This window comes from Rhodococcus sp. NJ-530 (genome assembly GCF_003860625.1).
GTDB lineage: Bacteria > Actinomycetota > Actinomycetes > Mycobacteriales > Mycobacteriaceae > Rhodococcus_F > Rhodococcus_F qingshengii.
Genome location: NZ_CP034152.1, coordinates 3,410,001 through 3,467,671 on the forward strand (window position 1 = coordinate 3,410,001; position 57,671 = coordinate 3,467,671).

Sequence of the window (57,671 nt, forward strand, 5' to 3'; positions counted from 1 at the left end):
ACCCCGAAAGGCCTTACCGCTCGACTTGCATGTGTTAAGCACGCCGCCAGCGTTCGTCCTGAGCCAGGATCAAACTCTCCGTTGAAGACTCTAGATATCACCAACCCGAAGGCCGGCTAATCAGTCATAGACAAAAAGAGTCAAATCACTAGCAAAAAAACTCAACTAGCAAAAAATGTGTCGGCAACCATTCAGACGGAAGAATGAACAATCACCGACGAAAAATACTCACACCACACACAAACCAACCAAACCCCAAGAGGCGGTTGATCATTCGCGGATGTGAAGTACCAAAAAAAATTTGGCACTGACATTCATCGACACACTGTTGAGTTCTCAAAGAACACGCACACACCATCACTTCAACCAGGTTGAAAGCTCCGGGGCAAGGGTTACAATCTTAGCTTGTTCGCTCCAGGGAAGCAAGTTCCCGCTGAGCGTGATTGTCTCCGACTTCGTCCAACCGCGTTTCCCCGGCCTGTCGGTCGGGGTTGGTGTCCGTGTCGCTCTGACTTGGACAAAGTTACGCGAATGAAAACTGAGCGTCAAACGTGCAGGTCGCAGATGTTCGACAGGTTAAATCCGCTGGTAGCCCGCCCGGAGGCGGGCCACCAGCGGCCACAGGAGCCCCGCTAGACAACTGTGACCCCACACACGTCAGTTCGGAAGGATTCTCACGCCGGCGAAGTTGCGCTTTCCGCGCCGGACGACCAACCAGCTGCCGTGAAGCAGATCGGATGCGGTGGGCTCCCAGTCGTCGGCCGACACCTTCTGGTTGTTCACCGAAGCACCGCCCTCTTTCACGGCGCGTCGAGCGGCCCCTTGCTCTCGCACAAGCCGCTCGTCACGAGCAGATCGATGATCGTGCGCGGCTCCCCCGGCGCCAATTCGCTGACCGATGCTTCTTTCAGCGCCGCGGCTAGCGTCGACTCGTCGAGTTCCGCCAGCTCCGCCTTGCCGAACAACGCCTGACTGGCGAGCTCGACAGCACGGGTGTTGTGTTCCCCGTGAACCAAGGTCGTCATCTCCGCGGCAAGTCGCTTCTGCGCTTCTCGCGCATGCGGCCGCTCCGCTGTTGCAGTCTCCAGCTCCGCGAGTTCGTCCGCAGTCAGGAAGGTGAACCAGCGCAGGTACTTGATCACGTCGGCGTCGCCAGTGTTCACGAAGTACTGGTACCAGGCGTACGGGCTGGTCATCTCGGGGTCGAGCCACAAACTTCCGCCACCGGTCGACTTTCCGAACTTTTTGCCATCGGCCGAGGTCACCAGCGGAACCGTCATTGCATGAACGCTCTCACCGTCGACACGACGGTTGAGTTCGACGCCGGCAATGATGTTGCCCCACTGATCGGACCCGCCGACCTGCAGAGTGCAGCCGAGGTCGCGTCGCAGGTGCAGGTAGTCGTTGGCCTGGAGCAGCATGTAGCTGAACTCGGTGTACGACATCCCGTCCGACTCGAGACGACGCTTCACGGTGTCACGCGCAAGCATGACGTTCACGGAGAAGTGTTTGCCGACATCACGCAGGAAGTCGATGGCCGACATCTTGCCGGTCCAGTTCATGTTGTTCTCGATGACCGCGCTCGTCGGCGAATCGTCGAAATCCACGAATCGTTCGAGCTGACCACGGATGCGACCTGCCCAGTCCGCGACGGTATCGGCGGAGTTCATCGTCCGTTCCCCGACGTCACGGGGGTCTCCGATCAGGCCCGTTGCACCGCCGGCAAGAACGATCGGGCGGTTGCCGGCGCGCTGAAACCGCTTGAGCGCGAGGAGCGGAACCAGGTGACCTGCGTGCAGGCTCGGTCCGGTCGGGTCGAAGCCCGCATACAACGTGACCGGTCCGGCCTCGAGATCTTTACGCAAAGCGTCGAGATCGGTTGATTGGGCGATCAGCCCGCGCCAGGTCAGTTCGTCGAGAATATTCTCAGTCACGGACTCGATCATCCCATCTTCACGAAATGACCGGCGCTCGCGGGCTTCGGCGATACGCGGACACCGCTCGCGAGTCCGGAATCCACAGGCGCCACGGAACCTCCGCCGCGGTACTGACCCCCACCCGCGGTCCACTGACCCATTCCTTCGACTCCCCCAATTCGAGCCGAATCCGCGAGGCAGGGTTGAACACGTCTGTTCCGTTGTCCGCCAACGTGATTGCGACAGAAGCACCGAGATTACCCGGCCCTCTGGCCCATTGGTGAGATGGTCGATCCGGCGATCTCCGAGCAGACACCACATCGTGACCGGCCTCGATTTCGGCCGCTCGGAGCAGAACACCACCCGCGACACCATCCGGGCCGTACGAGATGTTCATACAAAAATGCATTCCATAGCTGCGGTAGACGTAGAGACGCCCCGCCCGCCCGAACATCACGCTGTTCCGCGGCGTTCTCCCCCGATACGAATGTGCTGCCGGATCCGGCCATGGCCCGTCCTTCTCCCCTCCGTACGCCTCGACCTCGACGATCCTCAGCGAGATGTCGTCGACGGTCAGGGTCGAGCCGAGAATTGTCAGGCCCGCTTCCAACGGGTTCTCCACATTTTCCAAGGTCTCGATGCTCACCCTTCGATTGTGCCCACGCCGTTGACTCATCGGTCGGCCGAGTCGCATAATTCAACAAGTGATGAATTATTGAAACGAGGCGAACCGTGACCACAACGCCGGCAATAGATATCCGCGGACTACGAGTCATTCGCGGCAAGCACGAAGTTCTTCACTCGCTTGACCTGCAGGTATCAGCAGGATCGATCACCGGACTGCTCGGCCCGTCCGGCTGCGGCAAGACAACCCTGATGCGCGCGATTGTCGGAACACAGATCGTCGAAAGTGGTGAGGTCAGAGTGCTGGGCGATCTCGCCGGTTCCGTTGCTCTTCGCCACCGGGTCGGATATGTCACCCAATCCCCCAGCGTGTACGGCGACCTGACGGTCACTCGAAACGTCCAGTACTTCGGCGCTCTTTACGGCAAGTCCGGCGCCGACGTCGCAGCAGCGGTCGACGCCGTCGGATTGAGCCGATACGCCGACCAGACCGCCGCCGATCTGTCTGGTGGTCAACGCGGGCGAGTCTCGCTGGCTTGCGCGTTGGTGGCGTCACCTGATGTGTTGATCCTCGACGAACCGACCGTCGGCCTCGATCCGGTGCTTCGCGTCGAATTGTGGGAACGATTCGCTGACCTTGCTCGCAGCGGAACCACCCTGTTGGTCTCCAGCCACGTCATGGATGAGGCCGACCACTGCGCTGAGCTGATCCTGATGCGAGACGGGCACCTCCTCGCTCAACTCACACCCGATGAATTGCGCGCCAAAACCAGATGTGAACGGCTCGAGGACGCCTTTCTCGAGCTGATTCGGACTTCACCCGTCGGAGGCGAAATATCATGAGCATCAGGATCTTCGGTGCTACGACCGTACGCATTCTGCTTCAGCTCCGCCAAGATCACCGCACGGTGGCCATGATCTTGTTGGTCCCGTCGTTACTGATGATTCTGCTCTATTTCCTCTACCAAGACGTCCCGACGCCACCCGGCCAGGTTTCGCTCTTCCAACGAGTGGCGATCACGATGTTGGGAATCTTGCCGTTTGTCGTCATGTTCCTGGTCACGTCCATCGCCATGCAGCGCGAACGCAGTTCAGGAACCCTCGAACGCCTGCTCACCACACCGATGGGCAAACTCGACCTTCTCGCCGGATACGGGGCGGCATTTTCGCTCTCCGCCGCCGCCCAGGCAGCCCTCGCGTGCGCGGTTGCTTTCGGATTCCTCGGACTCACCATCGCCGGCAGTCTTGCCTGGGTCATCGTCATTGCAGTTCTCGGCGCAATACTGGGCGTTGCGCTAGGCCTGTTGGCCAGCGCATTCGCGAAGACCGAGTTCCAAGCGGTGCAATTCATGCCGGTAGTTGTGGTTCCACAGCTCTTCCTCTGCGGACTCCTGGTACCGCGCGACCAATTGCCGACCTGGCTCGAATGGATCAGCAACGTCCTCCCCTTGAGCTACGCCGTCGACGCACTTCAGCAAGTGTCGATGCATGCCGACGCGACGGGTCAGATGTGGCGTGATCTCGCCGTCATGGCGGGCTTCGCCGCCGCCGCACTCTCGCTGGCCGCGGCCACACTCGATCGCCGCACTCCATGACCGACAAGGACACGAGTCCTGCACCGATTCGTTCGGGGCGACGACCGGGCAAGTCGGAGACTCGCGCGCAGATCCTCGATTCGGCGCGACGGGCGTTCTCCCAGAACGGTTTTCGACGAACAACCGTTCGATCGATAGCTGCGGCCGCTGACGTCGATCCGGCTATGATTCATCACCATTTCGGGAGCAAGGAGCAGTTGTTCACCGCTGCGATCGCGCTACCGATCGATCCAGCAAAGGTACTGGGACCGGTTCACACCTCCCCGACCGAAAACCTCGGCGAAAGCCTTCTCCGGGCGGTGATCGGGCTATGGGATTCGGAACACCAGCCGGCGATTCTGGCGGCTTTTCGATCAGCCATTTCCGGCGACGGATCGCAGTTGATCCAGAGCTTTCTGCTCGATGTCGTATTGCGCGACATCATTCCGCGGGTGGACACACCACCTGGTACCGGCTTGATCAGAGCGGAATTGGTGGCCTCTCAGATGGCCGGACTGCTTGTCACGCGATATGTGCTCGGACTCGAACCACTCGCATCATTGAGCGTTGACGCGTTGGTACCGCTGGTGGCGCCGAACCTCCAGCGGTACCTGACCGGTGAATTACCGATCTAGCCTTCAGCCCGCGCGAGCAACTTCTCGTGTTCGTCGTCCGCTACATCGCGTGCCTCGTCGATCAACAGAACGGGAATGCCGTTCTCGATCGGGTAGGCACGCCGCAGGCGCGGGTTGTAGAGCAACTCGTCCCCGACCAGCAGCAGCGGGCCTTTGTCCTGGGGGCAGGCCAAAATGCTGAGCAACGTCGAATCAATAGCCACGTGAGTCCTCTCGAACCGATCAAACAGAATGTCCTCAGGCTACCGTGCTCCGGTGCTCACCCTCGTCGGCATCAACTGCGCGGCGATTGCCTTGGTCAGCCGCTTGTACGACTGCGACTCGGAATCGAGGAACCAGGTCCGTGGCCCCGGCGCCGGCAATCCGGCCGCAGCCAACGCAGTGGAGCTCGGACGGTACGACGAACCCACCGGGATCTCGTCAACCACGTGCACGATATCCGGACGAGCGTCGAAAGCGATGCGCGAGAGGGCCTCTGCAAGCTCGGCAGAACGGAACTGCCGTCCCGGACGCCATGTCACGGCAGCGACCGCCAGCTGATGCGGCGCGTCACCGACTCCGTATGCGACGGCAAGATCCACCCGCGCCACACTCGACAACGCGTCGACGATCGGCTGGGTGAACACGGGACCGCGGAGCGTGGAAATGACCGTGTTCTTGTGGTCGATCAGCCAGTAGTCGCCGTCGGCGTCCCGGCGGAAGAGATTTTCGGTGGGAATCCACGAATCGCCGGCTTGGAAGAGACCTCGCATGGCTCCGCCCGAAAGATCGGCGGTGAATCCCGCGCGCCCGAGCAGCAATCCGACCTCGTCTTCGGCGCACTCACGGACAAATCCGTTTCCGTTCTCGAGGAGCCGACCACTCAGCGGGTCGTATGCCGCCAACCGCACCTGCGCGCTACCCGGCAGCGGGCGCCCCTTGGAACCAACTTTGGAGCCTGCAACATTGGCAAGAATCACGTCGCCTTCGGTCGACGCATAGAACTCGAGTACCTGCGCGGGGTCGAACGCCTCCGTTGTCCGCTTCCACAGACCATGGGGCATGCCCGAACCGATGAACAGGCGGACCGGATGACTACCGTCGATGAGAAGAAGATCCTCGTCGAGTATCTCGCGCATCATCGACCACGTGTAACTCACGACCGTCACGCCGTAGCGGTGGATTTCCTCGACGAACCTCGCGGGGTTCAGTCCACGTGAGAGCGCAATGCGTGAGCCACCGGCCATGGCACCACCGATGGTCGCGAGCAGACTCGACGAATGATGGAGTGGCGCAAGGCAGTACACGGTGTCACCGCGATCGAGATCTGCCGCCGTGGCCGTGCCGAAGGCCGACAATGCCCACCGGTAGTTGGTGATCTGCTTGGCTTCGAGCACACCGCCGGATTCCGCAAAGATGATGAAGGCGAGTTCGCGGGCGACACCGGGATCCGGTCGGTACCACCCGGGCAGATTGACCTTCGTCGGATCGATTTGTTCGAGATCGATCACGTCGTGTGACGGATCCACCTCGAGGCCACGGGCATCGCCGCCGCCGAGCACCAGTACCGGCCGACCGGTAACCACTGCAGCATCGACGTTTTCCGGATCGGTGATGATCCGATCGACCGACCCCAGCTTGACCGCCGCCGTGATGTCGGAGCCTGGCGGAAGCATGACCGCGACGGCACCAAGTCGCGACAGGGCCGCGATGGCCGCGAGTGCGCTGGGGCGGGTCTCCATCAGGACACCGACATGCGCTGCCGGACGCACTCCCACGGAGATCAATCCACGCACGACATTGTCGATACGCGCGTTGACCGCTTCATAGGTGTGCACGCGATTGTCGAAGAGGAAGCACTCGCCGTTCGGCGCCTTTCGACGCTGCTCCGCCAGCAACTGGCTCAGCGAGATCTTGGTGTGCGGCTGAATCTGGTTGAGTCGAGCCAGACGTGGCAACGCTCGTGCCGCTTCTCCCGACAATTCGAAAGTGCCGCGCAACGCACCGGCGGCAAGGTCACTGATTCCCTTGGTGACTCCTGCACCTACTTCAGCGACCGAGGCGACGGTGTGGATGATCCGATTGCTGATCGACACACCGGTCTGGTCTTCGAGGTCGGCGCCGTAGACCATGTTCGCGATACGGTCCGGGAGGGGTCCACCCGTCTCGGTCCACTGTACGAATTCACCGGTGCTCGGCCAGGTGTGATTGGCCGCGGTGGAACCGACAACCAAACCGAAATGGCCTGCACGCAAGGTAGATTCGTAGACCTTCGCCCGCGGAGCGGCTTGACTGATGCCTCGAACCGCTTGCGGCTGGCCGATGTCGTCGACCTCGCCGACGAATGCCAGGATGGGGCAGGTGATCTCGGCGAGCGAGACCAATTGATCCTTGATGACGAACCCACCGGTCATCATTCGGTTATGCACGATGAACTGCTTGAGCAGTTCGGCTACCGCGGGCCCCGACCACGCGACCCAACCCTCGGTCGCGAGGAAGCGTCGTTGCTGCTCCCGCGGAAGCAACGCCTCCCGGTCGTGCAGTTGAAGCAGAAAGTCGACGCGCATCTTCAGCGTCTTCACGGGATCGAGCAACTGGAACCCGGTACGGGCCATCCACCCGGTGACCGCCAGGCGATTGAAGACGTGATCGGCGAGGAAATCTGCACCCTTGGTTGCCAATCCCGCCGGGATGCCGAAGGGTAGCGCGGCGAGTGTGTCGACCGGACTGCCGAAGGTGATGACGCTGGCGATGTTTCGACTACGCCGATAGGCGGCAGCCTGATAGGCGAACATGCCACCCTGCGAATAACCGGAGATGTGAACATCTTTTCCGGTGTGACGGTGGATGTGATCGACGATGTCGCTGAGAGCGATGATGTGATCGGCGAGGTTACGATCCCAACCGCCCTCTTCGGAGTCGGGCGAACCGAAATCGACGACCCAGGGATCAAGGCCCATCTCGTGCAGAATTCCCACAGCGCCCTGGTCACGGGTCACGTCGTACACGTTCGCCGACATCATCATCGGCGGGATCAGCAAGATCGGTGCGCCGACGGTTTCCGGGTCACTGTCCGGGAAGTAGCGCCGTAGCCGATACATCGCTGCGCGTTCGACGATCTCGAACGGCGACGTGGTCGCATCCGTTTCCAGCCCACCCAACCGGACGACCTCGAGGCCGTTTTGTGCTGTCGCAACCACCCGACGAATCGGGCCCAGCACAGACTTGGAATTCAATCCCACCATTTCACTCCCAAGTTACTCACCATGTGACGTCAGTCTCATTTTTCCCGCGCGCGACAAGCCTACTGACGACGAATACGCGTACGCGGTCAGGGAGCAAATTCTGCTACCTGACCGCGTACGATCGAAGGACTACTGCCGAAAAGAGAGCGACAACACTCGTGACCGCGAGGTCACAGGGTCCATTCCCGCAGTGACTGCGCCACTGCTTTGACTCCGTCCAGCTGCTCGGCAACCCGCACCCCCGCAGTGCCGCCTCGCGCGTTGCGCGAAGCAATGGAACCCTCGACTGTCAGCACCTCACGAACAGCGGGTGTCAGCGCGCTGTCGACGCCGGCCAGCTCCTCGTCGGTGAGATCTTCGAGTCCGACCCCTCGTGCTTCGGCGACACGCACGCACGCTCCGGCAGCCTCGTGGGCAACCCGGAACGGCACGCCCTGACGCACCATCCACTCCGCGATGTCGGTGGCCAACGTGAACCCTGCCGGAGCTAGTTCCGCCATGCGCTCGGTGTGGAACTCGAGCGTCTGCACCAGACCGGTGATGGCCGGGAGCAGCATCTCGAGCTGCGCAACCGAGTCGAAAACCGGTTCCTTGTCCTCTTGCAGATCGCGGTTGTACGCCAGCGGCTGAGCCTTGAGCGTCGCCAACAATCCGGTCAGGTTGCCAATCAAACGACCCGACTTACCGCGCGTGAGTTCCGAGACATCCGGATTCTTCTTCTGCGGCATGATCGACGATCCCGTCGACCACGCGTCGGCAAGCGTGATGTAGCCGAACTCCGGTGTGCTCCAGATGATGATCTCTTCCGCCATACGGGAGAGATCGACACCGATCATTGCGAGCACGAACGCTGCCTCGGCTGCGAAATCACGCGAAGCCGTTGCGTCGATCGAGTTCTCGGCCGAGCTGTCGAACTTCAGTTCCGCCGCAATCGCTTCGGGATCGAGTCCGAGTGAGGAACCGGCCAGTGCACCGGAACCGTACGGGGACACCGCAGCTCGCACGTCGAAGTCGCGAAGGCGCTGCACGTCCCGCAACAGTGGATGTGCGTGAGCGAGCAGGTGATGCGCCAACAGGACCGGCTGAGCCGCCTGCAGGTGCGTCTTGCCCGGCATCACGGCATCCGGATGCGCCCCGGCCTGAGTCGCCAATGCGTCGACCACGTCGAGAACTCCGGTGGAGATGCGGCGGACTGCATCGCGAAGCCACATGCGGAACAGCGTGGCCACCTGGTCGTTTCGCGAACGTCCAGCACGCAGGCGCCCACCGACCTCAGGCCCGACACGCTCGATCAGACCACGCTCGAGTGCGCCGTGTACGTCCTCGTCCGACTCGCTGGGCCCGAAGGCGCCACTGGCAACATCTGCCGCCAGGCGGTCGAGGCCGTCGAGCATTGTCACGAGGTCGGCTTCGCTGAGCAGGCCTGCCTTGTTCAGCACACGCGCATGCGCCTGCGACGCCCGCACGTCGTACGGAGCGAGGACCCAGTCGAAGTGAGTCGACTTGCTCAGCGCCGCCATGGCAGCGGCCGGTCCGGACTCGAACCGCCCGCCCCACAGCGCACCTTCGTTGGTGCCGTGTTTTTGAGCGTCTCCGTCACCGTGAGCCGTCATGGCTCAGAGTCCCAGATCGCGCTTCGCGGCGACCTTCGACGACAGACCGTGGATCTCGACGAAGCCCTTCGATGCGGACTGGTCGAAGCTGTCGCCCTCGTCGTACGTCGCGAGGTTGAAGTCGTAGAGCGACTCCGGGCTGCGACGACCGTTGACGGTGATGGCTCCACCGTGCAGGAAGAGACGGATGTCGCCGGTAACGCGTTCCTGCGTCTTGTCGACGAACGTGTCCAGTGCGTCCTTGAGGGGCGAGAACCAGAGGCCGTCGTAGACCAGCTCGGACCAACGCTGCTCCATCTGACGCTTGTAGCGACCGAGTTCGCGTTCGAGGGTGACGTGCTCGAGTTCCTGGTGTGCGGTGATGAGAACCATGGCGCCGGGAGCTTCGTAGATCTCACGGCTCTTGATGCCCACGAGACGGTCCTCGACGACGTCGAGACGGCCGACGCCCTGAGCGCCTGCGCGCTTGTTCAGTTCCTGAATGGCTTCGAGAACCGACACCGGGCGGCCGTCGATGGCGACCGGGCGGCCCTTGTCGAAGCTGATGATGAGCTCGTCGGGTGCGTTCCAGTTGACCGTCGGGTCCTGGGTGTAGTCGTAGACGTCCTTCGTCGGCGCGTTCCACAGATCCTCGAGGAATCCGGTCTCGACGGCGCGGCCCCAGACGTTCTGGTCGATCGAGAACGGCGACTTCTTGGAGACGTTGATCGGGATGTTGTTCTCTTCGGCGAAGGCGATGGCCTTCTCGCGGGTCCAGGCGTAGTCGCGGACCGGTGCGATGACCTGCAGGTCGGGTGCGAGGGCGCCGAATCCGACCTCGAAGCGAACCTGGTCGTTGCCCTTACCGGTGCAACCGTGCGAGACGATGGTGCCGCCGTGCGAGCGTGCAGCTTCGACGATGTGCTTGACGATCAGCGGACGGCTGATGGCCGAGACGAGCGGGTAGCGGTCCATGTACAGGGCGTTGGCCGCGATGGTCGGCAGGCAGTATTCGTCCGCGAACTCGTCGCGGGCGTCGACGACAACGGATTCGACTGCGCCGCAGTCGATCGCGCGCTGACGCACGACCTCCATGTCCTCGCCACCCTGCCCCAGATCGATGGCGACGGCGACAACTTCAGCGCCCGTCTCCTTACCGATCCAACTGATGGCAACAGAAGTGTCCAGCCCGCCCGAGTAGGCGAGTACGACGCGATCGGCCATGGTTTTTGTGCTCCTTCGGTTGAAAATCTCTATCAAAGAATAAGGGGTCAGGCGAGCGATTCGATCATGGCCGCGAGTTCCGCTCCGGAAAGCGGTTCCCGGGCCACTACGAAGATGGTGTCATCTCCGGCGATCGTGCCCACGATGTCCGGCATCGAGGACCGATCCAGTGCGCTCGCGAGGTAGTGCGCGGCCCCCGGCGGTGTCCGGAGGATCGCCATGTTGCCGCTGAAATCGGTGGAGACCAACAACTCACCCAACAGCCGTGAGAGACGGTCGGTACCGCCGGACACACCGCGTACCGGGTTCCCGTCCTCCGGCACCACGTAAACACCGGCGCCGCCGTCGGCGGCGCGCAGTTTCACCGCTCCCAACTCTTCGAGGTCACGCGAGAGAGTGGCCTGCGTCGCTTCGATGCCCTCGGCACCGAGCAACGCCGCCAACTCCGTCTGACTTCGGACGGGGTGCGCCGCCAGCAGCGCGATGATGCGCGACTGGCGACCGGCCCGAGTGGGAGCGACGCTCACGCCTGGTCCAGTTGGGTTCGCTGTTCCAGCAGCCACACGAGCAACGCCTTCTGGGCGTGCAGACGGTTCTCCGCCTCGTCCCAGACGACGCTCTGGGGTCCGTCGAGAACCTCGTCGGTGACCTCTTCGCCGCGATGGGCCGGCAGGCAGTGCAGGACGACAGCCTTCGGATCTGCTTTTGCGAGCAGTTCCTTGTTGATCTGAAACGGACGGAAAGGTCCGACTCGATCGAGCCCGTCGTTCTCCTGACCCATCGAGGTCCAGGTGTCGGTGACCAACGCGTCGGCGCCGACGACGCCGGCCTGTGGGTCCTGCGTCAGGGTGATGGTCGCGCCGGTTTCCTCGGCGCGTTTGCGTGCTGCTGCCACGACCCAGTCCGCCGGTTCGAAGCCGGCGGGGCTTGCGATGGTGACGTCTATGCCTGCGGTCACTCCGCCGAGCATCAGCGAGTGAGCCATGTTGTTGGCGCCGTCGCCCAGGTAGGTCAGCTTCAGCCCCTTGAGCTCACCCTTCTGTTCGATCAGCGTTTGCAGATCGGCCAGAACCTGACAGGGATGAAATTCGTCGGACAATGCATTGACGATGGGAATCGTTGCACCCGTTGCCATTTGCTCCAAGCGCTTCTGGCCGAACGTGCGCCACACGACGGCGTCGACATAACGGGAGAGAACGCGTCCGGTGTCCGCCAACGTCTCTTCACGACCGAGTTGAGTGCTGCGCCCGTCGACGACGACAGCGTGACCGCCCATCTGTGCGATGCCCATCTCGAACGAGAAACGTGTACGCGTCGAGTTCTTCTCGAAGATGACACCGACTCCGCGGGGACCCTCGAGCGGACGCCGAGCGAACGGGTCCTTCTTGAGAATCGCTGCGAGTTCGAGAACTTCGGCCTGCTGCGCAGGAGTCAGATCGTCGTCCCTGAGAAAGTGTTTCACCACGGTAGTCACTTCTCCCCCGGCTGGTCAGCCGATAGTGCACTGTCGAAGATGGCAGGTAGTGCTGCCACGAAGGTTTCGGCCTGCTCGTCCGTGAGGATGAGCGGCGGCGCCAACCGGATCACTCCGGGTTGCGCTGCATTCACAAGGTACCCGGCTTCGCGCGCTGCGTTTTCCACTGCCGGCGCGACGTCCTCGGTCAGCACGACACCCAGCAACAGTCCTGATCCCCGTACGTAGTCGACCAACGGATGGCCCAGATCTTCGATGCCCGCCGAGATCGATTTGCCCAAGCTGTCGGCGCGTGAGATCAGGTCTTCCGCTGCAATGGTTTTCAGCACGGCAAGCGCCGCCGCAGCGCACACCGGATTGCCACCGAACGTCGTACCGTGCTTGCCCGGTCCGAACAACTCTGCCGTTGCCCCGGTCGCGATGCAGGCGCCGATCGGCATTCCGCCGCCGAGTCCCTTCGCAAGAGTGATGACGTCTGGCACGATGCCGACTGCCTGATGTGCGTAGAACCAGCCGGTCCGGCCGATGCCGGTCTGCACTTCGTCGAGTACGAGCAGCGCACCACGTTCGGCGGTGATCCGCCGAGCCTCGACGAGGTATCCCTCGGGTGGCACCACGACGCCGCCCTCACCCATGATCGGTTCGAGGAACACAGCGGCGGTGTCGGAATCGACGGCCTGCTCGAGTGCCTCGACGTCGCCGTACGGCACGAACTCGACACCGGCGGGCATCGGTTCGAACGGCGCCCGCTTGGCCGGCTGACCCGTCAGAGCGAGTGCCCCATCGTGCGACCGTGGAAGGAGCCTTCGGCTGCGATGATCTTCTTCCGGCCGGTGGCGCGAGCGAGCTTGAAGGCAGCCTCGTTCGCCTCGGTACCGGAGTTGCAGAAGAACGCGCGCCCGGTGACGTTGCCGAGATGAGCGAGCAGCTGCTCCGCCAACTCGACGACCGGCTCGCTGGCGTACAGGTTGGACACGTGGCCGAGTGTCGACAGCTGAGTAGTCACGGCTTCGACGACGGCCGGATGTCCGTGTCCGAGGATGTTGACGGCGATTCCGGCCAGGAAGTCGACGTACTGCTTGCCGTCGGCGTCGGTGAGTACGGCGCCGTCACCGCGGACGAGAGCAACCCGGGGTACGCCGTAATTGTTCATCAGCGAAGCGGACCACCGCTGCTGCAGATCGATCGTGCTCATGAGATAGCTCCCTGCTGGGGACCGGCGACCGAGGAACCCGGCACGACCATCGTGCCGATTCCTTCACCGGTGAAAAGTTCGAGTAGGACTGAATGTTCGAGCCGACCGTCGATCACGTGCGCCGACGGCACACCTCCGCGCACCGCGCGAAGGCAGGCCTCCATCTTGGGCACCATGCCGGCATCGAGACTCGGCAACAACTGAGCAAGGGCGTCGGTGTCGATCTCGGTGGCCAGCGAGGATCGGTCCGGCCAATCGGTGTACAGGCCCTCGACGTCGGTGAGGACAACGAGCTTCTCGGCACCGATCGCCTCGGCCAGTGCGGCAGCAGCGGTATCGGCGTTGATGTTGTGGACGACACCGTCGGCGTCGGGTGCGATGGTCGAGACCACCGGAATACGTCCTGCTGCAATGAGATCGAGTACCGCGTCCGGGTTCACGGTAGTGACGTCTCCGACCAGGCCGATGTCGGTCTGCTCTCCCTCGACCGCAACAGTGCGTCGAGTAGCGGTGAACAGGTGCGCATCCTCACCGGAGATACCGACCGCGTAGGGACCGTGCGCGTTGATCAGCCCGACGAGTTCACGGCCCACCTGACCGAAGAGCACCATCCGGACGACGTCCATCACCTCGGGCGTCGTGACCCGGAAACCACCGCGGAACTCACCCTTCATGCCAAGGCGTGCCAGCATCGCGTTGATCTGCGGGCCGCCGCCGTGCACGACGACGGGGTGGATGCCGACAGTCCGCAGGAACGCCATGTCGGCGGCAAATGCCGTTTTGAGCGTCTCGTCGATCATGGCGTTTCCGCCGTACTTGACCACGACCACCTTGTCTCGGAATCGCTGCAGCCACGGCAGCGCGTCGGCGAGGACATGCGCCTTCTGATGCTCGCTGATCACGGGATACGTCTCGGTCATGACGAATACGCCGAGTTCTCTTCGACGTAAGCATGCGAGAGGTCCGTGGTGCGAATGCTCACGGACTCGTTGCCGATTCCCAGATCGATGTCGAGTTCGATGTCGATCCCACTCAGGTCCACCTCACGCGCCCCCGGAGCACCGACGCCGTCGATGCAGACGGGACTCCCGTTGAAGGACACACTGATTCGATCGGGATCGAGCTCGATGGGAGCGATACCCACTGCGGCGAGAACGCGACCCCAATTGGGATCGGAACCGAAAAGCGCTGTCTTGACCAGGCTGTCGCGGGCGATGGTCCGGGCGCCGATCAACGCATCGGACTCGGACGCCGCGCCGCGAACCGTCACCTTGACCCGCTTGGTGACACCCTCGGCGTCTGCCATCAACTGATCCGCGAGATCATCACACACGGCCAGCACTGCGGCGTTCAGTTCGTCCTGCGTCGGCGTGACACCGCTGGCGCCGGAGGCCAACAGGAGCACTGTGTCGTTGGTGGACGTGGCGCCGTCGACGTCGAGGCGATCGAAGCTCAGGTGGGTGGCGGCGCGCAGAGCGGTATCGAGCTGATCCGCCGTTGCGACAGCGTCGGTCGTGACGACGCACAGCATGGTGGCCAGCGCAGGCGCGAGCATGCCTGCGCCCTTGGCCATTCCGCCGACGTTCCATTTGTTCGCGTGGTGCAGCGACGCCTGCTTCGGCACGGTATCGGTGGTCATGATCGCGTATGCCGCGTCGGTGCCGCCGGAGATTCCGCCGGCCAGTTCGTGCACCACCTCGGTGACACCGGGGATCAGCTTGTCCATGGGCAAGCGGTCACCGATAAGTCCGGTCGAACAGACAGCGACCTCGATCGCGCCCGTCTCGGTGCCCCAATTACTCAGTGCCGAAGCAACTTCCTCGGCAGTCTTGTGTGCATCCTGGAATCCACCCGCGCCCGTGCAGGCGTTCGCGCCGCCCGAGTTGAGCACCACCGCGCGCAGCTTGCCCGTCGTCAGGACCTGCTGAGACCAGAGCACCGGAGCTGCCTTGACCTTGTTCAGGGTGAAGACGCCGGCAGCGGCCAGATCGGGTCCCTCGTTGAGCACCAATGCGAGGTCCGACTTGCCACTCTTCTTGATACCGGCAGCAATTCCGGCACCGCGGAATCCGGCAGGTGCGGTGACGCCCTGCGTGCGGAGCAGACGTCCCCGGCGACGTGAACCACGTCTGCAACGGTCGCGTCAGGCTCGATTGCGTTGTCGATCTGCTGCGGATTGTCGGTGCTCACGGAGCTACTCCCACGGTAGAGAGACCTGCGGTCTCGGGTAGGCCAAGGGCGAGATTCATCGATTGCACCGCGCCACCGGCGGTGCCCTTGGTGAGATTGTCGATTGCCGAGATGACAACGAGCTGACCGGCGTCGGCGTCCACGGTGACCCCGATCTGCACGGCGTTGGATCCGATCACAGCGCCGGTCTGCGGGAAGATGCCGGCAGGCAGCACATGAATGAACGGCTCGTCGTTGTATGCCTTTTCGTAGATTTCGCGTGCCTGCTCTTCGGTGGCCGTGGTGGCTGCCGTGCAGGTCGCGAGGATGCCGCGCGGCATGGGCGCGAGCACCGGAGTGAAGGAGACACTGATGTCCTTGCCGCCTGCGGCCGAGAGATTCTGAATGATCTCAGGGGTGTGGCGATGGACGCCGCCGACGCCGTACGCACGGACGGAGCCCATGACCTCGGAACCCAGCAGATCAGCCTTCGGTGCCCGGCCGGCGCCCGAAGTGCCACTGACCGCAACCACGTTCACGTGTGAGTCCACGATCCCCGCGGCAACGGCGGGGCCAGCGCGAGGCTCGCTGCCGTCGGGTAGCAGCCCGGAACGGCGATGCGGGTTGCGCCTACCAATTTCTCACGGGCACCGGGCAATTCAGGAAGACCGTAGGGCCAGGTGCCGGCATGAGCGCTCTTGTAGTACTTCTCCCAGGCTGCGGGATCCTGCAGCCGGAAGTCCGCGCCGCAGTCAATGATGACCGTCGACTCGGGCAGCAACTTGGCGTACTGAGCCGAATTTCCGTGTGGGAGACCGAGGAAGACGACGTCGTGACCCGAGAGGATCTCGACAGTGGTCTCTTCGAGTACCCGCGAAGAGAGTGGAAGCAAGTGCGGATGATGCTCACCGAGCGTCGAACCGGCGTTGCCACCGGCGGTCAGCGAACCGATCACCAGACTGCCGTCGGCATAGGAGGGGTGCCCGAGGAGCAGACGCAGAACCTCACCACCGGCGTACCCACTGGCGCCGGCAACGGCGACTCTGATCGGCTTGCGTGCGTTCTCGGTCGTACCACCTTCAGTCATGTCACACAGTATGCATCATTGTGCATCGGAATGCATAATTACTTACCCATGGATCGCCGGATCTCCTCGAGCTTGGCCTTTGCGGCCTTCTGGCGCTCGTCCCACCGCTCGTCCACGGACTTTCCGGCAGGACTCTCGTGCGCCAGTTCGGACGAACCTATTGAAGTACCGAAGCGCCCTCTATCTTCTCCCGAACGCGGTCGAAAGTGGGCACTCCGCCTTCGGTGTAGTCGGGTTCGGGAATTCTCGGATCGGTCGCAAGTACCACCGGGACGTCGATGATCTCGTCGACCTCCACAACGGTGTCGGGCAGTTCGACTTCTTCGGCGTCGGTGATCTCGTTCTCGTCCTCGACGCGGTTCGGCTCGAGGCTCGCGGCAGCGGTGTCCACCACGGAAAGAAGGACCGACAAACTCGGACGGCGCTCGACCACTGCGCGGACGACCGCGAGGAAGTCCTTGTCGTCGAGTGCACTGGCGGCCTCGACTACCTGGTGCACGGAACCATCGTGCTCGGACCCATCATGTTCGGACCCATCATTTCGTGACACTGTCAGTCCCTTCTCGAAAACGCCGACGGACAATTCCGATCCTTCCACGACCGTCCGTCGAAGGGGTCAGCGTGACGCGAGATACGCGGCAAACGCTTCCTCGCTCGAATATTCGGGGACGTATCCGAACTGTTCCTTGAGCCGCCGATTGTCGAGAACCGGTCGGTACTGGAGAAATCCGACGCGCTCCGGACCGTGTTCCGTTACGCCCAATCGCCGTCCGACGCGTAGAACGCCTCGCAACAACCATGCAGGAAGCGTCACCGTGCTCTTGCCCATCCGGGAAGCCAACTCGTCGACGGTCAGCACGCCGTCGCCCGCGACATTGAAGATGCCCACTTGGTTTCCGGTCACGGCCTCCGCAAAAGCGCCCGCGACATCGGTGTGCCAGACGAAGACGAAGGGGCTGTCGCTCCCGGCAACCTTGAGCAGCTTGCGGCGATCGAACAACGCGGTGATCTGATTGTCGACGCTCTCACCCAAGATCGTGCCGATCCGGAAGACAACCTGTTCCAACTCCGGGTGTTCGACGCGATATTCGGCGAGCATCTCTTCGACCAAGCGTTTGTGGCGACTGTATGTGAATTCGTCGTTGCCTCGGACAGGTACGTCCTCGGTGATCCACGGTGGGTTGTCGGAGTGGTAGCCGTACGCCGCTCCGGACGAAGACACGACGATCCGTCCAACCCCGTGTTCGACGCAGGCCGCGAGCACGTTTCGTGTCCCGTCGACGTCGACGCGATACTCCTGCTCTGCTGTCGTGTTCTTGCCGGGATTCACGATGGACGCAAGGTGGATCACGACGTTCGGTCGGTACTGACCGAACACCCGCCCCAACTCTGTGGGGTCGCAGACGTCCGCCCTGACGCGGCGGATGCGATCGTCCGGCGTGTCCTTGACCGTGAGGTCGACACAGACGACGGCGATGCCCTGCGCGATCAGTGCGTCGATGACAGCGGTACCCAGGAACCCGTTCCCGCCCGTGACGAGTGCGACGGTCATGCCGGTACCGCCTTTCGGGCGCGTCGCTTGGACCAGATCGTCGCCAGAGCCAACCCGGCGATGATGTCCCAGATTCCCCACCAGCCGGCCACGATGGCCATGCCACCGAGCCCGTCGAAGAACGTGAACACCAGGCCAAGCCCCAGTCCGGCATTACGGATGCCGACCTCGAAAGAGACGGCGCGACGGCTGTATTCGTTCAACCCGGTGACGGCGCCGCAGAAGTATCCCAGTGCGAGGGCAACCGTGTCGTGCAGGAAGACCGCGAGCAGTACCACCCCGATGTAGTCGACGAAGTACGACGCGTTCCCCGACACCCCCGCGACGATGAAGATCAACAACGCCACCAACGAACCGTTTTTCACCCAAGGCTGCGCTTTCGCGGCGATCTCCGGAAACCTTCGTGCCGCCCAGATGCCGAGAACGAACGGCACACCGATGATCAGGGCGATTTGCGCGACCATCTCGAGCGCATTCAGGTTCACGGACTGCAACAGAGCGTCGGTCTCCGGGCGTCGGCTCCCCCAGAACGCAAGATTGAGCGGCATAAGGAAGATCGCGAGGACGTTCGACACCGCCGTCATGGACACCGAGAGTGCGACGTCGCCGCCCGCCCGGTGAGTCAGGACGTTCGAGATGTTCCCTGGCGGGCAGCACGCCACCAGGATCATGCCGAGTGCTACCGACGGAGCCGGCGAGAGAATCAGCGTCAGGAGAAAAGTCACTGCCGGCAACAGCAGGAACTGCGCAGCAATACCCACCGCCATCGCCTTGGGTTTGGTGAGCGCACGACGAAAGTCGTCGACCGAGGTGTCGAGGGCGATCCCCAGCATGATCGTGGCCAGCACCACGTTGAGGATCATCAACGATCCCGGGTTGAAGTTGAGCACCACGTCGTCGATCGGCATCACTGTCCTCCCTTCGTCAGAGCGGCATCAAGCAGTCCGATGTGCCGCTTGATCGCCGAGCGGTAGGCGTCCTTGTTCACGTAGTAGGCCATTCGTCCCAACTTCAGGTACTTGTATCCCCCGGACAGATCTGGAGGAGGACCGGCCGCCGCCGCCGAGAATTCCCGCGCCGCGGCGGGGGCTTCGGTACGTGCGGTGATCAATTTGGCCACCAACTCGGCCTGCTCGAAACGGCCCTGCCACCCGAGACCGGATGCTTCGACCATGCCGAGAACAAAGAGATTGTCGTGGCGGCGACTCGCGACGTTGAGGAACAGGTCCGGGGCAGCGCCCGACCAGTCCAAGTCCTCGCGCGCGATGAAGGGATAGTCGAGGTGATACCCCGTGGCGCAGAGAACGAGGTCGTAGTCGGCAGACGATCCGTCGACAAACCGCACCGTCTTCCCCTCGAACCGGTCGACGTCGGCGCGCACGTGCACATCACCGTGCCCGATGTGGTGCAGGATCAACGAGTTCACGACCGGATGCGATTCGTAGATCTTGTAGTCCGGTGCCGGAAATCCGAACCGCACCGGATCACCCGTGAACTGCTTGAGTACCAAGGCGTCGACGCGTTGTTTGATCCACGGCGGCAACGGCTTTCCCTGATTCAAGGTGTCCGAGGGTCGGCCGAACAGATACTTGGGGACGAAGTAGTAGCCTCGCCGAACGCTCAGGTCGACGCACTCGGCCTGGTGGACGGCATCGACGGCGATGTCGCATCCACTGTTGCCCGCCCCGATGACCAGTACCTTCTTCCCGCGGAAGATCTCGGCGCTGCGGTACTGGCTCGTGTGCATCAACGTGCCGGTGAAGTCGCCCCGGAAAGTCGGCATGTTCGGCTTCGACAGCGTTCCGTTCGCGATGATCACGCCTCGATACCGCGCGACTGTTGTCTCACCGCTGCGACTGCGCGTGGTGACCTGCCACAGCGAATCGACCGGCGAGACGTCGACGACGGTAGTGCCGAAGGCAAAGTGCCTGCGAAGATCGTGAGTATCGGCGTAGTCGCGGAAATAATCGGCAAGTTCCACGTGGCTCGGGTAGTCGGCCACCGAATCCGCCATCGGGAACTCGGCGAATGCGGTGGTGCCCTTCGAAGAGATGAGGTGCGCCGACTCGTAGACGGTGCTGTGCGGGTTGTCGATATCCCAGAGCCCACCGACGTCGTCGTGGCTCTCGAAGCCGTCGAACGCTATCCCGGCCCGATCGAGGTTTCGCGCGCCGGCCAATCCAGACGGGCCCGCTCCGATCAGCGCGTACTTCTCCTCTGTGATCATCCGTCGAGCGTCGCAGATAGTCCGAATCTTGCAGAAATATGCCGGATAATGACGTTATGAGCGCACCAGATACCGGCAACGGTCGCGGGATAGATGAAATCGATCTGAGGATAATCAATGCGCTCCAGCTCGCACCGCGATCGAAGTGGCTTTCGTTGGCCGGACCACTCGAACTCGACGCCGCGACTCTCGCCCGTCGTTGGAATCGACTCTCCGAATCGTCGTTGGCCTGGGTCACGGTCACTCCAGGGCCACAGGTGCTGGGCAGCATCGTCACAGCGATCATCGAAATCGATTGCTCACCTGCTCTTCTCGACACCGTCGCGGCACGGCTGACTCGCTCGGCCCACGCCGTGACCATCGAAGCATCAACGGGCAGAGCAGATCTGCTCGTCACAGCCGGTACCGCGGATCTGGCGTCGATGTCGCGCTTCATCTCGGAAGACGTCGCAACGATCGACGGTGTACTGGCGACACGAACCTCGATCATCACACGCTGGTTCACCGAAGGTGGGCGATGGAGACTCAATGCGCTGGCACCGTCCGAGAAGGGTGTGCTGACCACCAGCGAAAACCGTCCTGCCGTGCGCGCTCGGCCGACCGGGATATCCGAACAGGATCGCAAGGTTCTGACGAAGCTCGCTTACGACGGGCGCACTCCCATGAAGGAGTTGGCCGACGCGATCGGTGTCAGTCCCGCTGCGTGCAAACGCCAGATCGACCGGCTCACGTCTTCGGGGTTGGTGGCGCTGCGGTGTGAATTCGCGCGGCCGCTGGCCGGCCTTCCCGTGCTCGCCACTTTGTGGTGCCGCGTCGAACCCGAGCTTCTCGATACGGCGGGACGAGTGCTGAGTCGGGCGTCGGAAGTTCGAAACTGCTTCGCTGTAGTCGGCCCCGACAACCTGGTGGTTCAGTTGTGGCTGCATTCTCCTGCAGAACTCGATGCATTCGAAACTCGTCTGCGCAAGGAGATTCCGGGTCTTTGCGTCACGGAACGATCCATCGTGCTGTATCTGCGCAAACTGCTCGGCCACGTGCTCGACCAGCAAGGGCGACGGACGGACACCGTTGCGCCAGATGTGTGGCTTTCCGATTCGCCTCAGTCGAAAAGCCGATAACACGACAGAGCCCACGACCACCGGCAACGGTCGTGGGCTCTGTGATCAGTTGAGGAAATCAGCCACGCATCTGCGCACCGACAGCCTTGGAAGCCGCCTCCACTGCTGCATCGCGCGCGGCACTGGCCTCGTCCTCGGTCAGCGTCCGGTCGACACCACGGAATCGCAATGCGAACGCGAGCGACTTGCGGCCTTCACCGACCTGCTCGCCCTCGAAGACGTCGAAGAGGCGGATGTCTTCGAGAAGCTCACCGCCGCCGGAACGCAGAGCTTCCTGCACCTTGGCTGCCGGAATGTCGCGATCGACAACAACTGCCACGTCCTGGAGCACTGCGGGGAAGGGCGAAATGCGCGGCGCCGGCAGGTTCTCGACCAACGGCAAAGCGTCGAGGTCGATCTCCAGTGCGCAGGTGCGCGCGGGCAGTCCCGCACGCTCGAGAACAGCCGGATGCAGTTCGCCCGCATGACCGACTACGTTGCCGTCAACGACAACCTCGGCGCAACGGCCGGGATGCCACGGCAGGTACTGCGCCGCACGCAGTTCCACCTCGACGCCTGCTGCAGCTGCAATGACCCGCACGGCTGCAAAAGTGTCCGAAGCCTCGGCCTGACGGCCAGGACCCCAGGGGCCGCTCGGCTCACGCAAACCACTCAACACTGCAGCGATGTGCACCGGCTGTGCCGGCAACGACGCGATCAGGTTCGCGATCTGCTCGTCCGTCGGGCGACGATCCACCGGCAATGCATCCACCGGTTCGGTGTCAGGGCCCGGCAGGACGACCTGCGCGATGCCGTACAGCGACAGATCACGCTGACCGCGAGAAGCGTTGCGAGCCAGGATCTCCAGCAGACCCGGGAGCAGCGTGGTCGCCAACTCCGGACGATCGGCTTCGAGCGGGTTGAGGACCTTGCTGGTGTTGCGGCGCGGATCATCCGCGTCGAGGCCCCAGACGTCGAAGACGTTCGTAGGCAGGAAGACCGGAGGAAGGACCTCGACGTAACCGGCGTGAGCCACGGCCTTCGAGACCGTGCGCTTTCGCCGCTGCGACGGAGTCAACCCACGTCCGGCCGGAGCGGCGGGAAGCACAGACGGGATCTGCTCGAGACCTTCGAGGCGAAGAACTTCCTCGACGAGGTCCGCAGGCTGCACCAGGTCCGGACGCCACGACGGCGGCGTCGCGACCAACTGGCCGTGTCCCTCTTCGCTGACGCCGACCTCGACGTTGCAGCCAACCTGGGTGAGGCGGCGAGCTGCGGTGCCGTTGGGGTACGTGACTCCGGCGACACGGTCGGGCAGGTCGATATCCATGCGAATGGCAGCGCGAGGGGCGACATCGCCCACGTCGGTCAGGACCGGTTCGATCCGTCCGCCGGCAATCTCGACCAGCAGAGCGGCTGCGCGGTCGACGGCCGCGAGCGGAATTGCCGGATCGACGACGCGCTCGAAACGCTTGCTCGCCTCACTCGGCAGCTTGTGCCGGCGCGCCGTCTTGAAGACTGCGAGCGGATCCCAAGTAGCTCCTTCGAGGAGGATGTCCGTCGTTGCCGTTCCCACCTCGGTGGTTGCGCCGCCCATGACGGCAGCCAGCGAGATGACTCCGGAATCGTCGGCGATGACAACGTCTTCGGGATCGAGCGTGCGTTCGACGTCGTCGAGCGTCGTCAGCTTCTCCCCCGCCTTGGCGCGACGGACCACCAGGTCGCCCTGCACTGCGGTCGCATCGAACGCGTGCAGAGGCTGACCGAGTTCGAGCATCACGTAGTTGGTGACGTCGACGGCCGGCGAGATCGGGCGAACACCCGAGAGCAGAAGTCGACGCTGCAGCCACCACGGGCTCACTGCCTGCGGATCGATACCCGTGATCTTCCGCATCACGAAACGCGAAGCCTTGGACTCCGGTTCGAGGCGCACCGGCCAGGCTTCACCCTCAGCCGGGTGCGCGGGAACCGAAGCAGGATCGGCGTATTCGAGATCGAAGCCGCACGCGAGCTCTCGCGTGAGACCGCGGACCGAGAAGCAGTAGCCACGGTCCGGGGTGATGTTCAGTTCGATGATCGTGTCACCGAGACCGAGCAACTCGTTGCCGTCGGCGCCGGGTTCGGCGGTACCAGGCTCGAGCACCAAGATGCCCGAATGGTCTTTGCCGATACCGAGTTCCGAGACGGAGCAGATCATGCCGTCGGACACCTGGCCGTACGTCTTGCGAGTGGCGATTTCGAATCCGCCGGGCAGCACCGCGCCGGGCAACGCAACGACGACGAGGTCACCCTCGTTGAAATTGCGCGCGCCACAGACGATGCCACGTGGCTCGGGTTCGCCGACCTCGACCTGGCAGAAGCGGATCGGCTTCTTGAACTCGGTCAGTTCGGTGATGGAGACGACCTTGCCGACGACCAACGGGCCGTCGATCGCCTCGAGTGTGTCGAGTTCCTCGACTTCGAGTCCCACCCGGACGAACCCGGCGTCCAGCTCTTCCGGGGTCACCTCCCAGTTGGGAGTTGCCCGCTGCAGGATCTCGGTCAGCCAGGATTGCGCTACTCGCACGTCTGCTCAGCTCTCTCGTTTGTCGATAAGTCTTTGTGAAGGTTCCGCGGACCGGATCGGTCAGCCTGCGACACCGAAGGGCAGCGTGAAACGCACGTCACCTTCGACGATGTCGCGCATGTCCGGGATACCGTTGCGGAACTGCAGGGTCCGCTCGAGGCCCATGCCGAATGCGAAACCCGAGTACTCGTCGGGATCGATACCGCTGGCGCGCAGAACGTTCGGGTTGACCATGCCGCAGCCGCCCCACTCGACCCAGCCTGCGCCGCCCTTCTTGTTCGCGAACCAGACGTCGACCTCGGCCGACGGTTCCGTGAACGGGAAGTAATTGGGGCGCATACGGGTACGCGTCTCGGGGCCGAAAAGGGCACGAGCGAACGCGTCGAGAGTCCCGCGCAGGTTGGCCATGGTCAGGCCCTTGTCGACGGCCAGGCCCTCGACCTGCGAGAAGACAGGGGTGTGGGTCGCATCGAGTTCATCGGTGCGGAACGTGCGGCCCGGGCACACCACGTAGATCGGCACCTCACGCGAGAGCATGGTGCGGACCTGCACCGGCGAGGTGTGGGTACGCAGCACCTGGCGAGAGTTCTCGGGTGCCAGGTGGAAGGTGTCCTGCATCGTGCGCGCAGGGTGATCCGGCAAGAAGTTGAGTGCGTCGAAGTTGAAGTGCTCGGTCTCCACCTCCGGACCCTCGGCAACTTCCCAACCCATCGCGACGAATACGTCGGCGACCTGCTCGGAAATCAGGCTGATCGGGTGACGCGCCCCGACTGGGTGACGATCGGAAGGCAGAGTGACGTCGATTGCCTCGGCAACCAACACCGCGGCGTCACGCTCGGCGAGGAGGACCTCACGACGAGCGTCGTACGCGTTGTTGATCCGAGTGCGGAAGATGTTGACGCGCTTACCGGCGTCCGCCTTTTCCTTGCCCGGAAGGCTGCCGAGTCCCCGGCGAGCGAGGGCGATCGGGGACTTGTCCCCCAGGTGCTCCACCTTGACGTGCGCCAGCGCATCCAGGTCAGCGGCGTCCGCCAGCGCCTTCTCGGCGTTCTCAGCCGCAGCGGTCAACGCCTCTTCGGTGAGTACACTCGCGTCGACCTCCGGCGGTGTCGCGCCCTCATTTTTGGCCACGGCTGTGACGCTCCTGTCGCTTCTCGGTTTACTTCTCGTACTGCGTGCTTCTTGTACTGCTTACTTCTTGTACTGCGAGCGAGCATTCGAACTCGCTCGAGCATTGTCTCTGCTCTTGTATTGTCTCAGGCTTCCGCAAATGGGATTCCGTGAGGTCTTCGCGTGCGTTTTCAGCCGTGATCGGTGGCGCGATTTTGCACCCGCGCGCTTGCGTACAGGCAAATTGCCGCCGCTGTCGCGAGGTTCAAGCTCTCGGCGCGGCCATGGATCGGAATCCTGACCCGATGATCAGCCTGCGCGGCGATCGCCGGATCGAGACCGTGCGCTTCGTTACCGAACAGCCAGGCCGTCGGCTTGCTCAGCAACTCGTCGGCCTCGTCGAGATCGACCTCGCCGTCAGCTGCAGTCGCGAGAATCTGAATGCCGGCTGCGCGAATCTGCTCGATCACCGACACTGTGTCTCGATCGCGGACGACTGGCAGGTGAAACAGGCTGCCCGCCGACGAACGAACGACCTTGCCGTTATGCGGATCGACGCTGTCGCCGGCGAGGATTGCCGCGTCGGCACCCACTGCGTCTGCGATGCGAATGACGGTGCCCGCGTTACCTGGTTCGTTGACCTCGACCGGCACTGCGAGCAGGCGGGTCTCCTGATGGACGGCTGCGCTCAGCGGTACATCCAGTAGATCGCTGACGGCAACGAGTCCGGGCGGCGTGACGGTATCGCTGAGAGCTTTGATGGCTCGATCGGTCACAAGAGCAACACGAACTCCAGCGGTCAGCGCCCGATCGATGACGTGCTGATAGCGCTCGGCTGCGTCCTCGGTGTAGAAGAGGTCGTGCACCGGGCGGGCCTCGCCATTCGAGAGTGCACCGTTCAACAGTTCGGTGACCGAGTTCTCGCCCTCGACGAGGAAACGTCCTGCTTTGCGTCGTTCTGCTGTGCGCAGGAGCTTGACAGCAGAAACGACCCGCGGAGTCCGCTCGGTGAGCGGGTCCACGGGCCGTTGCTGTGATGCGTGAATCAGGCTGCTTCTCCGGCAGGAGCGTTCACGTCAGCCGGCAGAGCGGCCTTCGCGAGTGCGACCAGGCCGGCAAAGGCCTCGGCATCGGAGACAGCGAGCTCGGCCAGGATCTTGCGGTCGACGTCGACCTCTGCCAGACGCAGGCCCTGGATGAGGCGGTTGTACGTGATGTCGTTTGCACGAGCTGCAGCGTTGATACGCGTGATCCACAGCTTGCGGAACTCGCCCTTGCGCGCACGACGGTCGCGGTACGCGTAGGTGAGCGAGTGGAGCTGCTGCTCCTTGGCCTTGGTGTACAGACGCGAACGCTGTCCACGGTAGCCGCTGGATGCAGCAAGAATTGAACGACGCTTCTTCTGGGCGTTGACCGCCCTCTTTACGCGTGCCACTTGAAAAATCCTGTCAATCTAGGGGCTGAAAGTACGGCCCCGGGTGGTCAGTAAGGGGGCGACTCAGATGCCGAGCATGCGCTTGATGCGCGGAGCGTCGTCAGGGCTGACAACAGCGACACCGTCGAGACGACGGGTAACCCTGCTGGACTTGTGCTCGAGAAGGTGGCGACGGCCGGCCTTCTGGCGCATGAGCTTTCCGCTGCCGGACACCTTGAATCGCTTCGAGGCGCCGCTGTGGCTCTTCATCTTGGGCATGGAGTCCTCAGTTCTTGTTACGTGGTGGATCTTGGGAAATCGACTAGCTGGCCGGAGCCTCGGGAGCGGCATCGCCGGTCGCCGGTGCTTCCGGAGCTGCTTCACTGGAAGCCGGTGCGGCCGGAGCCGGACGCGGAGCAGCCTGAGCCACTGGCGCCTGAGCGCTCTCCTGCGCCTTGACACGAGTCTTGGCGCCCTTGTGCGGTGCCAGGACCATCGTCATGTTTCGGCCGTCCTGCTTTGCCGAGGTTTCGACGAATCCGAGATCTGCGACGTCTGCTCCCAGACGCTGCAGAAGGCGGTAGCCGAGTTCGGGGCGTGACTGCTCACGTCCGCGGAACATGATCGTGACCTTGACCTTGGAACCGGCTTCGAGGAAGCGAACGACGTTGCGCTTCTTGGTCTCGTAGTCGTGGTCGTCGATCTTGGGTCGGAGCTTCTGCTCCTTGATGACCGTCAGCTGCTGGTTCTTACGTGACTCACGTGCCTTCTGTGCAGCCTCGTACTTGAACTTGCCGTAGTCCATGATCTTGCAGACCGGTGGACGGGCGTCAGGAGCTACCTCGACCAGGTCGAGGTCGGCCTCAAGGGCCAAGCGGAGTGCATCTTCAACACGCACGATGCCTACCTGTTCGCCGCCAGGTCCGACCAAACGAACCTCGGGAACGCGGATACGATCGTTGATGCGGGTCTCAGTGCTGATGGGGCCTCCTAGGTTGAACGGTGCGGTCTTCATGACCGCACGCAGCCCGTACCGCCCGCACCCCAACAAAAAAGCCCCGCTGTGATGATTGCTCATCCGCGGGGCCCGATGTCGACCGATCACATAAGATCCAGCTCACGCCGAAACCTATCTCCTCGACTGAGCGAGGAACCTGACGAAGAATGATCTCCGATAACAGGTGACCGGAACCACTGAACTGCAGTTTCACCTGCCGCGCAGAGGTGGGAGTCGGACTCCACTTGCTGCCCCCGAACAAGTCGGAGGCGGTCGTTGCAACAAGAGTAACAGGTCGCCACAGATGAAAGAAATCGGTGCCGCTCCCAGTACTGCCGGGAGAGGCCCGATTCAACACCGTCACGGCCTGATGGAATCCTTACATCCATGAGTGAGAACTTCGAGGCAGAACAGAACACCGACGGCGCGAACCCCGACGTCCGCGAACTCTCCGAAGTTCCCGCGGTCGAGGTCATCAGCCGTGCTGCAGTGATGCTGATGAGTTCGGCTGCCGAAAAACTCGGCCTCTCCGACGCCGATCCGTCTTCCAGCCCCTACCTGGACCTCGACGAAGCGCGTCGAGTCATCACGGCACTTGCCGGACTCGTGACTGCGTCGGTCGAATACCTCGGCCCTCATGCCGGACCCATCCGTGAAGGCCTCCAAGCCCTGCAGCGCGCATTCCGTGAGGCCTCCTCGCACCCGGACGAGCCAGGAAAGGGACCGGGCGAGAAGTTCACCGGTCCGGTCTACTGAATTGGCAACCGCCAACAAGACTCAACCGACGCCCGAGGACGTCGACGCATTCATTTCACGCGTCGACGACCGCAAACGCGCCGACGCCGTGGAGCTGATCTCCCTGCTGTCGGCCGCAACCGGCGAGCCTGCTGTCATGTGGGGCTCGAGCATCATCGGATTCGGGGCACGGCACTACCGATATGCGAGTGGCCACGAAGGTGACACCCCACTGATCGGATTCTCCCCCAGGGCCACCGCGCTCACGTTGTACTTGTCGCTGAACTTCGACGACTACACCGACACGCTCGCTCGCCTCGGCAAGCACAAAATCGGCAAGGGCTGCCTGTACGTCAAACGGCTGAGCGACGTCGATATGACGGCCCTGACCGAACTGATCACGGATTCCGTTGCCGCAGCCCGCAACATGATCGACTGAGTCACTCACCTACGGGGAGAAACAGGCCGAGCGTCTTCGGGCGGTTGCCCGAAGACGGTCGAATCGCGTGGTGTGAAGTGATCGTTCGTCAGCGTGGCCCGACGCATTCGATCGAGTCGAAACCACCGCACGGCGTCGCGCTCGCGACACCAGCCGATGAGAAACCACTGACCACGGTCCTGCGCCAGAATGTGCGGCTCAACTGCCCGCACCGTCTCCGCACCGTCCCCATCCACGTAGTGCAACGACACGACGCGACTCTGCTCGAGACCCTGCTCGACGGCCTGCCGGTTCGCGCGCGAATCCGTCAGAGCCCCGCCGTCACCGCGAATCCACACGCGGCCACCGAGCTCCGCGACCTTGCGACGACTCTCCTCGTCCATCACATCGAGCAGTTTCGCCAGCGCTGCTCGCCCATCCGGCGCAAACGGAGCATCACCCATCGCCGTCAAGGCCAACGCGATCGAAACTGCTTGCGGAACAGTGAAATTCACCGGCGGTAGCGTAGCGCGACCTACGAGTCGGTAACCACCCCCGGGGCCTGAGCGCGCTTCGATCGCCGCACCCGACATCATCAGCGTCTCGATATCCCTCTTGATCGTCCGGGTGGTGACACCGAATTCCTCGGACAATCGGGAGCACGTAGTCCCTCGATCGCCCTGTCGCCGAAGTTCCTCGACGAGAGCATGCAATCTCGCAGCTCGATTCACGTTCACCAGTGTCTCAGATTCCGATACCAAACGGTGACATAATTGGTGACACTCTGTTGTCACCAACCCGGGTGCACTGTGAGTCCATGAAAACTCACATCGTTCTTGTTCCCGGATTCTGGCTCGGTTCATGGGCTTGGGATGCAGTACTCCCACACCTCGAACGTTCCGACACCCGCGTGACCAGCCTGACACTGCCCGGGCTCGACGCAGTAGACACAGATCGATCAGCGGTCACCTTCGACGCTCACGTCCGTGCAGTCGTCGACGCCGTATCGGACTCCGACGAGCGCACGGTCTTGGTCGTACACAGCGGCGCCGGCCCGGTGGGGTACGCCGTCACCGATCGCATCCCGGATCGCGTCGCTCGGATCGTCTACGTCGACTCGGGCCCCATGCCCGACGGCGCAGCGCTGCGACCGGATCTGGCCGCTGACGTCGTCGAGATACCGCTGCCGACGTGGGCAGAACTTGAAGCAGACGGCAGCAGCCTCGAAGGACTCGACGAGAAGGCTCTCGAGGCGTTTCGCGCCAACGCCGTCCCCGAACCGGCCGGGCCGGCGCGTGAGCCGATTGTCCTGACGAACGAAAAGCGCTACCAGGTGCCGTCAACCGTCGTTTGCAGCACGTTCCCGTCCGCGGTGATTGCCCAGATGGCCGACGGAGGTCATCCGATGGCCGCCGAACTGGCGAAACTTCCCGTGACGTACGTCGACCTCCCGACCGGCCATTGGCCGATGTGGTCGCGCCCCGAAGACGTCGCCCAGGTGATCCTCGAGGCCGCCGCTTCCTGATCGACAAAGCAGTGATGCCGGATCGGATTCCGACCCGGCATCACTGACCGATTTCTACTTGCTCACGTTCTACTAGCTCACGGAAGCGGCTTTCTTCCGTGGCGCGGCCTTCTTTGCGGCAACTGCCTTCGTCGCACGCTTCTTGGTGATCGGCTTGGCCTTGACCGGCGCGTGCTGTGCGGTGAGAACCTCACTGAGGAACTTGCCCGTGTAGCTCTCGGGGACCGCGGCAACGTCTTCCGGCGTACCTTGCGCCACAACGGTTCCGCCGCCGGATCCACCCTCGGGTCCCATGTCGACGACCCAGTCCGACGTCTTGATCACGTCGAGGTTGTGCTCGATCACGATCACGCTGTTGCCCTTGTCGACCAGACCGTTGATCACGATCAGGAGCTTTCGGATGTCCTCGAAATGCAGACCCGTGGTGGGCTCGTCGAGGATGTACACCGTGCGACCGGTGGACCGCTTCTGCAATTCGGCGGCGAGCTTGACGCGCTGCGCTTCACCACCGGACAGAGTCGGAGCCGGCTGACCCAGTCGGACATAGCCCAGGCCGACGTCGACCAGCGTCTTGAGGTACCGGTGAATTGAGGTGACCGGCTGGAAGAACTCGGCTGCTTCCTCGATAGGCATGTCGAGTACCTCGGCGATCGACTTGCCCTTGTAGTGGACCTCGAGCGTTTCGCGGTTGTACCGAGCGCCGTGGCATACCTCGCAGGGCACGTACACGTCCGGCAGGAAGTTCATCTCGATCTTCAAGGTTCCGTCGCCGGAGCACGCCTCGCAGCGTCCACCCTTGACATTGAACGAGAATCGGCCGGGCTGGTAACCGCGGACTTTCGCTTCCGTCGTGGCCGCGAACAGGGTTCGAATCTTGTCGAACACACCGGTGTACGTCGCCGCATTCGATCGCGGAGTCCGGCCGATCGGAGACTGATCGACCTGCACGAGCTTGTCCAGCTGATCGAGTCCGTTGATTCGTGTGTGACGGCCAGGCACCTGGCGTGCACCGTTGAGCTTGTTCGCCATGACGGTCGCGAGAATGTCGTTGACCAACGTCGACTTGCCCGAACCGGAGACACCGGTGACAGCGGTGAGAACACCCAGCGGGAAACTCACGTCGATGCCGTCGAGATTGTGCTCGCGAGCTCCGACGACCGTGACCTGGCGTTTGCGATCCACCGGCCGACGAATGGCCGGAACCTCGATGAAGCTGCGACCCGACAGGTAGGCGCCGGTCAGAGATTCTTCACACGTCAGCAGTTCTTCGTACGGTCCGCTGTGGACGACCTTGCCGCCGTGCTCGCCGGCGTACGGTCCGATGTCGACTACCCAGTCGGACGTGCGGATAGTGTCTTCGTCGTGCTCGACGACGATCAGCGTGTTGCCGAGGTCGCGCAAGCGCGTCAGGGTTTCGATCAGTCGTCGATTGTCACGCTGATGCAGGCCGATGGACGGCTCGTCGAGTACATACAGCACGCCGACGAGTCCGGAACCGATCTGCGTTGCCAAGCGGATTCGCTGGGCCTCGCCACCGGACAACGTGCCAGCGGCACGCGAGAGGGAAAGGTATTCCAAGCCGACGTCGAGCAGGAACCCGAGTCGTGCCTGAACTTCCTTGAGGACCTGACCCGCAATCGCCTCTTCGCGCGAACCGAGAGTGAGGCTGTTCAAGAAGTCCGCGCAATCGGAGATCGACAGTTCACAGACCTCGGCGATGGACTTACTGCCGAAGTCTCCAGCCGCGATAGTTACCGACAGGATTTCCGGGCGCAGGCGAGCACCACCACACGCCGGGCACGGCGTGTCGCGCATGTACCCGTCGTACCGTTCCTTCATCTGATCCGATTCGGTCTGCTCGAGCCGGCGATGCAGGAACGGCATCACACCTTCGAACTCCGCGTAGTAAGAACGGGTACGGCCGTACCGATTCTTGTACCGGACGTGAACCTGCTCCTCGCTGCCTTCGAGGATTGCTTTGCGGGCCTTCGCCGGCAACTTGTTCCACGGCGTCTTCATGTCGAAACCGAGGATGTCGCCGAGGCCGGAGAGCAACCGTCCGAAGTACTCCGAACTCTGGCCCATCGACCACGGCGCGATCGCTCCGTCTTCGAGGCTCAGGTCGGGATCGGGAACCACCAGATCCGGGTCGACCTCCTTGCGGATACCGAGGCCAGTGCATTCCGGGCAGGCGCCGTAGGGCGAGTTGAAGGAGAACGAGCGCGGTTCGAGATCGTCGATCGCGAGTGCGTGGCCATTCGGGCAGGCCAGCTTCTCGGAGAAACGACGCTCACGATCAGGTGCATTTTCTTCACGGTCGACGAAGTCGAGGACCACGATGCCTTCAGCCAAGCGAAGTGCGGTCTCGACCGAGTCGGTCAGGCGCTGCTTCGAACTCGCCTTGACCTGCAATCGGTCGACCACTACTTCGATGTCGTGCTTTTCCTGCTTCTTGAGCTTCGGCGGATCCGCCAGCGAATGGACGACACCGTCGACGCGCACTCGCGAGTAGCCCTGGGTATTGAGCTGATCGAAAAGGTCGACGAACTCGCCCTTACGAGTACGGACTACCGGTGCGAGGACCTGGAACTTGATGCCCTCTTCCATCTCGAGCACCTGGTCAACGATCTGCTGGGGCGTCTGACGTGCGATCTTCTCACCACACACCGGGCAGTGCGCCGAACCTGCGCGGGCATAGAGAAGTCGGAGGTAGTCGTAGACCTCGGTAATGGTGCCCACCGTCGAACGGGGGTTGCGGTTGGTCGACTTCTGGTCGATCGACACCGCAGGAGACAATCCCTCGATGAAGTCCACATCCGGCTTGTCCATCTGACCGAGGAACTGACGCGCGTATGCCGAGAGCGACTCGACGTAGCGGCGCTGACCTTCGGCGAAGATCGTGTCGAACGCGAGGCTGGACTTGCCGGAGCCGGACAACCCGGTGAAGACGATCAGGCTGTCTCGCGGGAGGTCGAGATCGACTCCTCGCAGATTGTGCTCACGCGCACCCCGCACGATCAGGCGATCCGCCACACCAATTCCCTTCATTGTCAATCGTCCGGGGCCGTCCCCCCGGAGAAGTCTCGAGTGGCCTCGCAAACGCGAGTCCTCGAGCGATCGTCATCGTAGGCCGAGCCACCGACACGTTTTTCTCACCAGGCGAGCCCATCGCTCTACCTGCCCCTATTCGAAGGTAGCCTGCGTTTCATGACGAATCAGCCCATCGTGATCGACGACTCCTACACCGGTCAGGTCTCCCCCGATTCTGCCCCTCAGCGGCGCACAGTCGAAGGCGCCGTCATCACGAAGATGTCGGTCGGCCCCATGGACAACAACACTTACCTCGTCGTCTGTTCCACGACCGGGAAATCTCTCCTGATCGATGCGGCCAACGAAGCCGAGAAGATCATCGCGCTCATCGAACAGGAAGCACCTGTTTTCGATTCCATCGTCACCACCCACCAGCACGGCGATCACTGGTTGGCCCTCGAAGACGTTCACGCCGCAACCAAGGTGCCGACCGCCGCGCACCCCCTCGACGCAGAGGTCCTTCCCGTCACCCCGGACGTGCTCCTCGAAGACGGCGACAAGGTGACCGTTGGCAACTTGAGCCTCGACGTCATTCACCTGTCCGGCCACACGCCCGGCTCCATCGCGCTGGCTCTCACCGAACCGAGCGGACAGGTTCACCTCTTCACCGGCGACTCACTCTTCCCCGGCGGAGTAGGCAAGACCGCCGACCCCGAGAAGTTCACTTCTCTGCTCGACGACGTGGAAAACAAGCTGTTCGGAAGGTACGACGACGCGACCGTCGTCTACCCCGGGCATGGCAAGGACACGACGCTCGGCGCCGAGCGCCCGCACCTGGCGGAGTGGCGCGAACGCGGTTGGTGACGTTTCACCTGTTCCGTACTGGACCCCGCTAACCGACTTGGCTGTCGACCTGTTCACCGTTGACTCGAAGTCGCGGAAGCCAGGTCGACAGAGTCCGGCCCAGTCCTTCGACCATCCGTTCCCCGAACACACACAGCGTGCGTTCCCACGGATGGCCGAAGGTCCCTTCCGTGAAGTCGTCCCGACTGAATATGTAGTAGTCACCGTTCGGATAGACCGGGACACGCCACTCCGCAAGCTCCTTCGCAGCAGCGTGTGCCTCCGCGTCGAAGGTGTAGCCCGGATGCTGCCAATCCAGAACGACGAAGTTGGGATCGTCGTTCCAATCGGTGACAAAACAGCGCAACGCTTCGGCGTTGATCGCATCCACGCGAGCGGCCCACGCCCCTGGAGTCGCAGCTGGCGCCGCACCCAAATCGAAGACCACGGACGGGATGGGCTCGGCGATGGCGGGCCAAGATCGTGCGTCGATGCCGGGCGTGAACCCAAAGCGGTCACGAAAGATCGCCCAGTTTCTCTCGTTCTCCTCGTCCGACAGCTGTCCCCAGCCGGTGGGAAGGGTCGAGCCGAAGTTCTGAGTCATCTTGGTGGTCACAACACCATCGTGCTCGAACGGTGCGCATACTGTGACACCTTCGAACACGCCGTATGCGGATACGCGGTAACGGATACTTCAGAACGGTGTGTCCGGATCAGTGGAGAAGTCATCGTCGCAGTACAGCGCGCTTCGGCGACCAGGAATCCGGCGACCGGGTCAGGCGTGCCGGGATCGCCGAACCGGACCAATTCCTTGTGAGATCGCTAGGGTGGAAAACGAACCTACATCGGGAGGCTTGAAACATGCTGGTACGTCGAATTGCTCGTCCACTGCTTTCCACGATCTTCATCGCCGGGGGAATCGATGCTTTGCGCAACCCTGCTCAGCGAGCAGCCAAAGCGTCACCGCTGATCGACAAATCCGTCGAGACGCTGCCAGGAGCAGTGACGCAGAAGGTGCCTGCTGATCCGGAAACACTCGTCAAGATCAACGCCGCCGTCCAGATCGGCGGCGGTGCCCTGCTGGCCACCGGCAAGGCGCCGCGGCTCGCGTCGTTGGTGCTCGCGGGGAGCCTGGTACCGACCACGCTTGCCGGTCACGACTTCTGGAACGAAACCGATCCGTCACTGCGAGCGATGCAGCGCACAAACTTCATCAAGAACGTCAGCTTGCTCGGCGGACTGATGATCGCCTCCGTCGACACCGAGGGCAAGCCGTCGCTCGGCTGGCGCGGCCGTCGCGCCGCGAAGAAAGCCCAGGCGTCTATCGCCGCAGCACTTCCATTGGTCGCATCGCAGACCGATCACACGAGCGATCGCGTCGAGCATGCTCTGTCGGTGGCGTCCGAACGCGGTTCCGAGCTTGCCGAAACCGCGAAGGCACACGGCACGGATTGGCTCGAACTTGCGAAGGAGCGCAGCTCCGAGTTCGCGGAGATCGCGAGCAAGCGAGCCGCGGAATTCGGAGAGGTCGCCAAGGAACGCGGCCCGGACATCCTCGAAGTCGCGCAGAAGCGCGGCTCCGAACTGGCCGAGACCGCACGCGAGCGCAGCGCCGAACTGGCAGAGCTGGCGAGCAAGCGCAGCTCGGAGTTCGCCGAACTCGCCCTCGAGAAGAGCAACGAGTGGGCCGAAACGGCGTCGGAGCAGACCGAGGTGCTGGGTAAGCGTGCTCGCAAGCGCGCAGAGAAGGCGCTCGAAAAGGCTCGCGCCAAGAAGGACGAATTGACGCACTGAGTGCACCGAAAGACACGGTCAGGCCACCTTCGGGTGGCCTGACCTGTATCTATGCGGCAGTTCATCTGGGGGAACTAGACTGTCTTGGCGCTTTTGCAGCGCGTGAATTTCTCATCAAGCCTAGGAGATCCTTTGCCCGACGCGGACCCGTCACTGAACGAGCAAGAGCTCGAGCAGCAGTACGTGACGATGTTGTACTCCCGTCTCGACGATCTTCGAAAGTATGCCCAAACTCGCTTGAGCACGGTCCTCCTCGAGACCGGCGGAACCCCGCAAGCACGCAGCGAACGCGAATCCTTCAACGCCATGTACACCGAGGATCTCGCCAAGTACGACGCAGCCGAGAACGGAATGTGTTTCGGACGCATCGACTTCGACGACGAGCGACGCTACGTCGGCCGACTGGGAATCCTGGACACCGACAACGACTACGAAACGCTGCTCCTCGACTGGCGAGCTCCGATGGCACGCCCGTTCTATCTGGCGACGCCCGCGGCACCCGAGGGCGTGAAGCGGCGACGCCATATTCGCAGTCGGAGCCGCACAGTCACCGGCATCAACGACGAATACCTGGACCTCGACGCGGCCCGCGCCGCAGGCGTGGTGACCGAAGCCGGCGGCGTCGCCGGTGAGAGCGCTCTCCTGGACGCTCTGAACGCAGCGCGTACGGGTCAGATGAACGACATCGTCGAGACCATTCAGAGTGAGCAGGATGCCATCATCCGCTCCGAGCACAAGAGCGTTTTGGTCGTCCAGGGCGGTCCGGGTACCGGCAAAACCGCAGTCGCCCTTCACCGTGCCGCCTTCTTGCTCTACACCTACCGCCAGCAACTGGCCAAGGCCGGTGTTCTCATCATCGGGCCGAACGCGACGTTCCTCGACTACATCAGCCAGGTCCTTCCTTCACTCGGTGAGACCGGAGTTCTACTCTCGACGATCGGGGACCTGTACCCCGGAGTGCGTGCGACTCGTACGGATTCCCTCGCCGCCGGTGAGATCAAGGGTTCCCTCGCGATCCTCGACGTGCTCAAGAACGCCGTCCGGGATCGGCAGGAAGTTCCGTCGAAGCCGATTACCCTTCGATTCGACACGTACGACTTGAAGCTGGATCGAAAGACTGTCACGAAGGCGCGCGGGCGTGCTCGGTCGTCGCGTCGCCCACACAACCTGGCGCGCCCGATCTTCGTGGCAGCAGTCATCGAGGCGTTGGCACTGCAGATGGCCGAACTCATCGGCGGAAACCTCGTCGACGGTGGGTCACTCCTCAGTCGGGACGACATCGCCGACATTCGCGACGAGATGCGTGAGGACCCGGACATCATGTCCGCCATCGGAAAGCTGTGGCCCGAATTGTCGCCGCAGCAAATCCTCGCGGAACTGTGGACGTCGCCGGCGAGGTTGGCCAAGGCAGCGCCGCAACTCGACGACGCCCAACGCGACGAGCTTCTGCAGAGCGTCGGACCGGGTTTCAGTGCGGCCGATGCTCCCCTGCTCGACGAACTGGCCGAGATTCTCGGCGTCGACGACGCCGCCGAACGCGAACGCGCACAACGTGAATGGCGCGCGCAGATCGCCGACGCCCAGGGCGCCCTCGACATCCTCACCGGGTCTGCACCACAGGATCTCGAAGACGAGATGGATCCCGAGATCTTGATGGCGTACGACTTGATCGACGCCAGCCAACTCGCCCAACGCCACGATCAGGGCCAGCGCCAGACCACGGCAGAACGCGCTGCCGGCGACCGAACCTGGACCTACGGTCACGTGATCGTCGACGAAGCCCAAGAGCTCTCCGAAATGGCGTGGCGAATGCTGATGCGGCGCATACCGAATCGCTGGATGACGTTGGTCGGCGATACAGCTCAGACCGGTGATCCCGCGGGAACTTCGTCCTGGCAGAAGATTCTCGAGCCTTACGTCGCCAAGCGCTGGAAGCTCACCGAACTGACCGTCAACTACCGAACTCCCTCGGAGATCATGGATGTCGCGCACCGTGTGCTCGAAGAGATCGACCCGGAGCAATCCGTGCCCCGGTCGGTACGCGACAGCGGATTCGCGCCGTGGGCGCTCAAGACCACGGCCGAAGAATTGGAATCGACCGTGCGCCGTTGCATCGAGTCCGAGTCGCATCCCGGTATCACCGCAGTGATCGCCGGTTCCGAGGTCGTTGCCGATCTGGCGGGCATTGCGAGTGACACCGTAAGCGTCCTGTCCGTCAAGGACGTCAAGGGACTCGAGTTCGACACAGTGTTGATCGTCGAACCTGCCGACATTCTCGACGAGTCACCACGCGGAATGAACGACCTCTACGTCGCATTGACCCGCGCTACCCAGAGGCTCGGCATCATTCACGTCGAGTCGCTCCCCTCGGTTCTCGACGGCGTCGAAGCAGCAGAGTTGGCCTTCGATTCGTGAGCATCACGGAGTAGGTTCGTGCGTGACACCACGAATGGTGGTGTCACTCCAATTTGTGTCGACGACTGAAGGAATGACCCCTCGTGCTTGGCCTGCCCGCAAGTTCCGCCGCACCCATCCGCAAGATCGCTCGCGTGGTGATCGGCGTCGGGATGCTTGCGGCGGTGACAGCCGGTTGCTCAGAGGATGATTCGAGTTCGACGGCTGCTGCCGGCAGCGACGACATCGCTGCTGTTGCTGCCGCACCGACAGAAAAACCGGTAGACGAGGCAGATCGGCTGCGGGCGGCGCTTGCGTCTACCGGGGTCACGCCCGCCTTTTCCGACGACATGTTGCAGGCGCTCGGTGACGGCGTCTGCCAGCAGCTCGCGGCCGGAACGGATCGAGCGATGATCATCGCGAATCTGCGGGCGGTATCGCTGAACGGAGCAAGCGAACCAATGGTCACCTCCGGAAACGGCTCGGCCGCATCGACAACACCCCCAGCGCCGATCAGCTGGCTGAAGTGTTCGTCGATGCGGCCGAGGCCGACTACTGCCGGTAGTTCAGCGAACGGTGTGCACGATCAGGACATCGGACGTCGCCTTGCGAGCGGCATCGGAAGGCACCGATCCGAGTAGACGCCCGGTCAACGTGTTCAATCCGCGATTTCCGACGACCAGCAAGTCGCCCTTCACCTCGTCGAGCAAAGCGAGAAGCGATTCGACGGGAGCGCCGACGACGGCGCGCTCGACAACATCCTTTGCCCCCTGGGCATGTGCGCGCTCACGAGCGGTGCGAAGGATCTCGTAGGTCGGAGCGGAACCGGTGACCTGGTAGGCCTCGTTACCCAACGCATCAGCGGCAGCGCTCACGTCCTTGGGATCAGCCGGGTAGTACGCACACGCGATGACGAGCTGAGCGTCCGAGCCACTGGCAATGGCGGCAGCTCTGTCGACTGCCTTCAGTGACGACTCGGAGCCATCGGTTCCTACGACAACGGTCCGGTAGGCACTCATTCATTCCTCCATGGTTACGGGACGGACGGTACGGCCGGCACCGGGCGCAACGCTGTTGCGCCCGCTCGACAACCGCTGCGCTGACATTAGCGGGATTGTGCCGCGGATAGTGTTATTTGCAGTACACGCCACAAGCCCACAGTGAATGTGATTCTTCGTCACAGACACATTTGTTCGGTGGTGACCACTCAGCGAAGTTTGCCGAAGCGGGGCCCGAACAGCGCCGCCGGAAATACTTCCTGCTCGACCAGGGCGGTACGCCACGGCGTCGCCAATTCCAGCAACCGCTTGGCACCCTCCTCACCCAGCGCATCCCACGGAGCCAAAGCGAGGTCGTCCGTCAGGTCTTCGACGACGTCACGCAAGTCCTGCCCGTCCTCGGTCAGCGCACCGGACGAACGATCCAGCAGTTCGCGGTCCTTCAAACTCTCGACGGCCTCGTCCCACTGTTCCTGCGACCATCCGCGACGAGTCTGCGCGAATTTGCGCTGAAACCCGATTCCCGTCGCGGTGTGCGTGATCAACGCGTCCAGGCCGTTCAATCCCGCGGTCTGAAGGGCCGCAATGTGGCCGTCACCGCGATACTCACGCAGCAGTGTCAGCGCGTGCCAGAAACGCAGGTGCGGCTCGGCCGGCCAGTCGAGCGACGCCCAACCCGCGTACAGGGGGCGGCCGTCCACTCCAGGGATGTTCTGGGCAGCGATCGACACGAGTTCGGCGGCCTCGGCCATGTCCGCCGATCCTGTCACGTCTGCACCGAACAGGCGGACGTACGCCGCGTCGATTGCCCGATACCGCGCGGCGACAACCTCTGTGGGCCTTGCCAATTCCCAGGCACGTGGGATGACGCTGGCGATCAGTTCGGGATTGAAGTTGAAGAAGGTGGCCGTGACGACAGTCGCGGGTGGAGCGCCGAGCGGAGCTGATCGCCCGGCAAAGTACACCATTCGGCCAGGCTCCAACCCGACGCCGACAAGTTCCTTCTCCGTCTCCGGGACGAAGTACGCCAAGGAATGGAGAAGTTCGAGAGTCCGCGCGGTCTTGCCTGCAGTCTGTGCATCCATACCTGAAACCGTAGCGGTCGAAAGCACGAACGCACGCGAGGCGACCTACTTGAGACCCGCGGCGTCCATTCCTCGAAGCTCCTTCTTCAAATCCGAGATTTCGTCTCGCAATCGCCCAGCCAACTCGAACTGAAGGTCACGTGCAGCGTTCATCATTTGATCGGTGAGTTCCTTGACCAGATCTGCCAATTCGGCCCGAGGCATCGATTTGGTGTCGCGCCCCTCGTACACACCCGCACTGACCGCACGACCGGCCTCACCCTGCGCACGCCGACCACGCGTCGCATTGCGACCCGAACCACCGACGTCCACGGACGCCGCAGTGTCCTCTGCCTCCTCGTACACCTGATCGAGAATGTCCGCGATCTTCTTGCGTAGAGGTTGTGGGTCGACGCCCATCTTCTCGTTGTAGGCGACCTGCTTCTCGCGTCGTCGCTCGGTTTCCTCGATGGCCTGCGCCATGGAAGCGGTGATCTTGTCCGCATACATGTGCACTTGACCGGATACATTTCGAGCCGCTCGGCCGATCGTCTGAATGAGGCTGGTGGAGCTACGTAGGAAACCTTCTTTGTCGGCATCGAGAATCGCGACCAGCGACACCTCGGGAAGGTCGAGTCCCTCACGCAGGAGGTTGATGCCGACCAGCACGTCGTACTCCCCCAGGCGGAGCTGACGGAGCAACTCGACTCGCCGGAGCGTATCGATATCCGAGTGCAGGTAACGGACGCGAATACCGAGTTCGAGCAGGTAATCGGTCAGATCTTCCGACATCTTCTTGGTCAACGTCGTGACCAGCACACGCTCGTCACGTTCCGCTCGCTCGCGGATTTCGTGAACGAGATCGTCGATCTGTCCCTTGGTGGGTTTGACGATGACCTCGGGATCGATCAATCCGGTCGGGCGGATCACCTGCTCGACGAACTCACCGCCGGACTGACCCAACTCGTACTTACCTGGTGTCGCCGACAAGTAGACGGTCTGACCGATCCGCTGACTGAATTCTTCCCAAGTCAGAGGGCGGTTGTCTGTTGCCGACGGTAGCCGGAATCCGAACTCGACCAGGTTTCGCTTGCGCGACATATCGCCCTCGTACATGGCGCCGATCTGAGGAACCGTCACGTGCGACTCGTCGATGACCAGAAGGAAATCTTCCGGGAAGTAGTCGATCAAGGTTGCGGGGGCAGTTCCAGGGCCACGGCCGTCGATGTGGCGCGAGTAGTTCTCGATGCCGGAGCAGAATCCGACCTGTTTGATCATCTCGAGGTCGTACTGCGTACGCATGCGCAGACGCTGAGCCTCGAGGAGCTTGCCCTTGCCTTCGAGCTCGGCGAGTCGCTCTTCGAGTTCCGCCTCGATGTCCTTGGCGGCACGCTCCATGCGTTCAGGGCCGGCGACGTAGTGCGTCGCCGGGAAGATACGAACCGTGTCGACCTGGCGAACGATGTCACCAGTCAGTGGATGGAGGTAGTACAGTGCCTCGATCTCGTCACCGAAGAATTCGATGCGGACCGCCAGCTCTTCGTACGACGGAATGATCTCGACCGTGTCGCCGCGCACGCGGAACGAACCTCGCGTGAACGCCATGTCGTTGCGGTTGTACTGAACGTCGACGAGCAGACGCAGGAACGCATCCCGCGGCACCTCCACACCGACGTCCAGCTGAATCGAGCGATCGAGGTACGACTGCGGTGTACCGAGGCCGTAGATGCACGACACCGATGCCACCACGACCACGTCCCGTCGTGACAGAAGGCTGGACGTCGCCGAGTGGCGCAGCCGCTCGACATCGTCGTTGACGGACGAATCCTTCTCGATGTAGGTGTCCGTCTGGGCGATGTACGCCTCGGGTTGGTAGTAGTCGTAGTACGAGACGAAGTACTCGACCGCGTTGTTGGGTAGCATTTCCCGAAGCTCGTTCGCGAGCTGAGCCGCCAAAGTCTTGTTCGGAGCCATCACCAGAGCCGGGCGCTGCAGCTTCTCGATCAACCACGCAGTCGTGGCCGACTTGCCGGTACCGGTCGCACCGAGGAGGACTACGTCCTTCTCCCCCTCGTTGATCCGTTTCTCCAGCTCGGCGATAGCTGCCGGCTGATCGCCTGCCGGTTCGTACGGGCTGACGACCTCGAAGCGCGCGTCTGAGCGCTCGATGTCACCAACCGGCCGAAACTCGGAATGCGCGACCACGGGATGTTCGGAAGCAAACGCCATGAAACCAGGGTAAGCGCACCTACCGACACAATGCCCGCTCGTCCGCGTTCAGCCGAAAATGCAGTTCGGCGGTAGGTTCTTCGACCATGAGCGAGGAACGTCCCCACATTCACCGGCCGAAGGTCGAAACCTTCGACATCGCAGCTCGCACCAACGTCGATCCCAAGGGCTTCGTTCGCCCGGTCGAGCACTACCGCGAAGAACCGTGGGGGCTGTACATGGCGCGCCACGCCGACCATCCCCGGTTTCACTACCTGGAGTCCTGGATCATTCCCGAACTCGGAATTCGGGCGTCGATCCTGCACTTCACCCCGGAACACATCCGAGACTGGGATTTCTATGTCGACATCGGCGACTTCATCCGCGGCGACCAGGTCTGGACGTCCGAGGACCACTACCTCGACCTGATCGTGCAGACCGGACGCAGCGTCGAATTGCTCGACGTCGACGAATTGCTCGAGGCGAACACCGCCGGGATTCTCGACCCGAAGACGTCAGAGCGTGCGATGCTGAACGCGGCCCGCGCTATCGAGGGCATCGCCGCCCACGGTCACGATCTCGACGCCTGGCTCACCTCGGTGGGCATGCCGGTCACGTGGCGCTGAGTGGTTAGAGGGACCAGCCTGATTTCTCGGCCCACTCCCATGCCCGGTGGAAAGCGGCGTCGAACCACGGCGTCTTGACTCCCAGGTAGGCATCGATCGCAGCGGCGTAGTCGTCGATGCCGGCGGCACTCTCGGCTGCCTTGACCTTGAGTTCGGCATATTCGGCACGCGCCGCTGCGTCGGCGCGAAGCCAGTCACGGAAGAGGATCGCGAACTGCTGACCCGGCCAACGGTCCACCCGAATGTGGATGTTCGCGCGGCGCCCTGGATCGGCGCTTCCGTGAATTCGCTTCGCCCACACCGCCGGATCGGTCTCGCCACCGAGGTACGACGGTTTCGGGTCGTCGGCGACGATGTGCTCGATCCGGGGGAACCCGGCAGCGGCCAGATCTTCCGCGAGGTCGTCGGCAACGCCGAGGTGCTCGACAGTGATCTGAATGTCGATCACGTCCTTGGCATCGAGACCAGGCACTGCGGTCGATCCGATGTGATCGATACGGCGCGCACGGTCACCGGACGCCAACGACAACCGGCCGATGATTCGTTCGGCCTGCGCCGGCCACGACGGGTCGGCTGGAGTCAGCTCGGGCAGTGCGCGCACTACCGTGCCCTCGCGGAGGTTCTTCTCGAAGGGAACAAGTCGATTCGCCCACAAATCGCGGACCACGTCGTCGAGTGAACCCGGCTCTCCGCTGTTGTCGAGCCACACGTCGGCAACAGCACGACGCTGATCGTCATTTGCCTGCGCTGCGATGCGCGCACGAGCGTCGGATTCAGGCATGCCGCGCGAGCCCACCAAGCGCCGAACTCGTTCCTCCTCGTCGACGTAAACGATGACGACCAGATTGAATGCCGGCGCCATCGAACCCTCGACCAACAGCGGAATATCTTGAACGAGCACTGCATCCGACGGCGCAGACGAAATCTGCTCCATCGTCCGCGCACCGATCAGTGGGTGGAGGATGCCGTTGAGAGTTCCGCGTGACGTGTCGTCGGCAAACGCCAACGACGCCAGCGCGGGTCGGTTGAGGCTGCCGTCCTCGGACAGAATCCCGTCGCCGAATGCATCGACCAGAGCGGCAAGTCCCGGAGTACCGGGCTCGACCACTTCTCGGGCGATCAGGTCGGCGTCGACGATGACGGCTCCCAGTTCGCTGAGGATTTTCGACACTGTCGACTTGCCGGCTCCGATGCCTCCAGTGAGGCCAACTCTCAACACACTCGACAGTCTCTCATCTCCGCGCCCGAGAGATTCAGACACGCCTACTGATCGAACACGCCGGGGCGTTCGAGGCTCAAATACCACAATTTCGGTGACCGTGCGGTTATGTTCTAGCGAACGCACCTGTACCTGCACCTTCTCGAGAAAGTGGACGCCATGCGAGCAGATCGCGACCATCACGGTCAGCACCGCCTCGGAATGCCGAACGGCGTGCACTGCATAGAGTTTCCCGAAGTTGCTTTTGCCCTGGCAGAGCACCGTCGTACGTGGTTCACGATGCTCGTGAGCCAAGGCCGACACAGCTTCGCGTCGATGCGTAAGCGCACAGCCGAAGCGACCGCCACCTACTGGGTGCCTGCTCCCGCAAACTGAGTTCTCTTCACGAAGTACAAAATGACCGGCAACCCTTCGGTGCCGGTCATTTTTGTGTTCACTCACTGAATTGATTCTTCGCTCGCAAGTGACACCTGGCAGAGAAAAGAACCCCGCCCCTGCACGTGCAGGGGCGGGGTTCTTCACAGATCTCGCCTGATCAGATCAAGCGGTAATCCTTATGCGTTGCCCGACAGCTTCTCGCGAAGTGCGGCGAGCTGTGCATCGCTGGCAAGCGATCCGCCAGCGGACTCGGCCGGAGCGGAGCCGGCAGCAGCCGGAGCCTCGGCGTCGTCTGCAGCAGCCGTCTCCGAGGAGTAGCCGGCAGCAGCGGTGGCAGCCTCAGCGGCCTCGTCTGCAGCGGTCTTCTCCATCTGAGCGGTGTGCATCTTGTGGCGACGCTCAGCCTCGGCGTAGCGGTTCTCCCACTCTTCACGCTGCTTGTCGAAGCCCTCGAGCCATTCGTTGGTCTCGGGATCGAAGCCCTCGGGGAAGATGTAGTTGCCCTGCTCGTCGTACGAGTCGGCCATGCCGTACTTGGACGGATCGAACTCGGCGTTGTAATCCTCGTTGGCCTGCTTCAGCGACAGCGAGATACGACGACGCTCGAGGTCGATGTCGATGACCTTGACGAGTGCATCGTCGCCGACGCCGACAACCTGGTCCGGAACCTCGACGTGGCGCTCAGCGAGCTCCGAGATGTGAACGAGGCCTTCGATTCCCTCTTCGACGCGCACGAATGCACCGAACGGAACCAGCTTCGTGACCTTGCCGGGCACGATCTGGCCGATGGCGTGCGTGCGGGCGAACTGACGCCACGGATCTTCCTGCGTTGCCTTGAGCGACAGGGAGACGCGCTCGCGGTCCAGGTCGACGTCGAGAACCTCGACGGTGACCTCGGTGCCGACCTCGACAACCTCGGACGGGTGATCGATGTGCTTCCAAGACAGCTCGGAAACGTGAACCAGACCGTCTACGCCGCCCAGGTCCACGAATGCACCGAAGTTGACGATGGAGGACACGACGCCCTTGCGGACCTGGCCCTTCTGGAGCTGGTGCAGGAATTCGCTGCGAACCTCGGACTGAGTCTGCTCGAGCCATGCGCGGCGCGACAGGACCACGTTGTTGCGGTTCTTGTCGAGCTCGATGATCTTGGCCTCGATCTCCTTGCCGACGTACGGCTGGAGGTCGCGGACGCGACGCATTTCGACGAGCGAAGCGGGGAGGAAGCCACGAAGACCGATGTCAAGGATGAGGCCGCCCTTGACGACCTCGATGACGGTGCCCTTGACGGCCTCGTCCTTCTCCTTGAGCTCCTCGATGGTGCCCCAGGCACGCTCGTACTGAGCGCGCTTCTTCGACAGGATCAGTCGACCTTCTTTGTCCTCCTTGGTGAGGACGAGAGCCTCGACCGCATCTCCCACGGAGACGACCTCATTGGGGTCGACGTCGTGCTTGATGGAGAGCTCACGAGAAGGGATGACGCCTTCGGTCTTGTAACCGATGTCGAGCAGAACCTCGTCGCGGTCGACCTTGACGATGGTTCCTTCGACGATGTCGCCATCGTTGAAGTACTTGATCGTGGCATCGATGGCGGCGAGGAAGTCCTCGGCGGAGCCAATGTCGTTAATGGCAACCTGCGGCGAGGTGACGGTTGTGGAGGGCATATGTTGAATTGCTCCGGACGAGTTGTGGTCGGTTGATGGATTTTGTCGGACGAGATGCGCAACTGTGGCGTACAAATGTTGGAAGTACTTTGTGAAGTACTAGATCGAAGTACCCAGCTGCATCAATAACGAACAACCGAATACCGGATCACATTCCACACCGCGGAAGCGCACCGCGAGCTCCCTCGGTCCGACTGATTCCGAGACCTTGGTAAAGATCTCGTATAGACAATCGGTCGGATGACAGACACTCGCGTGAGTAAGACTACGCGTCGGCTATCTTGCCGGGCAAACCCGGGTACCCTGCGCCCGCATCACCCGTTCTACTGTGTTGTTCATGTCTGACGAGCGCCATGCCGCTGCCAATTCCATTCTCGGTACCAGCGGCGTCGGCCGAGTCCGTGTCGATTCGAGTGCCAGCGACCGCGCCAGCCGTGCGTGGTGGGACGCCGACGCCGACGATTACCACCGAACCCACGGCGAGTTTCTGGGCGTGAACAGCGCGGAAGGTGAATTCGTCTGGTGCCCCGAAGGGCTGCACGAGGGCGATCACCACTTGCTCGGCGACATAGTCGACAAAGACATATTGGAAGTGGGTTGCGGCTCGGCACCGTGTGCCCGATGGCTCGCCGGACATGGTGCTCGGGCCGTCGGTCTCGACATCTCGATGGGGATGCTCGCCCGCGGGCAGGACGCGATGAATGCCGGCGGACCGGCAGTCCCGTTGATTCAGGCAAGTGCGGAACTCCTGCCGTTTGCCGACGGGAGTTTCGACATCGTCTGTTCCGCGTTCGGCGCCGTCCCGTTCGTTGCCGATTCGCAGCGAGTGATGAACGAAGTCGCCCGGGTTCTGCGTCCCGGCGGATCGTGGGTCTTTGCCGTCAACCATCCGATTCGATGGATCTTCCCCGACGATCCCGGGCCGAAGGGCTTGACCGCGACCCTCCCCTACTTCGACCGCACCCCGTATGTCGAGGTCGATGACAACGGAGTCCCCACCTACGTCGAGCATCACCGCACCATCGGCGACCGGGTTCGTGAGATCGTCGCCGCCGGACTTCAGGTGCGCGACATCATCGAGCCCGAATGGCCGGAGTGGTTGGACCGCGAATGGGGACAGTGGAGTCCCCTGCGCGGCCAACTCTTTCCGGGCACTGCAATTTTCAGCGCCGTCAAACCCTGACGGCTACAGCAGCTTCGACAGGAAAGCCTTGGTCCGGTCGTGCTGAGGATTGGCCAGGAGTTCCCGCGGCTCGCCTGCCTCGACCACAACTCCCCCGTCCATGAACACCAACTGGTCGGCGACCTCGCGGGCGAATCCCATCTCGTGGGTGACGACCACCATCGTCATACCTTCTTTGGCCAACTGCTTCATCACGGTGAGAACTTCACCGACCAGTTCGGGGTCGAGCGCGGACGTCGGCTCGTCGAACAGCATGAGCTTCGGGTCCATCGCGAGAGCGCGGGCGATGGCAACTCTTTGCTGCTGACCACCCGACAACTGGGCCGGGTAGGCGTTGGCTTTGGCGCTCAACCCGACCTGATCGAGGAGGTCCTTCGCTCGTTCGACAGCCTTCTTCTTACTGACGCGCTTCACCTGCGTCGGCGCTTCGATGATGTTCTCGAGAGCGGTGCGGTGCGGGAACAGATTGAAGTGCTGAAACACCATCCCGATGTCGCGGCGCTGTTTGGCCGCTGCTCGCGGGTGAAGTTCGTACAGTTTTCCGTTCTTCTCCGAGTAGCCCACCAGGTCGCCGTCGACGTACAGTCGGCCGGCGTTGACCTGCTCGAGGTGATTGATGCAGCGCAAGAACGTCGACTTGCCCGACCCGGACGGCCCGACGAGGCACAGAACTTGGCCGGGATCGATTTCGAGTGAGACCCCTTTGAGAACCTCGAGCGCGCCGAAGTTCTTACAGACCCGGTCTGCCTTGACCATCGGTGTCATCTGCGTTCTCCTCCTGGAATATCCGGGAGTGTCTCCACTACCGTTTCTTTGCCCTGTGCGTCGGCGAGTGCCTGAAGCTGGCGAGTGGTGAGCGTCCTCGTCGACCCTTTCGAATAGTGGCGTTCGACGTAGTACTGGCCGACCATGAGAACACTGGTCATTGCGAGGTACCACGTAACCGCGACCATCAAGAGTGGGATCGGCTCGAAATTTGCACCGGATATGTCTCTCGCTCGTCCGTAGAGTTCGGTACTCAACGGCACTGCGGTCACCAGCGAAGTCGTCTTGAGCAAGCTGATCAATTCGTTGCCGGTCGGTGGGATGATCACCCGCATCGCCTGGGGAAGGACCGTTCGCCGCATCGTCTGGCCCCACGTCATTCCCAAAGCCACTGACGCTTCGGTCTGACCTTCGTTGACCGAGGCGATACCTGCACGGACGATTTCGGCCATGTACGCCGCCTCGTTCAATGCGAGTCCGATGACTGCGAAGAGAAACGCCGCCTGGAGATCCTGCATGTCGAAATGCACGAACTGATGGACGAACGGAACGCCGAGATCGATGCTCTTGTATATGGAGGGGAAGAGACCCCAGAAGACGAGCTGGACGTAAACGGGCGTGCCGCGGAAGACCCACAAATACACCCAGGCAGCGGACTTCAGCACCGGGTTCGGCGACAGCCGCATTACCGCGAGGACGATGCCCAGAACGATCGCGGCTGCCATCGACAGAATTGTCAGTTGAATGGTGACCCAGGCGGCCTTCGAAATTCGAGCGTCGAAGAGGTACTGGCGGTAAGTCGCCCAGCCGAACTGTTCATTGGTCGCCGAACCGTAGATAAAGAGCCCTACCAGGACCACCACCACGACTGCTGCGACCCATCGGCCCGGTCTGCGCAGTGGGATCGCCTTGATCGGCGCCGGATCGCCAGTCTCAGTTGTTGTCATGTTCATCAGCTTTCCGCGCCGTTGATCTTGGATACTTCGATGACGCCGGCCTCGACACTCCAGGTCTGCGCGATCTGTTGATAGACACCGTTGTCGATCAGGTACTGCATTGCCTGCTGCAGGGCGGGACCGAGGGCGGAACCCTTCACGATCGGCCAGCCGTACGGCGCGGAATCAAAGGGCTGACCCGCAGCTTCCATCCGCCCCTTACTCCGTTTGATCGCGTAGCCGGTCACCGGTGAATCAGCGGACAACGCGTCGACTCGACCCAGGATGAGTGCGTTGGCCGCGTCGTCCTGACTGTCGTACTTGATCTTCTCGATGGGCGGCTTGCCCGCAGCAACGCATGCCTCGCTCTTGGCGGGTACTTCGTCGATGTCCTCGGTAGTTGTGGTCTGCACCGCCACTCGCAACCCACACGCATTGTTCGGGTCCACGGGATTGTCCGGCCGCTGAGCCCACTGGATACCTGCGCTGTAGTACGTGACGAAGTCGACCGACTTCTCCCGCTCCTTGGAGTCGGTGAACGAAGACATGCCGAGGTCGTAGCTTCCCGACTGGATAGCGGGGATGATCTTGTCGAAGTCGGCCTGGTTATAGACAGCTTCGACCCCGAGCACAGTCGCCACTGCGTTCATGATGTCGACGTCGAAGCCGACGATTTTGCCATTCTCATCTTTGAATTCGTTTGGTGCGTAAGGAATGTTGACCCCGACCTGCAGCTTGCCCGACTCCCTGACGTTCGGGGGCAACAGGGCGGCGATCTCGGGCACCTTCTGGATGTCAAGTGGCGGCCCCTCCGGAACGAGGCCCTCGTTGTTGGTCACACACCCGCCGCACAGTGCGACGATCAAGCCCACCAACAGGACTCGCACCACGTTGGTGCGGATACGCCCGCCACTGCTCGAGCCATAACTCACGCCACGTGGCCTTGGTGCCCGTGCGTTTTCATCGACCACGACTCTGCTCTCCACTCGTCGATCGCCGCACTTGCAACGTCCATCCGAAATTCAGTCGAACGGTAGGTTACGGCAGGAGTTCCACCGTCGCCGACTTCGCAAGATTCCGGCCTGTCGTACAAGAATCAGCGACGCAGAGTGTGTGCGTACACGACTTCGGAAAATTCGCTGGTCGATGCCAAACCGCCGAGGTCGGCGGTCGCGATGCCCGACGCGATGGTCGTGCGAACGGCATCTGAAATCCGGCGTGCTGCCGCAGACAACAACCGATCGCCACGCGCATCACCGAGCCAGTCGAGCATCATTGCACTCGAGAGGAACAGTGCCGTCGGGTTCGCCCGATTCTTCCCGGCGATGTCGGGTGCGGCACCGTGCGCAGCCTGAGCCATGACCTGCGTCTCGGAAGCGTTGATCGACGGCGCGGTTCCGAGTGAACCGGACAGCTCGCCCGCCAGATCCGACAAGATGTCGCCGAACATGTTTTCCGTCACCACGACATCGAAGTCGCCGCCGCGCCGAACCAGGTGCGCCGCCATCGCGTCGACGTGCTCGTCGTCGACGACTACGTGTGGGTACTCCGCAGCGACGGTTCGGCAGGCGTCACGGAACAGGCCGGTGGTCAGTGTGAGGACGTTGGCTTTGTGGACGATCGTGACGTGATTGCGCCGTCGCGACGCCAACGCGAAGGCAGTGCGTGCGATCCGTTCACACGCAGCGCGGGTGAACACACCGACGGCCAGCGCGATGTCGGGCGTCGGCATGAATTCACCACTGCCGACTGCCATGTTCCGATCCGCGTACAACCCCTCGGTGTTCTCGCGGACGATCACCAGATCCATGTCGGGGACCATCGCCTTGACACCGGGGAACGCCGCTGCCGGTCGGATGTTCGCGAACAGCTCGAACTTCTTCCGGATGACGCCGCCGGGTGTGAGTTGTCCGCGAAACCTCTCCGGATAGGACGCACTGTCGTGGGGTCCGAGAATCCAACCCTGCAGCTGCCCCAACCCATCGATGGTCTCGTCGGGAATCGGCGTGCCGTGGCTGTCGATGGCCGTACTCCCGAGCGGAAGCTCGACCCACTCGACGGGCGGAGCATGAACCGCTGACAACGCCGCATCCACGATCTGCCGTGTCGCCGGGACGATTTCGTGGCCGATTCCGTCGCCGTGCATGAGTCCCAGCCGCATGGCCGAAGTACCGATTGCGCTCGCACCTGTCATCAGGCAATCATTGCTCACCATGGTCCAGTCGGTGGAATTGCTCCTCGATCCAGTGAGTGAGTCGGAAGTCCGAGCACAGTGGCAGCTTCTCGCCGACGCCGGTTTACCAAGTCAGGCCTCTCATCACAGCCCGTCCAACCGTCCGCACATCACACTGTTCGTCGCCCGTGAGATCCCCGCGGAGGTCGACGAACTGTTGAAGCGGCGCTTCTCGGCCCCGGACTTCGAGGTCCGACTCGGTGGCTACATCGTGTTCGGCGGCAAGCAGATGGTCTTGGCGCGCTCGGTCATTCCTTCGCGCGCACTCCTTCACCTGCACCGAGAAATAGCCGAGGCAACCGTTGGTTCGACGGCGCTTCCCGCCCACGTCGAGCCCGGCGGGTGGACGCCTCATGTAACGCTCGCCCGACGCGTCGAACCTGCACGTCTGGGTGAAGCCATCGCCCTGCTGGGCACCGACGTGATTCAAGGGCGCTGCGGCGCGATCAGGCGCTGGGACGGCGAACAGAAGACGGAGTGGTTACTGACGCCGCCGCTGTGACAGAGCGGGTTGCACGTCGGGTCACCAGGATTCCCGCGATCACCGCGAGTGCACCAACCGGCTGATTCCAGCCAACGCTTTCGTTCAAGACTATTGCGCCGAGAGCGACGCCCACCACTGGACTGAGATAAGTGACGGTGGACGCCGCAGTCGGCCCCCACCCTGAACGACATTGGTGTTCCAGATGAATGCGAGCCCGGTCCCCAGTGCGCCCAGAGCGATCATCGACAGGACAACTGCCGGCGTCAGGAGCATCGGCGTGTTTGCGATGACCGGTGAGGCCAGAACCATCACGAAAGCTCCGATACTGATCTGTAATAGCGCGACCGTGCGGGTGTCGACGCCGAGAGGAAGCACGAAACGTCTGAGGTAGACAAACGAAATCCCGTACGACGCAGTCGCTCCCAGGCAAGCGACCTGAGAACTGACACTTCCGCCGACGCCGAGATTCCACGGCGCCAATACGATCAGCACCCCACCGAACCCGAGAAGCAACCCCAGCGATTTGTATCGCGTCAGCGTGTCCCCCGGCAGAAAGGCAAGGGAGACAGCCATAGTCATCAGTGGTGTGGTGGCGTTGTAGATGCTCGCGAGTCCCGAGGACATGTTTTGCTCCGCCCAACTGAACAGCAGCCACGGCACGATGCATTGTGTCGCTGCGAGAAAAGCCATGTGTTTCCAGACGCGAAAGTCCCTCGGTAGGCCGATCCGGCTGACCGCTGACACGAGAACCAGCGCGAGCGCACCGAAGACCAAGCGCCACAGAACTACCTGCGTGAAGGACAGACCTTCGAGCCCGATCTTCATGAAGAGGAAACTAGCTCCCCACACCACCGCAGCTGCGGTGTATTGAAAGGCCAGACTTGCCCTCAAAGGGTGAAGTCTCCGTGCGGACTGACGTCGTGACGAGTGTCGGGCGTTCGGCCGGCAAGAGCTAGTACGTTCAGGACCAGTAGGACCAAGACGCTGACGACGATGATTGCCATGTGTCCAGCCTGACGGAATGTCCCACGTGGCAGTAGTGGCAGAAAAGCCAGACTTGGACGATTTTCTGCCACTTTCCTGTTTTTCTGTCACACTCGAAAGATGCTCGCGAAAGTGGTGGTCCCACTGATGCCGATGACCGAGGCGTTCGAACTCGGCGTGGCATGTGAAGTCTTCGGCTTCGACCGATCCGACGACGGCCTCCCCACGTACGACTTCTCTCTGATCGCCGCAGTTCCGGGTCCGATCCGAACGCGGTTCGGGTACAACATCGATGTTCCGTACAACCTCGATTCTCTCGACGACGCCGATCTCATCGTCGTGTCCGCCGGCGGAACCTACGACGCCGGCGACGCGTACATGTGCTCACCGAGTCCCGACTCGAGTGTCGATCCACTGTTGGTCAAACTCAACGAGGCCGTAGCCCGGGGCGCCAAGGTGGCGAGTCTGTGCACCGGAGCGTTTGTCCTCGGGGCGGCTGGACTATTGAACGGAAGGCGATGCACGACGCATTGGCGGCATGCAGAGAGGCTTGCCCAGACGTATCCGGAAGCCAAGGTCGATCCGGACGTGTTGTACGTGGACGAAGATCCGGTGTTCACCAGCGCAGGCACCGCGGCAGGAATTGACCTGTGCCTGCACATCGTCCGAAAAGAACAGGGTTCTCGCGTTGCCAATGGCATCGCGAGAAGGATGGTGGTGCCGCCCCATCGTGACGGTGGGCAAGCCCAGTACGTTGCCACTCCCCTCGCCTCGACGCCGAGTGCAACCCTTGCCCCGCTCCTCGACTGGATGACGGAGAACCTCGCCCTCGACCTCACTGTGGGCATGGTCGCGGCCCGCGCGAACATGTCCGCGCGCACGTTCGCGCGCCGTTTCCAAGCGGAAACGGGAACAACCCCCGCCCGCTGGCTCAGCGATCAGCGAGTACTGGCCGCCCAACACCTCCTCGAGAATTCCGACCTCTCCGTCGACGTCATCGCAGAACGCGTCGGATTCGGCGGCGGTGCCGTGCTTCGCCAGCACTTCATTCGTCTGCGTTGCACCACGCCGCAGGCCTACCGCCGGACGTTTCGGGCGACCGAGAACGCAAGCTGAAATCGGCTCAGGGAAGAATCAGCGGTTCCGGGGCGTTGCACACACCAACAGCCCGCACAATGGAAAGGACCCCTGTGGCCACCCAGACTCTCACCCAGCAGAACTTCGACGAAACGATCAACGGCAGCGACGTCGTCCTCGTGGACTTCTGGGCCTCCTGGTGCGGCCCGTGCCGCCAGTTCGCACCGACGTTCGAAGCGTCTTCGGAGAAGCATGCCGACGTCGTTCACGCCAAGGTCGACACCGAGGCCGAGCAGGGAATCGCAGCGGCCGCCAACATCCGCTCCATCCCCACGATCATGGCCTTCCGCGAAGGCGTACTCGTGTTCAACCAGGCCGGCGCGCTTCCCGCCGCTCAGCTCGAGGAGCTCGTCACTCAGGTCAAGGCACTCGACATGGACGAGGTCCGCAAGCAGATCGCAGAGCAGACCGCATCTGCTGAATAGCGTGAAAAGGCTGGGCCGGAATCGAATTCGATTCCGGCCCAGCCTTTTTCGTTGCTCCCTAGTGAGCCGCGCTGTCCCAGCTTCGACCGGTTCCCACCGAAACATCCAGAGGTACCGACAGCTCGATGGCTGTGGCCATCTTGTCCTTGACCAGCGCGGTGACCTCCTCCAACTCGGAGGCAACCACTTCGAGCACCAATTCGTCGTGCACCTGCAACAGCATGCGCGACTTCAATCCGGCGTCGGCGAGAGCCTTCTGCACGTTGATCATCGCCACCTTGATGATGTCGGCCGCAGTGCCCTGGATCGGCGCATTGAGGGCAGCACGTTCGGCAACCTCACGACGCTGACGGTTGTCGCTGTTGAGGTCCGGCAGGTAGCGACGACGACCGTAGAGCGTCGAGGTGTAGCCGTCCTTACGTGCCTGCTCGACCACCGCGTGGAGGTAATCCCGCACGCCGCCGAAACGAGCGAAGTACGCATCCATCTGCTGCTTCGCTTCTTCGGTCGAAATCTTCAGCTGCGACGCCAATCCGTAGGCACTGAGCCCGTAGGCCAGACCGTACGACATCGCCTTGACCCGGCGCCGCAGTTCTGGAGTCACCTCTTCGATCGGTACACCGAATGCGCGCGAGCCGACAAAGCTGTGCAGGTCCTCACCGGTGTTGAATGCCTCGATCAGCCCCTCGTCGCCTGACACGTGCGCCATGATGCGCATTTCGATCTGGCTGTAGTCGGCAGTGAGCAGAACGTCGAACCCCTGCCCGACTACGAATCCGTCGCGAATCTCGCGCCCCGCGTCGTTTCGCACCGGGATGTTCTGCAAGTTCGGATCGGTCGACGACAGGCGTCCGGTCGCGGCAACCGTCTGATTGAACGTCGTGTGAATGCGTCCGTCTTCGGCTACGGCCTTGAGAAGACCGTCGACGGTCACCTTCATACGCGTCGCATCACGGTGCGCGAGAAGGTGTTCGAGGAACGGGTGTCCTGTCTTGTCGAACAGACCCTGCAACGCCTCGGCGTCGGTGGTGTAGCCCGTCTTCGTCTTCTTCGTCTTGGGCATGTCGAGTTCTTCGAACAAGACCACCTGCAGCTGCTTCGGCGAACCCAGGTTGATCTGCTTGTCGATCACCTCGTAGGCCGAGTTTGCGGCGTCGGCGACCTGGGAAGCGAAACGGCTCTGAAGATCGTGCAGATGCGCGCTGTCGACGGCGATGCCGGTGGCCTCGATCTGAGCGAGCTCGATCGTCAACGGCAGTTCCATGTCGGAGAGGAGCGACTTGGATTCGATCGACTCCAACTCGGTGTCCAGTGCAGCCGCCAAGTCGAGAACGGCCTGAGCGCTGAGCATCGCGGTCTCGGCCGCTTCGGCATCGAGCTGTTCGGTGTCGTCGAGCAGTGAAAGCTGTTCCTGGCCGGATGTTTCGGCGCGCAGTTCACGCTTGAGGTAGCGGAGCGAGAGGTCGTCGAGATTGAAGCTGCGCTGGCCCGGCCGGACGAGGTACGCGGCCAGAGCAGTGTCGCTGGTCAGTCCACCGAGCGTCCAACCGCGCCCACGCAGAGCATGGATCGCCCACTTGGCTTCGTGCAGTGCCTTCGGCTGCGATGCGTCGGCGAGCCAATCACCGAGAGCTGCTTCGTCTTCCGGTGTTGCCGTCGACGCCGCGATGTATGCACATTCACCGTCGGAGGCCGCGATCGCGAGTGCAGTGACGTCGCCGGCGAACGGAGTTCTGGTTCCGAGCACCGTCACGCCGTGACGCTCACCGGTTCGTGCGTGGGCGTCGAGCCACGCGGCAACCGCACCCGGGGCGAGTGCGTCGCCGCTGACCTCGAACCCTTCCTCTGCTTCGGGCTCGGACGACGACAGGGTCGCGAACAGTCGATCGCGGAGAACCTTGAACTCGAGATCGTCGAACAACGCATGAATCTTCTCGCGGTCCCACGGGGCCAACACCAACTGCTCGGGCGTGTACGGCAAGGGAACGTCGCGAACCATTTCGGTGAGCTGACGATTGAGCAGGACGTTCGCGAGGTTCTCCCGCAGTGAGTCGCCCACCTTGCCGCGGACCTTGTCCACGTTGTCGACCAGTCCCTGCAGGTCGCCGTACTCACGGATCCACTTGGTAGCGGTCTTCTCGCCGACGCCGGGGATGCCGGGGAGGTTGTCACTCGGGTCGCCGCGCAGGGCAGCAAAATCCGGATACTGCGACGGAGTGAGGCTGTACTTCTCCTCGACGGCCGTCGGCGTGAATCGGGTGAGCTCCGAGACACCCTTCTTCGGGTAGAGCACAGTGACGTTGTCGGTCACCAGCTGCAGCGAGTCGCGGTCGCCGGTCACGACGAGAACCCGGTATCCGAGTGCCTCCGCCTGCGTGGTCAAGGTGGCGATCACGTCGTCGGCCTCGAAACCTTCCTCGGCCATGACCGGGATGCCCAGCGCGCCGAGAACGTCCTTGGTGATGTCGATCTGGCCCTTGAATTCGTCCGGAGCCTTCGCGCGCTGCGCCTTGTATTCGGGGAACAGGTCGGCGCGAAACGTCTGACGCGACACGTCGAAAGCCGCGGCCAAGTGGGTGGGCTGCTCGTCACGAAGAAGGTTGATCAACATCGACGTGAAGCCGTACACCGCGTTGGTGGCCTGCCCACTGTGTGTCTTGAAGTTCTCTGCAGGCAGCGCGTAGAAGGCGCGAAACGCCAACGAATGCCCGTCGAGAAGCATCAGAAGAGGGCGATCGTCCGCCTTGCCGGTGGTGCCGGCTGGAGCGGTGGACGTGCTGGACCGAGTTGTGGTTGCGGGGCTCACGGTTCATCAGTCTAGGGATCGCGACCGACATCGACGCCTTCGCCGTTGTTTACGCAGGAACAGACACAAGAATCGGACAATTGATGCAGCCTTCGGCCTTCGATACGGAACCGAAACATCCCGGAAATCTCAGAACCCCATCTGAA

The 57,671-nt window shown here is 62.5% G+C and carries 49 protein-coding genes, 1 rRNA gene and 4 pseudogenes (1 of these 54 only partly in view); 17 read left to right on the forward strand and 37 right to left on the reverse strand.

The genetic code is table 11. The features are described from left to right. The 3 genes and pseudogenes from EHW12_RS15940 to EHW12_RS15950 form a co-directional block, all read right to left on the reverse strand. Positions 1 to 85, reverse strand: a 16S ribosomal RNA gene (locus EHW12_RS15940) (it extends 1,433 nt beyond the left edge of the window). Positions 86 to 657: 572 nt separating this feature from the next. Then, positions 658 to 1,946: pseudogene (gene tyrS / locus EHW12_RS15945) on the reverse strand (tyrosine--tRNA ligase). A gap of 7 nt (positions 1,947 to 1,953) precedes the next feature. Next, entirely contained in the window at positions 1,954 to 2,562 is a 609-nt protein-coding gene (locus EHW12_RS15950) for a DNA-3-methyladenine glycosylase (RefSeq protein ID WP_003944023.1), read from the reverse strand. Between the two features lie 86 nt (positions 2,563 to 2,648). Here EHW12_RS15950 and EHW12_RS15955 point away from each other — a divergent pair, with 86 nt between their 5' ends. Genes EHW12_RS15955 through EHW12_RS15965 form a run of 3 tightly spaced genes read left to right on the forward strand, consistent with a single transcriptional unit; the run spans position 2,649 to position 4,749 of the window. Then, positions 2,649 to 3,383: an ABC transporter ATP-binding protein gene (locus EHW12_RS15955; RefSeq protein ID WP_021334043.1), complete on the forward strand. Its 735-nt coding sequence runs from the start codon at positions 2,649 to 2,651 to the stop codon at positions 3,381 to 3,383. Then, complete coding sequence (locus tag EHW12_RS15960) at positions 3,380 to 4,135, forward strand: ABC transporter permease (protein ID WP_003944033.1); 756 nt, start codon at positions 3,380 to 3,382, stop codon at positions 4,133 to 4,135. Before EHW12_RS15955 ends, EHW12_RS15960 begins: the two co-directional genes overlap by 4 nt. Next, positions 4,132 to 4,749, forward strand: a complete 618-nt coding sequence (locus EHW12_RS15965; RefSeq protein WP_007736202.1) for a TetR family transcriptional regulator — start codon at positions 4,132 to 4,134, stop codon at positions 4,747 to 4,749. Before EHW12_RS15960 ends, EHW12_RS15965 begins: the two co-directional genes overlap by 4 nt. Here the strand turns inward: EHW12_RS15965 and EHW12_RS15970 are convergent. From EHW12_RS15970 to EHW12_RS16035, 14 genes and pseudogenes are all read right to left on the reverse strand, one after another. Next, positions 4,746 to 4,952 (reverse strand): Trm112 family protein, encoded by a 207-nt coding sequence (locus EHW12_RS15970; protein ID WP_003944045.1) that lies wholly within the window; start codon positions 4,950 to 4,952, stop codon positions 4,746 to 4,748. The two genes, EHW12_RS15965 and EHW12_RS15970, sit on opposite strands and share 4 nt — an antisense overlap. Before the next feature lie 39 nt (positions 4,953 to 4,991). Beyond that, positions 4,992 to 7,973, reverse strand: a complete 2,982-nt coding sequence (locus tag EHW12_RS15975; protein WP_125051137.1) for an acyl-CoA synthetase — start codon at positions 7,971 to 7,973, stop codon at positions 4,992 to 4,994. A 170-nt stretch (positions 7,974 to 8,143) separates the two neighbouring features. Beyond that, positions 8,144 to 9,586 carry an argininosuccinate lyase gene (gene argH, locus EHW12_RS15980; RefSeq protein WP_003944092.1) on the reverse strand — a complete coding sequence of 481 codons (1,443 nt, stop codon included), beginning with the start codon at positions 9,584 to 9,586 and terminating at the stop codon, positions 8,144 to 8,146. Positions 9,587 to 9,589: 3 nt separating this feature from the next. Next, entirely contained in the window at positions 9,590 to 10,789 is a 1,200-nt protein-coding gene (locus tag EHW12_RS15985; protein WP_003944066.1) for an argininosuccinate synthase, read from the reverse strand. 47 nt (positions 10,790 to 10,836) lie between these two features. After that, entirely contained in the window at positions 10,837 to 11,316 is a 480-nt protein-coding gene (locus tag EHW12_RS15990) for an arginine repressor (protein ID WP_020907875.1), read from the reverse strand. Beyond that, positions 11,313 to 12,263, reverse strand: a complete 951-nt coding sequence (gene argF / locus EHW12_RS15995) for an ornithine carbamoyltransferase (RefSeq protein ID WP_064075615.1) — start codon at positions 12,261 to 12,263, stop codon at positions 11,313 to 11,315. Before argF ends, EHW12_RS15990 begins: the two co-directional genes overlap by 4 nt. After that, positions 12,260 to 13,458 (reverse strand): annotated as a pseudogene (locus EHW12_RS16000) (acetylornithine transaminase). The gene argF and the pseudogene EHW12_RS16000 overlap by 4 nt, the downstream one beginning before the upstream one ends. Then, entirely contained in the window at positions 13,455 to 14,378 is a 924-nt protein-coding gene (gene argB / locus EHW12_RS16005; protein WP_125051139.1) for an acetylglutamate kinase, read from the reverse strand. The pseudogene EHW12_RS16000 and the gene argB overlap by 4 nt, the downstream one beginning before the upstream one ends. Continuing rightward, entirely contained in the window at positions 14,375 to 15,562 is a 1,188-nt protein-coding gene (gene argJ / locus EHW12_RS16010) for a bifunctional glutamate N-acetyltransferase/amino-acid acetyltransferase ArgJ (RefSeq protein ID WP_125051141.1), read from the reverse strand. Before argJ ends, argB begins: the two co-directional genes overlap by 4 nt. Positions 15,563 to 15,644: 82 nt before the next feature. Beyond that, positions 15,645 to 16,714, reverse strand: a pseudogene (gene argC, locus EHW12_RS16015) (N-acetyl-gamma-glutamyl-phosphate reductase). A 157-nt stretch (positions 16,715 to 16,871) separates the two neighbouring features. Continuing rightward, positions 16,872 to 17,213 carry a hypothetical protein gene (locus tag EHW12_RS36045; RefSeq protein WP_346774211.1) on the reverse strand — a complete coding sequence of 114 codons (342 nt, stop codon included), beginning with the start codon at positions 17,211 to 17,213 and terminating at the stop codon, positions 16,872 to 16,874. Positions 17,214 to 17,330: 117 nt separating this feature from the next. Then, on the reverse strand, positions 17,331 to 18,266 hold the full coding sequence (locus EHW12_RS16025; protein WP_125051142.1) for an SDR family oxidoreductase: 936 nt from the start codon (positions 18,264 to 18,266) through the stop codon (positions 17,331 to 17,333). Beyond that, the gene (locus EHW12_RS16030) at positions 18,263 to 19,174 is read right to left on the reverse strand and encodes a bile acid:sodium symporter family protein (protein WP_064112537.1); all 912 of its coding nucleotides are present in this window, start codon (positions 19,172 to 19,174) and stop codon (positions 18,263 to 18,265) included. The genes EHW12_RS16025 and EHW12_RS16030 overlap by 4 nt, the downstream gene beginning before the upstream one ends. Beyond that, on the reverse strand, positions 19,174 to 20,493 hold the full coding sequence (locus EHW12_RS16035; RefSeq protein ID WP_125051144.1) for an NAD(P)/FAD-dependent oxidoreductase: 1,320 nt from the start codon (positions 20,491 to 20,493) through the stop codon (positions 19,174 to 19,176). Before EHW12_RS16035 ends, EHW12_RS16030 begins: the two co-directional genes overlap by 1 nt. Before the next feature lie 56 nt (positions 20,494 to 20,549). Between EHW12_RS16035 and EHW12_RS16040 the strand changes: the two genes are divergently transcribed. Continuing rightward, entirely contained in the window at positions 20,550 to 21,611 is a 1,062-nt protein-coding gene (locus tag EHW12_RS16040) for an Lrp/AsnC family transcriptional regulator (RefSeq protein ID WP_125051146.1), read from the forward strand. A 58-nt stretch (positions 21,612 to 21,669) separates the two neighbouring features. Here EHW12_RS16040 and pheT read toward each other — a convergent pair whose 3' ends face one another. From pheT to infC, 6 genes are all read right to left on the reverse strand, one after another. Then, positions 21,670 to 24,156, reverse strand: coding sequence for a phenylalanine--tRNA ligase subunit beta (gene pheT / locus EHW12_RS16045; RefSeq protein WP_075833306.1), 2,487 nt, complete (start codon positions 24,154 to 24,156; stop codon positions 21,670 to 21,672). Between the two features lie 60 nt (positions 24,157 to 24,216). Then, positions 24,217 to 25,287, reverse strand: coding sequence for a phenylalanine--tRNA ligase subunit alpha (gene pheS / locus EHW12_RS16050; protein WP_003944109.1), 1,071 nt, complete (start codon positions 25,285 to 25,287; stop codon positions 24,217 to 24,219). Between the two features lie 170 nt (positions 25,288 to 25,457). Beyond that, on the reverse strand, positions 25,458 to 26,288 hold the full coding sequence (locus EHW12_RS16055; protein ID WP_007736261.1) for an RNA methyltransferase: 831 nt from the start codon (positions 26,286 to 26,288) through the stop codon (positions 25,458 to 25,460). A gap of 23 nt (positions 26,289 to 26,311) precedes the next feature. After that, complete coding sequence (gene rplT / locus EHW12_RS16060; RefSeq protein ID WP_003944011.1) at positions 26,312 to 26,701, reverse strand: 50S ribosomal protein L20; 390 nt, start codon at positions 26,699 to 26,701, stop codon at positions 26,312 to 26,314. A 63-nt stretch (positions 26,702 to 26,764) separates the two neighbouring features. Next, positions 26,765 to 26,959 (reverse strand): 50S ribosomal protein L35, encoded by a 195-nt coding sequence (gene rpmI / locus EHW12_RS16065; RefSeq protein WP_003944043.1) that lies wholly within the window; start codon positions 26,957 to 26,959, stop codon positions 26,765 to 26,767. Between the two features lie 43 nt (positions 26,960 to 27,002). Further along, positions 27,003 to 27,695, reverse strand: a complete 693-nt coding sequence (infC, locus tag EHW12_RS16070) for a translation initiation factor IF-3 (protein ID WP_003944008.1) — start codon at positions 27,693 to 27,695, stop codon at positions 27,003 to 27,005. Positions 27,696 to 28,064: 369 nt separating this feature from the next. Between infC and EHW12_RS16075 the strand changes: the two genes are divergently transcribed. Together EHW12_RS16075 and EHW12_RS16080 are read left to right on the forward strand one after the other, a co-directional pair. Next, positions 28,065 to 28,433, forward strand: coding sequence for a DUF1844 domain-containing protein (locus EHW12_RS16075; RefSeq protein WP_007736262.1), 369 nt, complete (start codon positions 28,065 to 28,067; stop codon positions 28,431 to 28,433). Position 28,434: 1 nt separating this feature from the next. Next, positions 28,435 to 28,851, forward strand: a complete 417-nt coding sequence (locus EHW12_RS16080) for a DUF1801 domain-containing protein (RefSeq protein ID WP_003944044.1) — start codon at positions 28,435 to 28,437, stop codon at positions 28,849 to 28,851. A 5-nt stretch (positions 28,852 to 28,856) separates the two neighbouring features. Here EHW12_RS16080 and EHW12_RS16085 read toward each other — a convergent pair whose 3' ends face one another. Next, positions 28,857 to 29,567, reverse strand: coding sequence for a WYL domain-containing protein (locus EHW12_RS16085; protein WP_054827277.1), 711 nt, complete (start codon positions 29,565 to 29,567; stop codon positions 28,857 to 28,859). An 80-nt stretch (positions 29,568 to 29,647) separates the two neighbouring features. Here EHW12_RS16085 and EHW12_RS16090 point away from each other — a divergent pair, with 80 nt between their 5' ends. Next, positions 29,648 to 30,355 (forward strand): alpha/beta hydrolase, encoded by a 708-nt coding sequence (locus EHW12_RS16090; protein ID WP_054187409.1) that lies wholly within the window; start codon positions 29,648 to 29,650, stop codon positions 30,353 to 30,355. 72 nt (positions 30,356 to 30,427) lie between these two features. On the opposite strand, the gene uvrA is transcribed toward EHW12_RS16090, so the two are convergent. Beyond that, positions 30,428 to 33,388 (reverse strand): excinuclease ABC subunit UvrA, encoded by a 2,961-nt coding sequence (uvrA, locus tag EHW12_RS16095; RefSeq protein WP_024487477.1) that lies wholly within the window; start codon positions 33,386 to 33,388, stop codon positions 30,428 to 30,430. A gap of 174 nt (positions 33,389 to 33,562) precedes the next feature. Between uvrA and EHW12_RS16100 the strand changes: the two genes are divergently transcribed. Next, the gene (locus EHW12_RS16100; protein WP_030536735.1) at positions 33,563 to 34,249 is read left to right on the forward strand and encodes an MBL fold metallo-hydrolase; all 687 of its coding nucleotides are present in this window, start codon (positions 33,563 to 33,565) and stop codon (positions 34,247 to 34,249) included. Between the two features lie 28 nt (positions 34,250 to 34,277). Here the strand turns inward: EHW12_RS16100 and EHW12_RS16105 are convergent, their stop codons facing one another. Then, positions 34,278 to 34,844: a DUF2716 domain-containing protein gene (locus EHW12_RS16105; protein WP_230793111.1), complete on the reverse strand. Its 567-nt coding sequence runs from the start codon at positions 34,842 to 34,844 to the stop codon at positions 34,278 to 34,280. A 245-nt stretch (positions 34,845 to 35,089) separates the two neighbouring features. Here EHW12_RS16105 and EHW12_RS16110 point away from each other — a divergent pair, with 245 nt between their 5' ends. The 3 genes from EHW12_RS16110 to EHW12_RS16120 all read left to right on the forward strand — a co-directional run bounded on the left by EHW12_RS16110 (position 35,090) and on the right by EHW12_RS16120 (position 39,057). Then, positions 35,090 to 36,022 carry a DoxX family protein gene (locus EHW12_RS16110; protein WP_003944048.1) on the forward strand — a complete coding sequence of 311 codons (933 nt, stop codon included), beginning with the start codon at positions 35,090 to 35,092 and terminating at the stop codon, positions 36,020 to 36,022. Between the two features lie 132 nt (positions 36,023 to 36,154). Further along, positions 36,155 to 38,437: an ATP-binding domain-containing protein gene (locus tag EHW12_RS16115; RefSeq protein WP_007728751.1), complete on the forward strand. Its 2,283-nt coding sequence runs from the start codon at positions 36,155 to 36,157 to the stop codon at positions 38,435 to 38,437. A gap of 83 nt (positions 38,438 to 38,520) precedes the next feature. Next, complete coding sequence (locus EHW12_RS16120) at positions 38,521 to 39,057, forward strand: hypothetical protein (RefSeq protein ID WP_241198978.1); 537 nt, start codon at positions 38,521 to 38,523, stop codon at positions 39,055 to 39,057. Here EHW12_RS16120 and EHW12_RS16125 read toward each other — a convergent pair. The 3 genes from EHW12_RS16125 to uvrB all read right to left on the reverse strand — a co-directional run bounded on the left by EHW12_RS16125 (position 38,983) and on the right by uvrB (position 42,707). Then, the gene (locus tag EHW12_RS16125) at positions 38,983 to 39,435 is read right to left on the reverse strand and encodes a universal stress protein (RefSeq protein WP_003944055.1); all 453 of its coding nucleotides are present in this window, start codon (positions 39,433 to 39,435) and stop codon (positions 38,983 to 38,985) included. The genes EHW12_RS16120 and EHW12_RS16125 overlap by 75 nt on opposite strands. Positions 39,436 to 39,623: 188 nt before the next feature. Then, positions 39,624 to 40,499, reverse strand: coding sequence for a hypothetical protein (locus EHW12_RS16130; protein WP_007728746.1), 876 nt, complete (start codon positions 40,497 to 40,499; stop codon positions 39,624 to 39,626). A gap of 45 nt (positions 40,500 to 40,544) precedes the next feature. After that, complete coding sequence (uvrB, locus tag EHW12_RS16135; protein ID WP_007728743.1) at positions 40,545 to 42,707, reverse strand: excinuclease ABC subunit UvrB; 2,163 nt, start codon at positions 42,705 to 42,707, stop codon at positions 40,545 to 40,547. Positions 42,708 to 42,793: 86 nt separating this feature from the next. Between uvrB and EHW12_RS16140 the strand changes: the two genes are divergently transcribed. Continuing rightward, complete coding sequence (locus tag EHW12_RS16140; RefSeq protein WP_003944071.1) at positions 42,794 to 43,312, forward strand: DUF402 domain-containing protein; 519 nt, start codon at positions 42,794 to 42,796, stop codon at positions 43,310 to 43,312. Positions 43,313 to 43,316: 4 nt separating this feature from the next. Here the strand turns inward: EHW12_RS16140 and coaE are convergent, their stop codons facing one another. Then, the gene (coaE, locus tag EHW12_RS16145) at positions 43,317 to 44,531 is read right to left on the reverse strand and encodes a dephospho-CoA kinase (protein ID WP_125051148.1); all 1,215 of its coding nucleotides are present in this window, start codon (positions 44,529 to 44,531) and stop codon (positions 43,317 to 43,319) included. A 159-nt stretch (positions 44,532 to 44,690) separates the two neighbouring features. Between coaE and EHW12_RS16150 the strand changes: the two genes are divergently transcribed. Continuing rightward, positions 44,691 to 44,906, forward strand: coding sequence for a hypothetical protein (locus EHW12_RS16150; protein ID WP_003944056.1), 216 nt, complete (start codon positions 44,691 to 44,693; stop codon positions 44,904 to 44,906). 179 nt (positions 44,907 to 45,085) lie between these two features. Here EHW12_RS16150 and rpsA read toward each other — a convergent pair whose 3' ends face one another. After that, on the reverse strand, positions 45,086 to 46,573 hold the full coding sequence (rpsA, locus tag EHW12_RS16155; protein ID WP_003944095.1) for a 30S ribosomal protein S1: 1,488 nt from the start codon (positions 46,571 to 46,573) through the stop codon (positions 45,086 to 45,088). A gap of 337 nt (positions 46,574 to 46,910) precedes the next feature. On the opposite strand from rpsA, the gene EHW12_RS16160 reads away from it, so the two are divergent. After that, complete coding sequence (locus EHW12_RS16160) at positions 46,911 to 47,756, forward strand: class I SAM-dependent methyltransferase (RefSeq protein WP_064112545.1); 846 nt, start codon at positions 46,911 to 46,913, stop codon at positions 47,754 to 47,756. Between the two features lie 3 nt (positions 47,757 to 47,759). Here the strand turns inward: EHW12_RS16160 and EHW12_RS16165 are convergent, their stop codons facing one another. From EHW12_RS16165 to EHW12_RS16180, 4 genes are all read right to left on the reverse strand, one after another. Further along, complete coding sequence (locus tag EHW12_RS16165; RefSeq protein WP_003944053.1) at positions 47,760 to 48,521, reverse strand: amino acid ABC transporter ATP-binding protein; 762 nt, start codon at positions 48,519 to 48,521, stop codon at positions 47,760 to 47,762. Further along, entirely contained in the window at positions 48,518 to 49,474 is a 957-nt protein-coding gene (locus EHW12_RS16170) for an amino acid ABC transporter permease (RefSeq protein ID WP_003944035.1), read from the reverse strand. The genes EHW12_RS16165 and EHW12_RS16170 overlap by 4 nt, the downstream gene beginning before the upstream one ends. Then, the gene (locus tag EHW12_RS16175) at positions 49,474 to 50,310 is read right to left on the reverse strand and encodes an ABC transporter substrate-binding protein (RefSeq protein ID WP_228232724.1); all 837 of its coding nucleotides are present in this window, start codon (positions 50,308 to 50,310) and stop codon (positions 49,474 to 49,476) included. Before EHW12_RS16175 ends, EHW12_RS16170 begins: the two co-directional genes overlap by 1 nt. A gap of 242 nt (positions 50,311 to 50,552) precedes the next feature. Further along, positions 50,553 to 51,650 carry an isocitrate/isopropylmalate dehydrogenase family protein gene (locus EHW12_RS16180; protein ID WP_039972997.1) on the reverse strand — a complete coding sequence of 366 codons (1,098 nt, stop codon included), beginning with the start codon at positions 51,648 to 51,650 and terminating at the stop codon, positions 50,553 to 50,555. Between EHW12_RS16180 and EHW12_RS16185 the strand changes: the two genes are divergently transcribed. Beyond that, the gene (locus EHW12_RS16185) at positions 51,616 to 52,191 is read left to right on the forward strand and encodes a 2'-5' RNA ligase family protein (RefSeq protein ID WP_125051150.1); all 576 of its coding nucleotides are present in this window, start codon (positions 51,616 to 51,618) and stop codon (positions 52,189 to 52,191) included. The genes EHW12_RS16180 and EHW12_RS16185 overlap by 35 nt on opposite strands. On the opposite strand, the pseudogene EHW12_RS16190 reads toward EHW12_RS16185, so the two are convergent. Then, positions 52,136 to 53,064: pseudogene (locus EHW12_RS16190) on the reverse strand (DMT family transporter). The gene EHW12_RS16185 and the pseudogene EHW12_RS16190 overlap by 56 nt on opposite strands. 213 nt (positions 53,065 to 53,277) lie before the next feature. Between EHW12_RS16190 and EHW12_RS16195 the strand changes: the two are divergent. Next, positions 53,278 to 54,273: a helix-turn-helix domain-containing protein gene (locus EHW12_RS16195; protein WP_125051152.1), complete on the forward strand. Its 996-nt coding sequence runs from the start codon at positions 53,278 to 53,280 to the stop codon at positions 54,271 to 54,273. 74 nt (positions 54,274 to 54,347) lie between these two features. Continuing rightward, complete coding sequence (trxA, locus tag EHW12_RS16200) at positions 54,348 to 54,719, forward strand: thioredoxin (protein WP_003944106.1); 372 nt, start codon at positions 54,348 to 54,350, stop codon at positions 54,717 to 54,719. Between the two features lie 58 nt (positions 54,720 to 54,777). Here the strand turns inward: trxA and polA are convergent, their stop codons facing one another. Then, positions 54,778 to 57,525, reverse strand: a complete 2,748-nt coding sequence (polA, locus tag EHW12_RS16205; protein WP_064074467.1) for a DNA polymerase I — start codon at positions 57,523 to 57,525, stop codon at positions 54,778 to 54,780. Between the last annotated feature and the right edge of the window lie 146 nt (positions 57,526 to 57,671).

What these genes read in the sequence shown, in the direction of transcription:
- EHW12_RS15960 (WP_003944033.1), top strand. Translation starts at nt 3,380, where the DNA reads ATGAGCATCAGGATCTTCGGTGCTACGACCGTACGCATTCTGCTTCAG.
- EHW12_RS15965 (WP_007736202.1), top strand. Translation starts at nt 4,132, where the DNA reads ATGACCGACAAGGACACGAGTCCTGCACCGATTCGTTCGGGGCGACGA.
- EHW12_RS15975 (WP_125051137.1), bottom strand. Translation starts at nt 7,973, where the DNA reads ATGGTGGGATTGAATTCCAAGTCTGTGCTGGGCCCGATTCGTCGGGTG.
- argH (WP_003944092.1), bottom strand. Translation starts at nt 9,586, where the DNA reads ATGACGGCTCACGGTGACGGAGACGCTCAAAAACACGGCACCAACGAA.
- EHW12_RS15985 (WP_003944066.1), bottom strand. Translation starts at nt 10,789, where the DNA reads ATGGCCGATCGCGTCGTACTCGCCTACTCGGGCGGGCTGGACACTTCT.
- argB (WP_125051139.1), bottom strand. Translation starts at nt 14,378, where the DNA reads ATGACCGAGACGTATCCCGTGATCAGCGAGCATCAGAAGGCGCATGTC.
- EHW12_RS16025 (WP_125051142.1), bottom strand. Translation starts at nt 18,266, where the DNA reads ATGACCGTCGCACTCGTCACGGGCGGGAACGGGTTCCTGGGTACCGCT.
- EHW12_RS16030 (WP_064112537.1), bottom strand. Translation starts at nt 19,174, where the DNA reads ATGCCGATCGACGACGTGGTGCTCAACTTCAACCCGGGATCGTTGATG.
- EHW12_RS16035 (WP_125051144.1), bottom strand. Translation starts at nt 20,493, where the DNA reads ATGATCACAGAGGAGAAGTACGCGCTGATCGGAGCGGGCCCGTCTGGA.
- EHW12_RS16040 (WP_125051146.1), top strand. Translation starts at nt 20,550, where the DNA reads ATGAGCGCACCAGATACCGGCAACGGTCGCGGGATAGATGAAATCGAT.
- rpmI (WP_003944043.1), bottom strand. Translation starts at nt 26,959, where the DNA reads ATGCCCAAGATGAAGAGCCACAGCGGCGCCTCGAAGCGATTCAAGGTG.
- infC (WP_003944008.1), bottom strand. Translation starts at nt 27,695, where the DNA reads ATGAAGACCGCACCGTTCAACCTAGGAGGCCCCATCAGCACTGAGACC.
- EHW12_RS16075 (WP_007736262.1), top strand. Translation starts at nt 28,065, where the DNA reads ATGAGTGAGAACTTCGAGGCAGAACAGAACACCGACGGCGCGAACCCC.
- EHW12_RS16090 (WP_054187409.1), top strand. Translation starts at nt 29,648, where the DNA reads ATGAAAACTCACATCGTTCTTGTTCCCGGATTCTGGCTCGGTTCATGG.
- EHW12_RS16100 (WP_030536735.1), top strand. Translation starts at nt 33,563, where the DNA reads ATGACGAATCAGCCCATCGTGATCGACGACTCCTACACCGGTCAGGTC.
- EHW12_RS16110 (WP_003944048.1), top strand. Translation starts at nt 35,090, where the DNA reads ATGCTGGTACGTCGAATTGCTCGTCCACTGCTTTCCACGATCTTCATC.
- EHW12_RS16125 (WP_003944055.1), bottom strand. Translation starts at nt 39,435, where the DNA reads ATGAGTGCCTACCGGACCGTTGTCGTAGGAACCGATGGCTCCGAGTCG.
- EHW12_RS16130 (WP_007728746.1), bottom strand. Translation starts at nt 40,499, where the DNA reads ATGGATGCACAGACTGCAGGCAAGACCGCGCGGACTCTCGAACTTCTC.
- uvrB (WP_007728743.1), bottom strand. Translation starts at nt 42,707, where the DNA reads ATGGCGTTTGCTTCCGAACATCCCGTGGTCGCGCATTCCGAGTTTCGG.
- EHW12_RS16140 (WP_003944071.1), top strand. Translation starts at nt 42,794, where the DNA reads ATGAGCGAGGAACGTCCCCACATTCACCGGCCGAAGGTCGAAACCTTC.
- EHW12_RS16150 (WP_003944056.1), top strand. Translation starts at nt 44,691, where the DNA reads ATGCGAGCAGATCGCGACCATCACGGTCAGCACCGCCTCGGAATGCCG.
- rpsA (WP_003944095.1), bottom strand. Translation starts at nt 46,573, where the DNA reads ATGCCCTCCACAACCGTCACCTCGCCGCAGGTTGCCATTAACGACATT.
- EHW12_RS16160 (WP_064112545.1), top strand. Translation starts at nt 46,911, where the DNA reads ATGTCTGACGAGCGCCATGCCGCTGCCAATTCCATTCTCGGTACCAGC.
- EHW12_RS16165 (WP_003944053.1), bottom strand. Translation starts at nt 48,521, where the DNA reads ATGACACCGATGGTCAAGGCAGACCGGGTCTGTAAGAACTTCGGCGCG.
- EHW12_RS16170 (WP_003944035.1), bottom strand. Translation starts at nt 49,474, where the DNA reads ATGAACATGACAACAACTGAGACTGGCGATCCGGCGCCGATCAAGGCG.
- EHW12_RS16185 (WP_125051150.1), top strand. Translation starts at nt 51,616, where the DNA reads ATGGCCGAAGTACCGATTGCGCTCGCACCTGTCATCAGGCAATCATTG.
- EHW12_RS16180 (WP_039972997.1), bottom strand. Translation starts at nt 51,650, where the DNA reads ATGACAGGTGCGAGCGCAATCGGTACTTCGGCCATGCGGCTGGGACTC.
- EHW12_RS16195 (WP_125051152.1), top strand. Translation starts at nt 53,278, where the DNA reads ATGCTCGCGAAAGTGGTGGTCCCACTGATGCCGATGACCGAGGCGTTC.